Genomic DNA, 56,253 nt, shown 5'->3' with positions numbered 1-56,253 from the left:
CGGCGGATGCGGCTGTTGCCAGCGAAATTGTAGGTCATCAGGAACAGGGCCAGCGTCATGCCTATCATCACGGGCAAATGCAGCGCCAACACCGAGGGTTCGAAGGTCGCGGGATGGATGACGGCGGCGAGCCCGACCACGGCCAGGCTGTTGAAGATGTTGGAGCCGATGATGTTGCCGATGGCCATGTCGTGCTCGCCCTTCAGCGCACTCATCACCGAGACGGCGAGCTCGGGCAGGCTGGTGCCGACGGCGACGACGGTCAGGCCGATCACGAGGTCGGATACGCCGAAGGCGACGGCCAGCTCCTGCGCCCCCCAGACCAGCAGCTGGGCGCCCGCGAGCAGCACGACCAGGCCGAGCACCAGCCAGCCGATGGACTTGGCCATCGGCAGCCCCTCCGGCAGCTCAGCGGCGTAGTCGAGACCGATAGGGTCAGCGGCGTCGCTGCGCTGGCCGAGCACCACCAGCCAGTACAGCACCAGCACCAGCGTGCCCAGGAGGAGCACGCCCTCGACCCGGCCCAGGCGCAGGTTGATGAACACCATCGTCAGGACCAGGGTCACGGCCAGCAGCGCCGGCAGTTCGCGCCGCAGCGTGGTGGAGCGCACGGAGATCGGCATGATCAGCGCCGTCGCCCCGAGCACCAGGCCGATGTTGGCGATGTTGGAGCCGATGGCGTTGCCGGCGGCCAGCTCCGGGTCGGCATCCAGCGCGGCCGTGATGGAGACGAATATTTCCGGGCCGCTGGTCGCCATGCCGACCAGGGTGAGGCCGATCAGCAGCGGCGGGACGCCCAGGTTGCGCGCGGTGCTGGCGGCGCCGACCACGAAGCGGTCGGCTCCCCACATCAGCAGGACGAAGCCGGCGAGCGTCGCAAGAGAGTAGGTCAGCATGGCGGGCGGCGTACTCCTGGAGGCAGGGCAGCAGGCTCGGGCCGGCCATGATACACGCTGCCCTCCCTGGCGCGGATATCCGCGATGCGTGTCCCCCGCCGCAGGGTTCCGTTAAACTCTCGGCCTTTCCGGCCGGGAAAGCCCGGCGCCAGACCGGAAGCCGCCATGAACCGAGAACAAGTTGCCGCCATGATCCAGGCCGGGCTGCCTGCCGCCCGGGTCGAGGTCCATTCCGAGGACGACGTGCATTTCACCGCGCTCGTAGTGGCGGAGGAATTCGCGGGCCTGCGCCCGCTGCAGCGGCACCAGATGGTGTATCGCACGCTGGGGGACAAGATGGGAGGCGAGATCCATGCCCTCGCGCTCACTACCCTGACCCCCGACGAGCTGGCCGCCGGCCGCTGAGCCGCGCCCCCAGTGGACAAGCTGCTGGTCGGGGGCGGGCGGCGCCTGGAAGGCGAGATCCGCGTCTCCGGCGCCAAGAATGCCGCGCTGCCCATCCTGGCCGGCGCCCTGCTGGCGGACGCCCCGGTCCGGATCGGCAACGTGCCGCACCTGCAGGACATCACTACCACCATCGAGCTGCTGGGCCGCCTCGGCGTGGGCGTCACGGTCGACGAGCGCATGCGGATCGAGGTCGACCCGCGCGGCATTTCCTCGCTGGTGGCGCCGTACGAGCTGGTGCGGACCATGCGCGCCTCCATCCTGGTGCTGGGGCCGCTGCTGGCGCGCCACGGCGAGGCGGACGTGTCCCTGCCAGGCGGCTGCGCGATCGGGGCACGGCCGGTGGACCTGCATATCGCCGGCCTGCGGGCGATGGGCGCCAGCGTGGAGATCGAGGACGGCTATATTCGGGCCCGGGCCGGCCGCTTGCGCGGCGCCCGCATCGTGCTCGACACCGTCACTGTGACCGGCACCGAGAACCTGCTCATGGCCGCCACGCTGGCGGAAGGCGAGACCGTGCTGGAGAACGCGGCGCGCGAGCCGGAGGTGGTCGACCTGGCCGAGTTCCTGCAGGCGATGGGTGCGCGCATCAGCGGCGCCGGGACCGACACCATCCGGATCGAGGGGGTGGAGCGGCTCGGCGGCGCCGACTACGCCGTGCTGCCGGACCGGATCGAGACCGGCACCTACCTGGTCGCCGGCGCCATGACGGGCGGCCGGGTCCGCCTGCGGCACGCCCGCCCGGGGCACCTCGACGCGGTGCTCGGGAAGCTGCAGGAGGCGGGTGCCGCCGTGGCCTCGGGGCCGGACTGGATCGAGCTGGACATGGGCGGCCGGCGCCCCAAGTCGGTGAACCTGCGCACCGCCCCTTACCCGGCCTTCCCGACCGACATGCAGGCGCAGTTCGTCGCCCTCAACAGCATCGCCGACGGCACCGGCACGATCGTGGAGACGGTGTTCGAGAACCGTTTCATGCACGTGCAGGAGATGCAGCGCATGGGGGCGGACATCCGGCTGGAGGGCAACACGGCCGTGGTGCGCGGCGTCGAGCGGCTGCGGGCGGCACCGGTCATGGCCACCGACCTGCGGGCTTCGGCCAGCCTGGTGCTGGCCGCGCTGGCGGCCGAGGGCGAGACCCTGATCGACCGCATCTACCACATCGACCGCGGCTACGAGTGCATCGAGGAGAAGCTGTCGCAGCTCGGCGCCAGCATCCGGCGCATGCCGTCGCCGCGGCGCTGATTCGACGCGGCCCTGCGGCTGCCCCCCGTCCGCGCTCGCGGACTGCCGTCGCCCCCCCTCGCTCAATGAAGTCTTGATATCGCTCGGTGAGGCGACGACATTCCACGGCGCTACCGCAGTGCTGCGCAAGGGCTTCGGCAGCGCGGCTAGAGGCGGGCCGGGCGCTCGGCGACCTCCGCCTCGACCTCGAAGGACTGCCCGCGCCGGTTGCCGCTGAGCGTGACCTTGGTGCCCGGCGGCATGGCCGCGATGCTGCGCAGGGCGTCCTGCCAGACCACGACGGGCTCGCCGTTCACGTGCGTGATGATGTCGTTGGGCCGCAGGCCGGCCCGGGCCGCCGGGCCGCCAGCCTGGACCGTCGTCAGGATGATGCCGTAGGGCTCGGGCAGGCCGAGCGCCCGCGCCTGGTCGGGCGTCAGCGTCTGGGTGCCGACGCCGAGCCAGCCGCGGATGACCCGGCCGTGCTGCACCAGGTCGCTCATCACGCCCCGCACGAGATTGATGGGAATGGCGAAACCGATGCCTTCGGAGTCGAGCCGGCGCGAGAAGAACGCCGTATTGATGCCGACCAGCTCGCCGCGGGCGTTGACCAGCGCGCCGCCGGAATTCCCGACGTTGATCGCTGCGTCGGTCTGGATGAAATTCTCGAACTGGGACAGTCCCAGCTGGCCGCGGCCCGTGCCGCTGACGATCCCCTGGGTCACCGTCTGGCCGATGCTGAAGGGATTGCCGATGGCCAGCACCACGTCGCCCACCTCGAGCTGGTCCGAGCGGCCAACCCGGATGCTGGGCAGGTCCGGCAGCTCGATCCTGAGCAGGGCGATGTCGGTCTCCGGGTCGGTGCCGACCAGCCTCGCCGGCGCGCTGCGGCCGTCCACCAGCACCACGCTCAGGTCTTCCATGCCGGCGATCACGTGGTGGTTGGTGATGACGTAGCCGTCCCCGTTCATCACCACGCCCGAGCCGAGGCTGCCGCTGGCCTGGCGCTCCTCGAAGCCGGGCGCCACGGCTGCCCGCCCGACCAGGTTGACCACGGCCGGGGCAGTGGCGGCAACGGCGGCCGCGAAGGAGCCGGGCCCGGCCTGGTCGCCCCGCAGGGGATGGCCGGAGGGCAGCAGGCCGGGGAAGAGGAACACGACCACGAAGGCGACCGCCAGGCCCGCGACGGCGGACTGGAACAGGAACTTCACGGTGTGGCGGGCTTGGCCCATCGGCGCACGGTCCGGTCTCTGCGGGTCGCCCCGGGGGCGCCATTATAGGCAGGAACAGGGCGCGCTGCGCCGCTCCCGCCGGGTCCGGAGGTAGGCAGCACGAAAAGGCGGTGTGTATAATCGCGAGACTGCCCAATCTGCCCGCGAACGAGGTCCCTACGGCCCGTATCGCCGGCCTTTTGCCCCAGGAATCGTTCCAGGAGTGAACTCGGGATGAGTGATGGTGTTGATCTTGGCCGCCGCCGGTTTCTCGGTGCGGCCACGGGGGTGACTTCGGCCATAGGCATCGGCTTCGTCGCCGTGCCTTTCCTTTCTTCCTGGAAGCCCAGCGCCCGTGCCCAGGCGCTCGGCGCCCCGGTCGAGGTGGACATCAGCAAGCTCGATGACGGCGCGCTGATGCGCGTGGAATGGCGCGGCAAGCCGATCTGGGTGCTGAAGCGCACGCCCGAGATGATCGAGCGCGTCGAGCAGGCCGACCCGATGGTCCGCGATCCCATGTCGGAGGAGCCCCAGCAGCCCGAGTACGCCTCCGGGCGCCTGCGGTCCATCCGGCCGGAAGTGCTCGTCGTGATCGGCAGCTGCACGCATCTTGGCTGCTCCCCCTCGCCGCGCTTCGACGTCGGGGCCGAGGACCTGGGCGGCGCCGACTGGCCGGGCGGTTTCTTCTGCGCCTGCCACGGCTCGAAGTTCGACCTGGCCGGGCGCGTGTGGCGCGGCGTGCCGGCGCCGCTGAACCTGGTGGTGCCGCCGCACAAGTACGTCGACGACGCGACCATCCTGGTCGGTGAAGACGAGGGAGTAGCCTGATGAGCGCCGCGACTGACAAGAAGGGCGCCACCGGGGGCGGTCTCTCCGGCTGGTTCCGCAAGCGGTTCCCGTGGGACCAGCTCATGGAGGACCACGTCACCGGGTATTACGCGCCGAAGAACTTCAACTGGTGGTACGTGTTCGGCTCGCTGGCCCTGCTGGCGCTGATCATCCAGATCGTCACGGGCATCTTCCTGACGATGAGCTACAAGCCGTCGGCGGCCGAGGCCTTCGGCTCGGTCGAGTACATCATGCGCGACGTGGAGTGGGGCTGGCTGATCCGCTACATGCACTCCACCGGCGCCTCGATGTTCTTCGTCGTGGTGTACCTGCACATGTTCCGCGCCCTGCTGTACGGCTCCTACCAGAAGCCGCGCGAGCTGGTCTGGATCTTCGGCATGCTCATCTACCTGGTGATGTCGGCCGAGGCCTTCTTCGGCTACCTGCTGCCCTGGGGCCAGATGTCCTACTGGGGCGCCCAGGTGATCGTGTCGCTGTTCGGCGCTATCCCCGTCATCGGCGAGGGGCTGGTGGAGTTCATCCGCGGCGACTACTTCATCTCCGACGTCACGCTGAACCGCTTTTTCGCGCTGCACGTGATCGCCCTGCCCATCGTGCTGCTCGGCCTGGTGGTGGCGCACATCCTGGCCCTGCACGAAGTGGGCTCGAACAACCCGGACGGCGTCGACATCAAGGAAAAGAAGGGCCCGGACGGCCGGCCGCTGGACGGCATCCCCTTCCACCCCTACCACACGGCGAAGGACGTGCCGGCCTGGGTCGTGTTCGCCATGGTCTTCGCGATCATCGTGTTCTTCGCGCCGGAGATGGGCGGCTACTTCCTCGAGCATGCCAATTTCGAGCCGGCCAACCCGCTGAAGACGCCGGAGCACATTGCCCCGGTGTGGTACTTCACGCCCTTCTACGCGATCCTGCGCGCGGTGCCGGACAAGCTGGGCGGGGTGCTCGCCATGGGCGCTGCCATGTTCATGCTGTTCCTGCTGCCCTGGCTGGATCGCAGCCCGGTGCGTTCGATCCGCTACAAGGGGCCGCTGTTCAAGCTGGCGCTGACCCTGTTCATCATCAGCTTCGTGATGCTGGGCTGGCTCGGCCTGCAGCCGGCCACCAGCCTGTACACGATCCTGGCGCGCGTGTTCGCCATCATCTATTTCGCGTTCTTCCTGCTGATGCCGTTCTACTCGAAGATCGACAAGACGAAGACGCCTCCTCCGAGGGTGACCTATCATGGCTAGGCCTGTCCGGATGCTCGTGGTGGCGCTGCTGCTGGCGGCAGCGCCCGGTCTTGCCGTCGCCGCCGGCCCCGGCTTCCCGCTCGAAGACTCTGGTGCGGACGTGGGCAACCAGCCCTCGCTGCAGCGCGGCGCGCAGTTGTTCATGAACTACTGCCTCGGCTGCCACTCCCTGGAGTATGTGCGCTACAACACCCTGGCCGAGGGCCTCGGGCTGACCGAGGCGCAGGTCGCGGAGAACCTCCAGTTCACCGGCGGCTCCCTGCATGACACCATCACCATCGCCATGCCCGAGCGCGATGCCGCGGGCTGGTTCGGCCAGGCCCCGCCCGACCTCACGCTGATCGCGCGCTCCCGCGGCGAGGACTACATTTACACTTTCCTGAAGTCCTTCTACGTCGATCCGGGCTCGCGGCTGACCGGCGTCAACAACAAGGTCCTGCCAGGCACCTCGATGCCCCACGTATTGTGGCAGCTGCAGGGGCTGCAGGAAGCCGTGTACCGGCAGGAAACCGGGCCCGGCGGCGAGCGTATCGAGGTGTTCGAAGGCTTTGAGCTGGCCGAGCCGGGCTCGATGACCCCGGAGGAGTACAGCCAGGCCGCCCGCGATATCACGGCTTTCCTCAGCTGGGCCGCCGAGCCGATGCAACTCGAGCGACAGCGGCTCGGGATCTGGGTATTGCTGTTCCTCGCGGTCCTGTTCGTGTTCTCCTACCTGTATTACAAGGAGCTGTGGAAGGACGTGAAATGACCTTCCGTCAGGAAGCGGCTTCGGCCGCACGCGAGGCAACATGACGCTTTTCTCTAATCCCACCTGTCCGCACAGCCACCGCGTTCGCATCGTGCTCGCGGAGAAAGGCATTACGCTGGACGTGGTGGACGTCGAGTCCTCGAGTCTTCCCGAGGACCTGATCGAGCTGAACCCCTATAACAGCGTGCCGACGCTGGTGGACCGGGACCTGGTGCTCTACGACTCGCGCATCATTGCCGAGTATCTCGATGAGCGCTTCCCGCACCCGCCGCTGATGCCGGTGGATCCCGTCAGCCGGGCGCGGTTCCGCCTTGCGCTCTACCACGTCGAGCGCGACTGGTACTCGCTGGTCGACGACCTGGAGCGCGGCGACAAGCGCACCGCCAACAAGGCCCGCAAGACCCTGCGCGAGAGCCTGCTGGCAAGCGGCGAGCTGTTCGGGGTCAAGCCCTTCTTCATGAGCGACGAGTTCTCGCTGGTCGACTGCAGCATCGCCCCGATCCTCTGGCGACTGCCCCGCTGGGAGGTTGACCTGCCGCCGAGTCACGGCCGCCACATCATCAAGTATGCCGAGACCATCTTCAGCCGCCCCTGCTTCCGCGCCAGCCTGACGGAGCTGGAGAGGGAGATGCGCCCCTGAGCGGCGGCACCCAGGGGCGCAAGCCGCGCCGGCCCTACCTGCTCAGGGCGATGGTCGACTGGATCTCGGACAACGACGAGACGCCCCATATCGTGGTCGACGCCACGGTCGAGGGCGTGCGCGTGCCGCCGCAGTACGTCCACGAGGGCAAGCTGGTGCTGAATATCGGCGCCAGCGCCACCCAGGGCCTCCACCTCGGCGACGACACGGTCGATTTCAGCGCGCGCTTCGGCGGCGTGCCGTTCCCCGTCAGTATCCCGGTCCGCGCCGTGCTCGGCATCTACGCCCGCGAGTCGGGCGAGGGCATGATCTTTACCGACTCCGAGGGCGACCCCCCGCCCGGCAACGACGGCCCGGACGGCGGGTCGGACGACGACAAGCCGAAGGGGCCGCCGAAGCTGTCGGTGGTCAAGTAGCCTCGGCATCGCTCTCTGGCCGCGTCGGCGTTCACCTGTCCGCGCCCTGCGCTGTCGTCGCCCCTGACCGCGCTCGCGAGCTGTCATCCCCTCGCCTCACTTGGAATTCTTATGCCGCTCGGCGAGGGGATGACACCCCGCGGCGCTGCACCGCGACTACTGCTGCTGCGCGGGCACGCGGACGCCACCGAGCCGGACCCGGTACGTGGCGACCTGGGCCGATGAGTCCCAGAGGCCCTGTGGGCTGCCGGCCACGGCGGCGGCAGGAACCAATCCATCCAATTACAGGTGTTGCTCCAGCCAAGCCGCGATTTCCGCATCCGCTGCGGCGCGGTGTGGCTGCAACCCATGGTCGGCGCCCGGGTACACAATCAATCGATGTGGCTGTTCTTCTGCGGCCAGCGCCTTGGCGAGCAACAGCGATTGCTCGACCTCAACCCGCTCATCCTGATCACCGTGCAGCAGCAGGATCGGCAGGTCTCCCGGCAGCTCATCAAGCCAATGCAGCACTGAACGCGCCCTTAGCGGGAGAGACTTCTCGGTCGCGTAATTTGGGATCAACTTGACGAAGACGTTCTCCATCTCTGGATGCTGCGTCAGACTTGCTTCAAGGTCGGCGACGCCGGCTTCGACGATCAGGGCTTTGAGCTGCGGCATATCACGCGAGGCGAGGTAGCTCATCATCCCGCCACGGCTGGCGCCGTACATGGCGATACGGCCGCTGTCTGCATCTGGCATGCCGTTGATGATCGGTATGAGGTTCTTCACATCATGAACATCATCGCCCCCGAACTGGTCCAGTTCGGCCACGGCACTGACCGAGCTCGACCACGCGCGGGCGCCACGATATTGACTGGCGATCACGATATAGCCCAGCTCCGCCAACGGCATCATCTTTGAGTGAATGTGCCCGTAGACGAGCAGTCCACGGCGCGGATTGCCACCGCGGTTATAGACCACAACGGGCAATCTGCGGTTCTCCGTGTCATCGCTTCTTGGTCTAAGCATGACGCCCTCAACCAAGAGGCCGTCTGATTCGTAGACGAAAACCCGGCAATCAATACTCGACTGGCGCTGCTCGATGACGTGTTGAGGGAATCGTTGCCGAAATCCTTCAACATCGAAATTCGGGCGGTCCTGGAACCCCGCCAGCCAGCTGTCATAGCTGGCGAAAGGGCCGAAATAACAGCTGAAATTCTCCAGCAGGGTCGGCGCATTGGAAAACGGGGGCAGCATCTCCGGGCCGATCCGGCTCTCGGCTGCCTGGGCGTGGTTAAGAAGCGCCAGCGCAAGACTGGTGATCAGGATCGCTCGGGACTTCATCGGCACCTCCCTGTGGTGGACGGTACGGTACCCCATTGAGCGACTCGGAGCGACCAGAGGTCCTGTCCGAGGGGGCAGCGCTAGAGTAGCCGGATTCGGGGGTGCAGCGCGCTGTGCGGTCAGGCCGGATCGGGCAGCGACTTCCCGGGGTTGAGGATCCCGTCCGGATCGAACACCCGCTTCACCGCGCGCATCACCGCCAGCGTCTCCGCGTCGAGCTCGAGTGCGACGAACTCGCGCTTGCTGCGCCCGACGCCATGCTCGCCGGACAGGGTGCCGCCCAGCGCCAGCACGGCGCGGAAGACGTCCTCGACGCAGGCCTGCATGCGCTCGAGGTCGGCGTCTTCGCCGAGCACGTTGACGTGCAGGTTGCCGTTGCCGGCATGGCCGAAGGTGACGATGCGGACCCGGTGTTGTTCTGCCAGCCGGGCCAGCTGGTCGGTAAGCTCGCCGAGGCGCGATACCGGCACGACCACGTCCTCGTTGATTTTCCGCGGCGCCAGCGTCCGCAGCGCCGGCGACAGCGCCTTGCGCGCGGCCCACAGGGCCCTGGCTTCCGCCGCATCGTCGGCTGCGCGCCACTCCACCAGGCCGTCGCCTGACGCCGCGCGGCGCAGCGCCTCCACGGCCGGCGGCAGCTGCGCCGCCAGGCCGTCGGCCTCGATCATCAGCAGGGCGCCGGCGCCGGGCGGCAGGTCGAGCGGCTCGCCGGCGCGCAGCAGGGCCAGCGCGGCCCCGTCGAGAAACTCGACGACCCGCGGCACCACCGGCTGGGCCATGAGCCGGCTCACCGCGGCCGCCGCGGCGTGCATGTCCCGGTAGGCCGCGCGGACGGTCACGGTCGCCTCGGGCAAGGGCGTGAGCTTAAGCGTCGCCTCGGTGACGATGCCCAGCGTGCCTTCGGAGCCGATCAACAGCCGGGTGAGATCCAGGCCGACCACGCCCTTGGTGGTGTAGCAGCCGCAGCGGATGATCCGGCCCTCGCCGGTCACCGCTTCCAGGCCGAGGGTGTTCTCGCGCGGCGTGCCGTACTTCAGCGCCCGCGGGCCGGCCGCGTTGCAGGCCAGGTTGCCGCCGACGGTGCAGTAGTCGGCCGAACCGGGGTCGGGCGGCCAGAAAAAACCCTTGGCCGCAGCCGCAGCCTGCAGGGCGCCGTTGGTGACGCCCGGCTGCACCACGGCGACGCGGTTCGCCGGGTCGATGCGCAGGATGCGGTCCATGCGCTCCATGGACATCACGACGCCGCCGTCCTCGGGCACGGCCGCGCCGGTGGTCCCGGTGCCCCGACCCCGGGGCGTCAGCGAGCGGCGCGCCTCCCGGCAGGCCTGCACCGCCGCCTGCACGGCGGCAGTATCGCGGGGCAGGACCACGGCTATGGGCAGGGCCTGGCCCTTGCTGTTGTCATAGCCGTAGGTCCAGCAGTCGGCCGGGTCGGTCAGGAGGCCGTCGGCGCCGACGGCGGCCGCGAGAGCCGCCGCCAGCGAGGGATCGATGCGGGCGTTCATGGTCTGGCTTCAACCGGCGCAGTCGAAGGCTGCGCGAATCCACTCGGGCTCATTCTCGCCAGCGGGGCCGGAGATTGCCACCACGTCGAAGCGGGCCGGGAGCGCCGCCGCGCGCGGATGCGTCATCAGGTAGTGTCGCGCCGCCAGCGCCAGCCGGCGCTGCTTGTGCGGCCCCACGCTGGCCGCGGCGCCGCCATGCCGGGCGTCGGCTCGCGCCCGCACCTCGACGAATACCAGCGTGCTGTCGTCCTGCATCACCAGGTCGATCTCGCCCAGCCGGCAGTGGTAGTTGCGCGCGAGCAGGCGCAGCCCGCGGCGCTCGAGATAGCGGAGGGCGGCAGCCTCGGCATCGGTGCCGCGCGCGCGGCTCACTGCTCCCCGGGGACGAGCGTCTCGGGCGGCGGCTCGATCACGCCATCGGCGGCGATGTCGCCGGCGGGCGGCAGGGGGTCGTGGCGCACTTCGCCGCCGGCGAACCGCCCCCAGTCGAGCGTCCGCCGGATCCGGCCATCGGCGTCCATGCTGAGCACGCCCGTCAGGCCCGGCACGCCCTCCGCCAGCGCGCCGTTGCCATGAACGACCAGCGGGACCAGCCGGTAGGCGTCGGCGCCGAAGGCATACAGGCGCCCACTGCGCTCGACCGCGAAGGCGCCGAAGGCGTCGAACGGCGCGATGGCATCCGCCGCGTCCGGGTTCACCCGCCACGGCATGTCGGGGAACAGGATGCCGTCGAGATCGCCGTTGTCCCGGCGCGTGGCGTCGTAGACCAGCGACGTGGCGTAGACGGGCAGGTCGCCGGCGTAGTGGAAGCGCAGCTGCGGCCGCAGCAACTGCGCCTCGGTCGAGCGGGCCGCGAGGAAAATCAGCGTGGCGTCGTGGCGCCGGCGCGGCTCGAATTCGACCTGCCGCCCGAGGATCCCCTGCACCCGCTGGTAGCGGTTCTCGCTCTCCTCCAGCAGCAGCAGGGCGCGGATGGGGAAGGCGAAATCACTGTTGCGCGGGTCGTAGACCTGCCAGGCCAGGACCTCGCCGCCGCCCTGGCGGAAGGCTGCGATGAAGCTTTCCGCCATCCGCTGGCCCTGGTCGGTGTTCTGGCCGAGCACCAGCGCACGCCGATGCCCTTCCAGCAGGGCGCGTTCGGCCGCGGCCGCCGCCTCTTCCTCCGGGGCCAGCGCGAACTGCGCCAGGTAACCGGCCGGCACCGCGCCGCTGTCGGCCCAGTTGAGGGCCAGCCCGGGCACGGCGGGCAGCTCGGCGCCGGCAAGTTCCGCCAGGTCGCTCTTGAGCAACGGCCCGACCACGAACTCGGCGCCCTCGCGCACTGCCATCTCGTAGGCGGCGAAGGCGCCCAGCGCTGCCGTGTCATAGGTCGTCACTACGGGCCGCTCGGCCTCGCCTTCATGCTGCAGGTAGCCGGCCACGAAACCGTCACGCACCGCGGCCGCGGCCGCGGCCTGCCGCCCGCTGAGCGGCAGCAGCAGGGCCACCTGGCGCGGATACCCGGTCAGGGCCTGGTATTCCTCCAGCAAAGTCGCGACCAGGCGGTTCGCGGCGGGATGCCAGCCGTAGGCCGCCAGCCAGCCCTCCAGGCCGCTGCGCAACTGCGGCAGGTCGCCCTGGCTGGCCGCCGCGACCCGCCCGAGAGCGAGCCAGCCGGCGACTTCCGGGCTGACGTCCGGCGGCGTCGCCAGGTCGACCCCCGCTGCCGTGGCTTCCTGCATCCGGTTCCACAGGCGGCGCTGGTTGGCGTCGCGTTGTGCCGGGTCCGTCAGCAGCGCCTCCCGGGCGACCAGTGACGCCACGCCTGCGGCCGGCTGCCGGGCGGCGAAAGCGGCATCCGCGCGCAGCGCGAGGATGGCTGCGGCGTCCGGGTCGTCCGCTCCAACCGGGAGGCCGGCCAGCTGCTGCAGGGCGTCTTCCGGCCGGCCTGCGGCCAGGGCGTCTTGCGCGGCCGCCAGCGCTGTGCGTGCCACCACCGCGGGATCCGGAGGCGGCTCGCGCTGCAGGCCCGGCACGCAGCCCGTCAGCAGCAACGCCAGCAGCGCGGCGAGGGGCAGGGTTTGCGCGTGACGGGGCGAGCGATGCAGCATGCGTCGAGTATCCGGCCGGGACGGTGCGTGGGGAAGGGCGATTATAGTGGCAAACACAACGGGAACGCTGTGGGTGGTGGCGACGCCGATCGGCAACCTCGAGGACCTGTCCCCGCGCGCGCAGCGCATCCTCGGCGAGGTGGCGCAGGTGGTCTGCGAGGACACGCGCCACAGCGGCCGGCTGCTGGCCGCGTTCGGGATCAAGCAGCGCCTCGCTTCACTGCACGAGCACAACGAATCGCGGGTCGCCCCCGGGCTGGTCGCGCGCCTGCTGGCGGGCGAGGACCTGGCGCTGGTGTCCGACGCCGGCACGCCGCTGCTGAGCGACCCCGGTTACCGCCTCGTCCGGGCCGCGGCGGAGGCCGGGGCGGCCATCAGCCCGGTGCCGGGGCCGTCGGCCCTGCTGGCGGCGCTGTCGGTGGCCGGCCTGCCCACGGACCGCTTTGCCTTCGAGGGCTTCCTGCCGGCCAGGGCCGGCGGCCGGCGGGCGCGGTTGGGGGCGCTGGGCCAGGAGCCGCGGACGCTGGTGTTTTTCGAGGCCGGCAACCGCGTCACGGACTTCCTGGCGGACGCTGCCGAAGGCCTCGGCGCCGAACGCGAGGCGGTGCTGGCGCGCGAACTGACCAAGCTGCATGAGACGGTCTATCGGGGCACCCTGGCCGAACTCCTGGAGCGGACCCGGACGGACCCCGACGCGTGCCGCGGGGAGATGGTGGTGCTGGTCGCCGGGCGGGCGGAGGCGCAGGCAGGTGGAGGCGACCGGGCCCTGTTGCAGCAGTTGTTGCCGGCGCTGCTGGAGGAACTGCCGCCGAGCCGGGCCGTGAAGCTGGCGACGAGACTTTCCGGCGTGCCGCGGCGGGAAGTTTACGAACTGGCGCTCAGGCTGGGCGGGTCGGGCGTACAATAGGCAGGCGCAGGAGCCGGCCGGGCAGTCGCTCCGGCCTCGGCCGGGGAGGAAAGTCCGGGCTCCGCAGGGCAGGGTGCCAGGTAACGCCTGGGCGGCGCGAGCCGACGGAAAGTGCCACAGAAAACATACCGCCTAAGCGCTTCGGCGCCGGCAAGGGTGAAAAGGTGCGGTAAGAGCGCACCGCGCGTCCGGCAACGGTACGCGGCACGGTAAACCCCACCTGGAGCAAGACCAAATAGGGAAGCATGCGGCTCACGCCGCGACGCGCGGCCCGCGCGCGCTTCCGGGTAGGTCGCTCGAGACGCACGGCGACGTGCGCCCCAGATGAATGACTGTCCCCGACAGAACCCGGCTTACAGGCCGGCTCCTGCGCACTCTCCCGAGACTGGCGCGCCCTGAGAGGCCTCACCGGCCCAAAAGCTCAGGTTGCGCGGCAGGAATATCCCATAACTGGTTGATTTATAGCCAGACGAGTGGGCCGGGTTCCACCTGCGGAAAGCGTTCTAAGTGTCCGTTGCTAAAGAAATTTTTTTGTTTCAGGCAGTTGACTTGGGGGCAGTCCGGTTCATATAGTGGCGCCAAGTGGGGATAAGTGGGAAGAAATGGGGGCCAGTGCCTCCGGGACACCATCATGTTTCGCGGCGCCAACCGGATTTCGCTCGATGCCAAGGGTCGCCTCGCGATCCCGACGCGCTACCGCGCGCGCATCGAGGAGCGCTGCGCCAACCAGCTGATCGTCACCGTCGACCGTGACTACTGCCTGCTCGTCTACCCGCTGCCCGAGTGGGAGGAGATCGAGCGGCGCATCGCCCGCCTGCCCACGCTGAACCGCCAGGCCAGGCGCCTGCAGCGGCTGATGGTCGGTCATGCCACCGAGGTCGAGCTGGATGGCCAGGGTCGCATCCTGCTGCCGCGCGAGCTGCGCGAATTCGCCGCCATCGATCGGCAGGTGATGTTCATCGGGCAGGGCAACAAGTTCGAGATCTGGGACGAGGAGCGCTGGAACGAGCGGCGCGACCAGTGGCTGACCGAGGAGTCCGCAGCCGAAGGCGGGCTCGCGGCCGAACTCGAAAGCTTCAATTTCTAGTGGAGCAGGGCGCGACGGGACATGCGCCGGTGCTCCTCGGGGAGGTGCTGGAAGCCCTCGCCGTGCGCCGGGACGGTTGTTACCTGGATGCCACGCTGGGGCGCGGCGGGCATGCGGCGGCCATCCTCGAGCGGTTGGGTGAAGAAGGAAAACTGCTGGCCGTGGACCGGGACCCGGAAGCCATCCGGGCAGGTCGGCGGCGATTCGCCGGGGACCAGAGAGTGTCGATTGCCAGGGGGAATTTCGCCGAGCTGGAACACATCGCCCGCGAGGCCGGCTTCGCCGCCGGGTTCGACGGCATGCTGGTGGACCTCGGCGTGTCCTCGCCCCAGCTGGACGACCCGCAACGCGGCTTCAGTTTCCTCCGCGACGGGCCGCTCGACATGCGCATGGACCCGGAGTCGGGGGACAGCGCCGCCGCCTGGCTGGCGCGCGCCGGCGAGGACGAAATCAGCCGCGTGCTGCGCGACTTCGGCGAGGAGCGCCATGCCCGCCGCATCGCCCGGGCCATCCTGCGCGCCCGGGACGAGGCCCCGATCGAGACCACCGGTCGGCTCGCCGCCGTGATCGCCGCCGCGATCCCCGGGCGGCCGGAGCCCGGCAAGCATCCCGCTACCCGCAGCTTCCAGGCGATCCGGATCCATGTGAACCAGGAGCTGGCGGCGCTCGACGCGGTGCTCCAGCAGTCGCTGGCGCTGCTGGCGGCCGGCGGCCGGCTGTGCGTGATCAGCTTCCACTCGCTCGAGGACCGGCGCGTGAAGCGTTTCATCCGGCGCCACGCCGAGGTCGCCGAGCCCTGGCGCGGCCTGCCCGAGGTGCCGCCCCATGCCCGGCCGCGCCTGCGCGCCGTGGGCAAGGCGGTGCGCGCTTCCGAGGCGGAAGTCGCGGCGAATCCCCGCGCCCGCAGCGCGGTGCTGCGCGTCGCCGAGAAGGTGGCGGCATGAGGTCCGCGATGCGCACGGCCGGGCTCGTGGTGCTGCTGGCCGCCGCCACGGTTGCCTCCGCAGTGGCCGTGGTGGATGCGCGCCACAGCGCCCGGCAGCAGTTCATCGAGTTGCAGGGGCTGCACCGCGACCGCGACCAGTTGAACATCGAGTGGCGCCAGCTGCAGATCGAGCGCAGCACCTGGGCGGCCCACGCGCGGGTCGAGCAGCTGGCCCGCGACCGGTTGTCGATGCGCGTACCGGCGCCGGCCGAGATCGAGATCGTCAAGCCATGAAGCGCCGCATCGACCAGGACCTGTTCGAGCGCCGGTTCCGGCGCCGCATGTTGTTCGTGGCGGCCAGTTTCGCGCTGCTGGGCATGCTGCTGGGCGGGCGGGCCGTGAAGCTGCAGTTCGTCGATCAGGCCTTTTTCGCCCGCCAGGGCGACGCGCGCCAGATGCGCGAGGTCGACATCGCGGCGCACCGGGGCACCATCACCGATCGCCGCGGCGAACCGCTGGCGGTCAGCAGCCCGGTGGACAGCGTCTGGGCGAACCCGGCCGAGCTGCGCAACGCCCGCGACCGGATTCCGGAGCTGGCGCAGCGGGTGGGCAGGGAGCCCGAATGGATTCTCCGGGCGATCAGCTCGCAGCCGGAGCGCGAGTTCCTTTACCTTCGGCGACACCTGCCGCCCGAGCAGGCGGCGGCGGTGATGGAGCTCGGCATCCCCGGCGTCCACCTGCAGCGCGAATATCGCCGTTTCTACCCGACCGGCGAGGTCACGGGCCACCTGCTCGGCTTCACCAACATCGACGACGCCGGCCAGGAAGGACTGGAGCTCGCCTACGACCACTGGCTGGCCGGCCAGCCGGGGCGGAAGCGGGTACGCCGGGACCGGCTGGGCAACATCATCGAGGACGTGGCGAGCATCCGCGAGGCGCGTCCCGGGCGCGACCTGCGCCTCAGCATCGACCTGCGGATCCAGTACCTGGCCTATCGCGAGCTGAAGCGGGCGGTGCAGGCTCACCAGGCCAGGTCCGGCTCCATGGTGATCCTCGACGTGCGCACCGGGGAAGTGCTGGCGATGGTCAACCAGCCGAACTTCAACCCCAACGACCGCGGCCAGCTGCAGGCGGAGCGCTATCGCAACCGTGCGACCAACGACATCTTCGAGCCCGGCAGCAGCATCAAGCCGCTGATCATCGCGGCCGCCCTGAGCAGCGGCAAGTTCGCCGTGGATGCCGAGATCGATACCGCCCCCGGCTGGCTGACCATCGGCACCAAGACCATCGAGGATCGCGACAATCTCGGCCGCATCGACTTCGCGACCCTGCTGCTGCGCTCGAGCAATGTCGGCGCCTCCAAGGTGGCGCTCGCGCTGGAGCCGCGGCAGCTGTGGAGCGAGCTGCGCCGCTTCGGCCTCGGCGAGGTCTCGGCGACCGGCTTCCCCGGGGAATCGGCCGGCGTCCTGATGGAGCCGGAGCTGTGGCGCCCGATCGGCCAGGCGACGCTCGCCTACGGCTACGGCCTGTCGGTCACCCCGCTGCAGCTCGCGCACGCCTACGCGGTGCTCGGCGCCGACGGCCGTGCCGCCCCCGTCTCGATGCTGGCGCTGAACCGGCCGGCCCAGCTGCAGCAGGTCATCGAGCCGGCCGTGGCGCGGGCGGTGCTGGAGATGATGCAGCCGGTGGTCAGCGCCGAGGGCACTGCACCGCGGGCCGCCATCCCGGGCTACCGCGTGGCCGGGAAGACCGGCACGGCACGCAAGTTCACCTCGGGCGGCTACCACGACGACCGTTACCTGTCGGTGTTCGGCGGGATCGCGCCGGCCTCGGAGCCGCAGCTGGCGGCCGTGGTGATGATCGACGAGCCGTCCACCGGCGTCTATTACGGCGGCGAAGTGGCGGCGCCGGTGTTCGCGCGGGTACTCGGCGACGCGCTGCGCATCCTCGGCATCCCGCCCGACGACGGCGCCGGCGCGCGCTCCGCGGGCACCCTGGTCCAGGCGGCGGGGCAGCCATGATGCTCGCAGCCGACACGCCGCCGGTGATGACGCTGGGCGAGTTGCTGGGGCCGCTGGCCCCGGCGGCCCTGGCCGCGCACACCGTCACCGACATCACCCTGGACAGCCGGCGGGTGGTTCCCGGCGCGCTGTTCCTGGCCGTGCCCGGTGCCCGCAGCCACGGGTTGCAGCACGCCGCCGCGGCGGCGGCGGCGGGCGCGACCCTGGTCGCCTGGGAGCCCGCCGCCGGGCTGGGCGCCCCGCAGCTTCCCGAGGCGTGCCCGGCGTTCCCGGTGCCCGGCCTGCAGGCGCACCTAGGCGAGATCGCGGACCGGTTCTTCGGCGCGCCGTCCAGCCGGCTCGAGGTCGTGGGCATCACCGGCACTAACGGCAAGACCACCTGCGCGCACCTGGTGGGCGGGGCGCTGGAGACGCTCGGGCGCCGCGCCGGCCTCATCGGCACGCTGGGCGCGGGACCGGTCGGCGCCCAGCGGCCGTCGGGCCTCACCACGCCGGACGTGGTGGAGGTGCACCGCACGCTGGCGGACCTCGCGGACCTCGGGCTCGGCGCGGTGGCCATGGAGGTGTCCTCGCACGCGCTGGACCAGGGTCGCGTGGATGGCGTGCGCTACGCGGTCGCCGCCTTCACCAACCTGAGTCGCGACCACCTCGATTACCACCCCAGTCTCGCGGCCTACGGCGCGTGCAAGGCCCGGCTGTTCCTCGAGCACGCGCCGCGGGTGAGCGTGATCAATGCGCTGGACAGCTTCGGCCGCCGGCTGCTAGAGCGCTTGCCGGCGGCGGCACCGCGCATCGTCGTCACCGATGCCGCGAGCGACGCGCTGCCGGGCGCGCGCTGCCTGCGTCTCGACGCCGTCACACCGCTGCCCGACGGACTGGCCGTCGAATTCGAGGGCGACTGGGGGCCGCTGGCGCTGCATTCGCCGCTGGTCGGGGCATTCAATGCCGAGAACCTCGCGGTCGCCCTGGGCGTGCTGCTGGCGCTGGATGTCGCCCCGGCGGCGGCGGCAGCGGCGCTGGCCGCGCTCCACGCGCCCGGCGGCCGCATGGAAACCTTCCCGGACCGGGCGCGTGACGTGCTGGCGGTCGTCGACTATGCGCACACGCCGGACGCGCTGGCCAAGGCGCTGGCGGCCCTGCGGCAGCACTGCGGCGGCCGGCTCTGGTGCGTGTTCGGCTGCGGCGGCGACCGCGACCGCGGCAAGCGCCCGGAGATGGGGCGCATCGCCGAGCAGCTGGCGGACGAGATCGTGATCACCGACGACAACCCGCGCCGGGAGGACGGCGTGGCGATCGTCACGGACATCCTTGCCGGTCTCGAAGACCCGGCCCGCGCGCGCGTCGAGCGCGACCGGGCGGCGGCGGTCCGCCTGGCGCTGGCCGCGGCGCAGCCGGGCGACGTGGTGCTGGTGGCGGGCAAGGGCCACGAGGAAGTGCAGATCGTCGGCGACGAGCAGCGGCCGTTCAGCGACCGCCGGCTGGTCGCCGGGCTCACGGGAGGTGCGGCGTGATCCACGGCAGCCTGACCGGACTCGCGCGCAGTCTCGGCGGCACCCTGCTCGGGCCGGACCCGGGCTTCGCCGGGGTTTCCACCGACACGCGGAAGCTGGCGCAGGGCGAGCTCTTCGTCGCCCTGCGCGGGCCCAACTTCGACGGCCACGAGTTCGTGGCCCGGGCGGCGGAAGCGGGCGCCGCCGCCGCGGTCGTCGACCACCCGGTCACGGTCAACCTGCCGCAGCTGCTGGTGGAAGACACGCTGGCGGCGCTCGGCGGCATCGCGGCCGACTGGCGCCGCCGCTTCGAGCTGCCGGTGCTGGCGGTGACCGGCAGCTACGGCAAGACCACGGTCAAGGAAATGATGGCCGCGATCGCGGCGAGCCGCGGCGAGATCCTGGCCACGCGGGGTAACTACAACAACGAGGTCGGCCTGCCGCTGACCCTGTTCCGGCTCGACGAATCGCACCGGGCCGCGGTGCTGGAGCTGGGCGCCAACCACCAGGGCGAGATTGCCCGGATGGTGGCGATCTGCCGGCCGTCGGTCGGCCTGGTCACGGCGGCGGGACCGGTCCATCTCGAGGGCTTCGGCGGCCTGGCAGGCGTGGCGCGCGGCAAGGGCGAGATGTTCTCCGGCCTGCCCGCGGACGGCGTCGCGGTAATGAACCTCGACAGCGAGTTCGTGCCCTTGTGGCGCGAGCTCGCCGGCGGGCGCCGGATCGTCACCTTCGGGCTGACTGCCGAGGACGCCGAGTTCCGGGCCGAGGATATCTGCCAGTCACTGGACGCCGACGGCCCGCTGCTGGAGTTCCGTCTGGTCACGCCCGACGGCGCGGCCGACGCGCGGGTGCGGCTGCCGGGGCGGCACAACGCGATGAACGCCGTGGCCGCGGCGGCGACGACCTGGGCGGGTGGCTGGACGCTGGAGGAGATCGTCGCCGGGCTGGCGCGATCCCACGGCGTCGGCGGCCGCATGACCCTGAAGAAGGCGCCGGGCGGCGCGCTGGTCATCGACGACACCTATAACGCCAACCCGGCTGCGCTGCAGGCGGCGATCGAGTACGCCACGGCCCTGCCGGGCGAGACCTGGCTGGTGCTGGGCGACATGCGCGAGCTGGGCGATGCCTCCCGCAGCCTGCACGCGGCGGCAGGCGAGTTCGCCCGCGCCCATGGCGTCACGCGCCTGTATGCGCTCGGCGGGGACGCTGCGGCGGCGGCGGAGGCTTTCGGCGATGGCCGCTGTTTCGACGACTTGGAGGCGCTGGCCGCGGCCCTGGCGGGCGAGTTGCCGCCGGGCGTCAACCTGCTGGTGAAAGGCTCGCGTGCCATGGGCCTCGACCAGCTGGTAGCGCGGCTCGTGACGCGGGAGGGCGGCTGAGATGCTGATGTACCTGGCGGAATACCTGGCGCGCTTCGAGTCGGGCTTCAACGTCTTCCAGTACCAGACCTTCCGCGCCATCCTCGGCGCGCTCACGGCGCTGGCCATCTCGCTGCTGGTCGGGCCGTGGATGATCCGCCGGCTGACCTTCCACCAGATCGGGCAGCAGGTGCGCAGCTACGGCCCCGAGTCGCACCTGCCGAAGGCGGGCACGCCGACTATGGGCGGCGCGCTGATCCTGGTGGCGATCACCGTCGCCACGCTGCTGTGGGCGGACCTCGGCAACCGTTTCGTCTGGATCGTGCTGGCGGTGATGCTGGGCTTCGGCCTGATCGGCTTCGTCGACGACTACAAGAAACTCGTGGTCGGCGACAGCCGGGGACTGGCGGCCCGCTGGAAGTACTTCTGGCAGTCGGTCGGCGCGCTGCTGGCCGGCGGCGCCTTCGTGTTCACCGCCACCAACCCGGCCGTGGACCTCGGCCTGATCGTGCCTTTCTTCAAGGACGTGGTGCTGCCGCTCGGCACTGTCGGCTTTATCGCGCTGGCCTATTTCGTCATCGTCGGCTCGAGCAACGCGGTCAACCTGACCGATGGGCTGGACGGTCTGGCCATCATGCCCACCGTGCTGATCGGCGGCGCGCTGGGGCTGTTCGCCTGGGTCACCGGCAACGTCAACTTCGCGGGCTACCTGGGCATTCCCTACGTCGCCGGCGTGGGCGAGATGCTGGTGTTCTGCGCCGCGCTGGTCGGCGCCGGCCTCGGCTTCCTCTGGTTCAACACCTACCCCGCCCAGGTCTTCATGGGCGACATCGGCGCACTGGCCCTCGGCGCTGCGCTGGGCGCGGTCGCCATCGCGGTGCGCCAGGAAATCGTGTTCTTCGTCATGGCGGGCGTGTTCGTGCTCGAGACCGTCTCGGTCATGCTGCAGGTCGCGTCCTTCAAGCTCACCGGGCGCCGGATTTTCCGCATGGCGCCCATCCACCACCACTTCGAACTCAAGGGCTGGGCGGAACCGAAGGTAATCGTCCGCTTCTGGATCATCACCGTGATCCTGGTCCTGTTCGGCCTCGCCACGCTGAAGGTCAGATGATCGCGCACCCGGAACCCAGCCGTCGCCCCCGCGCCGCCGCCCAGCCCGTGCTGGTGGTCGGGCTCGGCGCGACCGGCCTGTCCTGTGCGCGCTACCTCGCGCGCTTGGGCCAGCGGGTGCGGGTGGTCGACAGCCGCGCCGAGCCGCCCGGCCTGGCGGCGCTGGGAGCGCTGCGCGAGACCGTCGAGCTGCGGCTCGGCGGCTTCGACAAGGGGGTGCTGGACGGCGTGGCGGAGGTCGTGGTGTCGCCCGGCGTGTCGCTGCGGGAGCCGCTGCTGGAGGAGGCGCGCCGCCGCGGGCTGGCCCTGCTCGGCGACATCGAGCTGTTCGCCCGCGCCGCCCCGGCGCCGGTCGCGGCGATCACCGGCTCGAACGGCAAGAGCACGGTCACCTCCCTGCTGGCCGAGCTGGCGCGGGCGGGCGGCCTGCGCGTGCGCGAGGGCGGCAACCTCGGCACGCCGGCGCTCGACCTGCTGGAAGGCGAGGTGCCCGACGTGTACGTGCTGGAGCTGTCCAGCTTCCAGCTCGAGGCCACCGCCTCGCTGCGGGCAAAGGCCGCCTGCGTGCTGAATCTCAGCGCCGACCACATCGACCGTCACGGCTCCATGGAGGCCTACGCGGAGGCCAAGGCGCGCATCCTGCACGGGGCCGAGCGGGTCGTCCTCAATCGCGACGACCGCATCGTGATGGCGATGTGGGACGGGCGCACGCCCTGCATCCGCTTCGGGCTCGGCGCGCCGGCCGCGGGCGAGTACGGCCTGCTGGACACGCCGGCCGGCCCGGCGCTGGCGCGCGGCGAGGAGGCGCTGGCGCCGGTGAGCGTGCTGCGGGTTCGCGGCCGCCACAACCAGGCCAATGCCCTGGCGGCGCTGGCCATGGTCGAGGCCGTCGGCCTGGATCCGCGCGCCTGCCTGCCGGCGCTGGCCGCTTTCCGCGGCCTGCCGCATCGCGCGGAGTGGATTGCGGAGCGCGGCGGCGTCGAGTACATCAACGACTCCAAGGGCACCAATGTCGGTGCCGCGGTGGCCGCGATCCAGGGCATGGACCGGCCGGTGGTGCTGATTGCCGGCGGCGACGGCAAGGGCGCGGACTTCGCGCCGCTCGCCGCCGCGGCGCGGGAGCGCGTGCATGCGGCGGTGCTGCTCGGGCAGGATGCGCCGGTGCTCGAGGCAGCGCTCGCGGGGACATGTCGCGTCGAGCGGGTCGACGGTATCGAGGCGGCGGTAGTCGCGGCGGCCCGCCTGGCGCAGCCCGGCGACTGCGTGCTGCTGTCTCCGGCCTGCGCCAGCACCGACATGTATCGCGATTACCGCGAGCGCGGCCAGCGCTTCGCCGCGGCGGTCCGGGAGCTGCCGGCATGAGCGCCGCCGCGCCCCGCCTGCGCACGGGCTACGCGCTGGACGGCTGGCTGGCGGCCAGCGCGCTGGCGCTCGCCCTGCTCGGCGCGGTGATGGTCGCCTCCGCCTCCGTCACCATGGCGGAACGCGTCCACGACCAGCCCTTCTATTTCCTGCTGCGCCAGCTGCTGTACCTGGGCGCCGGCGGCTTCGCGGCCGCGGTCTGCATGGCGGTGCCGAGCTCGGCGCTGGAGCGCACGGCGCCGCTGCTCCTGGCGGCGGGCTTCGCCCTGCTGCTGCTGGTGCTGGTGCCCGGCGTGGGTCACGAGGTCAACGGCGCGACCCGCTGGCTGCGGTTCGGGCCGTTGAACGTGCAGGCTTCCGAGCCGGCCCGGCTGGCGATCCTGGTGTACCTGTGCGGCTACGTGGCGCGGCGCGGCGAGTTGCTCGAGGCCGGCTTCCGCGGCCTGTGGCAGCCGCTGCTGGTGGTCACCGCCGCCGGCAGCCTGCTGATGATGCAACCGGACTTCGGCGCCACGGCCGTGCTCTTCGCCATGGCCATCGCGGTGCTGTTCGTCGGCGGGATGAAGCTCGGCTACCTGCTGCTGATGGGTCTCGCGGGCGGGGCTTCGCTGGCGCTGCTGGTGCTGACCTCCGAGTACCGCATGCGCCGGCTGACGGCTTTCCTCGACCCCTGGGCCGACCAGTGGGGCTCGGGCTTCCAGCTGACCCAGTCGCTGATCGCCATCGGCCGCGGCGAGTGGTTCGGCGTCGGCCTGGGCGAGAGCGTGCAGAAGTTGTTCTACCTGCCCGAGGCGCACACCGACTTCATCTTCGCCGTCTACGCCGAGGAGTTCGGCCTGCTCGGCGTGTTCCTCATGATTTTGCTGTTCGTCCTGCTGGTGTGGCGCGCGTTCGCCATCAGCGCGGCCGCGGCCGCGGCGCGGCGCCCGTTCCAGGCCTGCCTGGCGTTCGGGCTGGGGACCTGGCTCGGCATCCAGGCCTTCATCAACATGGGCGTCAACATGGGGCTGCTCCCCACCAAGGGGCTGACCCTGCCGCTGGTGAGCTACGGCGGCAGCAGCCTGGTCGTCACCGGCGCTTCCATCGGGCTGCTGCTGCGCATCCACTACGAGCTCAGCGCCGACGGCCTGGCCCGCCGGACGCGCCCGCGGAGGCGGTCGTGAACGCGCGGGTGCTGGTGATGGCGGGCGGCACGGGCGGCCACGTGTTCCCGGCACTGGCGGTGGCCGAAGCGCTGCGCGCCCGGGGCGCCGAAGTGACCTGGATGGGCACGCGGCTGGGCCTCGAGGCGCGGGTGGTCCCGGCCGCCGGGATCCCGGTGGAATGGATCACCATCGGCGGCCTGCGCGGCAAGAGCCTGGGCACGCGCCTGGCGGCACCGTTTCGTATCGGCCTGGCGGTGGCCCAGGCAATGCGGATCATCGGACGCCTGCGGCCCGCAGTCGTGCTGGGCATGGGCGGCTATGCCGCCGGCCCCGGCGGCGTCGCGGCCTGGCTGCTGCGCAAGCCGCTGGTCATCCACGAACAGAACGCCATCGCCGGCACCACCAACCGGATGCTGGCGCGCCTGGCCCGCCGTGTGCTGGCCGCGTTCCCGGGGGCGTTCCCGGCCGGCGTCCATGCCGAGGTGGTCGGCAACCCGGTTCGCCCCGCGATCGCCGCGCTGCCGACGCCGGGGCGCCGCTACGCCGAACGGAGCGGCCGCCTGCGGCTGCTGGTGCTGGGCGGCAGCCAGGGCGCGCTGGCGCTGAACGAGTCGGTGCCGGTCGCGCTCGCGCACCTGCCCGAGCCGCTGCGGCCGGAAGTGCGTCACCAGGCCGGGCGCAATACCCTCGAGCGCGCCCGGGACGCCTATGCCCGCCACGGCGTCGAGGCCGAGGTGACCGAGTTCATCGACGACATGGCCGAGGCTTACGGCTGGGCCGATCTCGCCATCTGCCGCGCCGGCGCGCTCACGGTGTCGGAGCTGGCGGCCGCCGGACTCCCGGCGGTTCTCGTGCCCTTCCCGGCGGCGGTGGACAACCACCAGACCCTCAACGGCGGCTACCTGGTCGCCGCCGGCGGCGCGGTGCTGCTGCCGGAGAAGCAGCTCGGCCACGAGCGGCTCGGCCGCGTGCTCGCGGGCCTGCTGGCCGACCGGGGCCGGTTGCTGGACATGGCGCGGCGCGCGCGCGGCGCGGCCCGGCCCGAGGCGCTGGCGGCCATCCAGCAGGCCCTGGTCGAGGCCGGCGGCCTGGACCTGGAGGCGGCGGCATGAAGAACCGCATGCGGCGCGTCCATCGCATCCACTTCGTCGGCATCGGCGGGTCCGGCATGGGCGGCATCGCCGAGGTGCTGCTCAACCTCGGCTACGAGGTGCAGGGTTCGGACCTGCGCAGCGGCGCGGTGGTGCAGCGGCTGGAGTCGCTGGGCGCGCGCGTGATGCTCGGGCATGCCGCCGGCCACCTGGACGACGCCGACGTGGTCGTGGTCTCGAGCGCCGTGCCGGCCGACAACCCGGAAGTGGTCGAGGCGCAGCGGCGGCGCATCCCGGTGGTGAAGCGGGCGGAAATGCTGGCCGAGCTGATGCGCTTCCGCTACGGGATCGCGGTGGCCGGCACCCACGGCAAGACCACCACCACCAGCCTGGTCGCCAGCGTGCTGGGCGAGGCGGGCATGGACCCGACGTTCGTTATCGGCGGCCGGCTGAACAGCGCCAACACCCACGCGCGGCTCGGCACCGGCCGCTTTCTCGTGGCGGAGGCCGACGAGAGCGATGCCTCCTTCATGCACCTGCAGCCCATGCTGGCGGTGGTCACCAACGTCGAGCCCGACCACATGGGCACCTACGGCGGCGACCTGGAGCGGCTGAAGCAGGCCTTCGTGGATTTCCTGCACAACCTGCCTTTCTACGGCCTGGCCGTGGTCTGTGCGGACGACGCCGGCGCCGCCGGGCTGCTGGACAACATCGGCCGCGCCGCCCTGACTTACGGCTTCAGTGCCGGCGCCGACGTCCGGGCCACGAAGTTCCGCCAGGAAGGGCGGGAGTCACGCTTTACCGTGACGCGGCCGGGCGGGGCGGCGCCGCTGGCGGTCCGGCTCAACCTGGCCGGCCGCCACAACGTGCAGAACGCCCTGGCGGCGATCGCCGTGGCGCTGGAGCTGGAAGTGCCGGACGAGGCGCTGCTGCGCGCGCTGGCGAACTTCGGCGGCATCGACCGCCGCATGCAGGAGCTCGGGGCGTTGCCCGCCGGCGACGGGGAGGCCCTGCTGGTGGACGATTACGGCCATCACCCGACCGAGCTGGAGCGGACGCTCGAGGCGATCCGCGGCGCCTGGCCGGGGCGCCGGGTGGTGGTGGCGTTCCAGCCGCATCGCTACAGCCGTACCCGCGACCTGATGGACGACTTCGCCCGCGTGCTGTCGGGCGTGGACGCCCTGCTGCTGTGCGAAGTCTACCCGGCGGGCGAGGCGCCGGTGCCCGGCGCCGACGGCCGCGCCCTGGCCCGCGCCATCCGCTCGCGCGGCAAGGTCGAGCCGGTGTTCGTGGCGCAGGTGGAGGCGCTGCCCGAGGCGCTGGCCGCCGTGCTCCAGCCGGGCGACGTGGTGGTCACCTTCGGCGCCGGCAGCATCGGCGCCGTGGCCGCGCGCCTGCCGGCCGCCATGTCCGCGCCGGCCGGGGAGGGCGCGCCGTGATGGCCGCCATGCAGCACAGCCCGGCCTTCGAGCCCCGCGGCGAGCTCCGGCGCCACGAGCCCATGGCCCGCCATACGTCCTGGCGCGTCGGCGGGCCGGTGGACACCTGGTACCGGCCGGCCGACCTCGAGGACCTGGCGGGTTTCCTGGCGGCGCTGCCGCCGGAGGTGCCGGTGCACTGGGTCGGCCTGGGCAGCAACCTGCTGGTGCGCGACGGCGGCCTGCGGGGCGCCGTGATCAGCACCCACAACGCCCTCTCGGCCATGGCGCGGCTCGGCGCGCACGGCATCCGCGCCGAGGCCGGCGTGCCCTGCGCCAAGATCGCTCGCAGCTGCGCCCGCTGGGGGCTCGGCGCCGGCGAGTTCTTCGCCGGGATTCCCGGCACGCTGGGCGGCGCGCTGGCGATGAATGCCGGCGCCTTCGGCGGCGAGACCTGGGACTACGTGCGCGCAGTCGAGACGCTGGACCGCGCCGGGGTGCGCCGCCGGCGCGCCCGGGACGAGTACGAGACCGGCTACCGCAGCGTGCGCGGCCCGGCCGGCGAGTGGTTCGTCGCCGCCGAGCTCCAGTTCCCGGCTGGCCGCCCGACCACCCAGGCGTCCATCCGGGACCTGCTGGTGAGGCGCAAGGCGACCCAGCCGATCGGCCTGCCGAGCTGCGGCTCGGTGTTCACCAACCCGCCGGGCGACCACGCGGCCCGGCTGATCGAGGCGGCGGGCCTGAAGGGCTGCCGGATCGGCGGGGCCGAAGTCTCGCCCAAGCACGCCAATTTCATCATCAACACCGGCGAGGCGACTGCGGCCGACATCGAGGCCCTGGTGCGGCACGTGGCGGCCGAGGTCGAGCGGGTGCACGGCGTGCGCCTGGCGACCGAGGTCCGCGTCGTCGGCGACCCGGCCCCGGCCGCCCCGGAGGCGCGGTCATGAACCGCGTGCAGGTCAGCGACCCCGCCGCCTTCGGCCGCGTGGCCGTGCTGATGGGCGGCGTGTCGGCCGAGCGCGAGATCTCGCTGCTGACCGGGGAGGCCGTGCTCGCGGCCCTGCGCCGGCGCGGCGTGGACGCCCACCGGGTCGATCCGGCCGACGGGCTCGACGCGCTGCTGGCGCGACCCCGCTTCGACCGCGCCTGGATCGCGCTGCACGGCCGCGGCGGCGAGGACGGCCTGATGCAGGGCGCCCTCGAGACGCTCGGCATGCCGTATACCGGCAGCGGCGTGCTCGGCTCCGCCCTGTCGATGGACAAGCTGCGCAGCAAGCAGCTGTTCGTGGGCCGCGGCCTGGCGACGCCGCGCTGGCGCGTCATGCGCGCCGCGGCGGAGGTCGCCGAGGTGATCGCCGAGCTCGGCCTGCCGCTGATCGTCAAGCCGGCGGGCGAGGGCTCGAGCGTCGGCATGAGCAAGGTCACGACCGAGTCCGAGCTGCCCGCGGCCTACGCCGAGGCCGCCCGCTGGGCGGGCCCGGTGCTGGCCGAGGAGTGGGTGACCGGGGGCGAGTACTCGGTCGGCGTGCTGCAGGGCGAGGTGCTGCCGGCGGTCCGCATCGAGACACCCCGGGCCTTCTACGACTACGAGGCCAAGTATTTCTCGGACGACACGCGCTACCACTGCCCGAGCGGCCTGTCCGCCCAGGCGGAGGGGGCCTTCGCCGCGCTGGTGCGGGCGGCCTTCGACGCGGTCGGCGCCAGCGGCTGGGGCCGGGTGGACTTCCTGTTGCCGGCGGACGGCGTGCCGCGCTTCCTCGAGGTCAACACCATCCCGGGCATGACCAGCCACAGCCTGGTGCCGATGGGCGCCCGGCAGGCCGGGATCGATTTCGAGGAGCTGGCCTGGCGCGTGCTCGAAACCAGCTTCGAAGCGCGGGGGTCCGCCGCCGCCGTGACCGGGGAGGCGAGCCATGGCCAGGGCTGACCAGCGCCGTGGCGCGCGCCGCCGCCCGGGCCGGGGCAAGAGCGAGCCGCGCTTCCGGCTGCGGCTGCCGCAGCTGCCGGCCTGGCCGTGGCGAGAGCTGGGCGTGGGCGCGCTGGTGCTGGCCGCGCTGGGCGCGACCGCCTGGGGCGCGGCCGCTGCGCTGGACCGGCCGATCCGCCAGGTGCTGGTGCACGGGTCTTTCGAGCGGGTCAGCGTGCTGCAGGTCGAGGCGGCGCTGGGCGACTTGCGCGAGCAGGGCTTCCTCGGCGTGGAGCTGGACCAGGTGCGTGCCCGCATCGTCGCCATCGACTGGGTCGACGACGCGGTGGTGCGGCGGCGCTGGCCGGCCGAGGTCGAGATCACGGTGATCGAACAGGTACCGGCAGCGCGCTGGGGCGAACGCGGCCTGCTCAACACCCGCGGCGAACTGTTCGTGCGCGACAGCCGCCACGTGCCGGCCGACCTGCCGCACCTGTCGGGACCGGAGGACAGCGAGCAGCTGGTGGCGCGGCGCTACCTGGACGCACGCGCCCGGCTGGCCACGGTCGGCCTCGGGCTGCGGGCGCTGGAGCTGGACGCTCGCGGCGCCTGGCGGATGGAGCTCAGCAACGGCTTCGAACTGCGGCTCGGCCGCGAATCGTTCGACGCGCGGCTGGACCGCTTCGTGCGCGTCGCGGCGCCGCTGCTGACGCCGCGGGCCGCGACCGTGGAGTACGTGGACCTGCGCTACAGCCGCGGCTTCGCGGTCGGCTGGCGGGAGCGCGGGGAGGCGGAGGATGCGGCAACGCAGGGGAACGTGACCAATGGTTAAGCGCAACGCCAGGGACACCATCGTCGGGCTCGATATCGGCACCTCCAAGGTGGTGGCGATCGTGGGCGAGCTGACCGAGGAGGGCGGCCTGGAAGTCATCGGCATCGGCAGCCATCCCTCGCGCGGGCTGAAAAAGGGCGTGGTGGTCAACATCGAGTCCACGGTGGCCTCCATCCAGCGCGCGGTCGAGGAAGCCGAGCTGATGGCCGGCTGCGAGATCTCGCACGTCTACGCCGGCATCGCCGGCAGCCACGTGCGCAGCCTCAACTCGCACGGCATCGTCGCCATCCGCGAGCGCGAGGTGACGCCGGGCGACGTGGAGCGGGTGATCGACGCCGCGCGCGCCGTGGCGATCCCGGCCGACCAGAAGATCCTGCACATCATCCCGCAGGAGTTCCTGATCGATTACCAGGAGGGCATCCGCGAGCCGATCGGCATGTCCGGCGTGCGCCTGGAAGCGAAGGTGCACATGGTCACGGGCGCCGAGAGCGCGGCCCAGAACATCATCAAGTGCGTGCAGCGCTGCGGCCTCACCGTCGAGGACATCGTGCTGGAGCAGCTGGCCTCCAGCCACGCCGTGCTGTCGGACGACGAGAAGGACCTGGGCGTCTGCCTGGTGGACATCGGCGGCGGCACGACCGACATCGCGGTCTTCGCCGGCGGCGCCATCCGCCACACCGCGGTGATCCCGATCGCCGGCGACCAGGTCACCAACGACATCGCCGTGTCCATGCGCACGCCGATGCCCTATGCCGAAGAGATCAAGATCCGCTACGCCTGCGCGCTGTCGCAGCTGGCGAACCCGGACGAGACCATCGAGGTGCCGAGCGTGGGCGACCGCCCGCCGCGGCGCCTCGCGCGCCAGACGCTGGCCGAGATCGTCGAGCCCCGCTACGAGGAGCTGTTCACGCTGATCCGCAACGAGATCAGGCGTTCCGGCTTCGACGACATGATCGCGGCCGGCGTGGTGCTGACCGGCGGCAGCTCGAAGATGGAAGGCGCGATCGAGCTGGCCGAAGAAGTGTTCCACCTCCCGGTGCGGCTCGGCGTGCCGCACGGCGTCACCGGCCTGGCCGACGTCGTGCGCAACCCGATCCACGCCACGGGGGTGGGGCTGCTGCTGTATGCCCTGCACGAGCTGCAGCAGCGGCAGGGAGAGTCGCCCATGGGCGGCGGCGTCAAGGACGCCTGGGCCCGCATGAAGGCGTGGTTCCAGGGCAATTTCTAGTCAACAACGGGTCGGGGCAATCCCGAGGAGAGCGCAATGTTCGAACTGGTAGACGGCTACAACTCAAACGCGGTCATCAAGGTGATCGGCGTGGGCGGGGGCGGCGGCAACGCCGTGTCCCACATGATGGACTGCGGCATCGACGGCGTGGAGTTCATTTGCGCCAACACCGACTCGCAGGCGCTGAAGAACTCGCGCGTGAAAACCGCGATCCAGATCGGCTGCAACATCACCAAGGGGCTCGGGGCGGGGGCCAATCCGGACCTCGGCCGCCAGGCGGCGATGGAGGACCGTGACCGGCTGCGCGAGGCCATCGAGGGCAGCGACATGCTGTTCATCACCGCCGGCATGGGCGGCGGCACCGGCACCGGCGCGGCGCCGATCGTGGCGCAGGTGGCGAAGGAGCTCGGCATCCTGACGGTGGCCGTGGTGACCAAGCCCTTCGGCATGGAAGGCCGCAAGCGCTCGGACATCGCCGACCAGGGCATCACCGAGCTCGCCAAGTACGTCGACTCGCTGATCACCATTCCGAACCAGAAGCTGCTGACGGTGCTGGGCAAGCAGACCACGCTGCTCGACGCCTTCCGCTCCGCCAACGAGGTCCTGCAGGGTGCCGTGCAGGGCATCGCCGAGCTCATCACCCGGCCGGGCCTGATCAATGTCGACTTCGCCGACGTCCGCACCGTGATGTCCGAGATGGGCATGGCGATGATGGGCACGGGCCGCGGCACGGGCGAGGACCGGGCGCGCGACGCCGCCGAGGCCGCCATCTCCAGCCCGCTGCTGGAAGACATCAACCTCGAGGGCGCCAACGGCATCCTGGTCAATGTGACGGCCGGCATGGACCTGGCCATCGGCGAGTTCGACGAGGTCGGCATGGTGGTCAAGGAGCGCGCTTCCGACGACGCCACGGTGGTCATCGGCACGGTGATCGACCCGGCGATGGAAGGCGAGGTGCGGGTCACGGTCGTGGCCACGGGGCTCGGCGGCGTGGTGCAGCAGCGCCTGCCGGAGCGTCATGGGGACCGGGATCGCGTGCGCCGGACCGTGCGCGTGCGGCCGGTGCCGGATGCCGGCACCCCGCCCAACTACAACGACCTGGAGTCCCCGCCGGTGGTGCGCCGCCGCGTCAGCGAGGACGAGCCGGTCGAGGCGCCGAAGCGGGCCGTGGGCCAGAGCTTCGACTACCCGGCCGACACCGAGATGCTCGATATCCCGGCCTTCCTCCGTCGCCAGGCCGACTGAGGCGGGGGGTGCCGGCAGGCGAGCGCTTCCGGGGGAGCCCTGCTCTTCCTCTCCCGGGAGCGCTCGCTTTATGTTGCAGGCGCAAAAATAATTATGTTACCTTGCCGAATTATTTCGCCTGCGTGACACTGCCATGCTGAGACAGCGAACCCTGAAGAACACGATCCGCGCCACCGGCGTGGGCCTGCATACGGGCGAGAAGGTGCTCATGACCCTCGGCCCGGCGCCCTTGAACACGGGGATCGTGTTCCGCCGCACCGACCTCGAGGGCGCTCCCGAGGTGCGGGCCGACGGCATGCTGGTGCGCGAGACGACGCTCGGCACGACGCTGATGCAGGACGACGTGCGCGTGGCCACGGTCGAGCACCTGATGTCCGCCTTCGCGGGCCTGGGCATCGACAACGCCGTGGTCGAGCTGTCCGCCACCGAGGTGCCGATCATGGACGGCAGCGCGGGGCCCTTCGTGTTCCTCCTGCAGTCCGCCGGCATCGCCGAGCAGGCCGCGCCCAAGCGCTTCATCCGCATCCGGCGTCCCGTCGAGGTGCGCGACGGCGACAAGTGGGCGCGCTTCCAGCCCTACGACGGCTTCAAGATCAATTTCGAGATCGAGTTCGACCACCCGGTCTTCAAGCGCCACCTGCAGCGCGCCTCGATCGATTTCGCCACCACGTCTTTCCTGCGCGAGATCAGCCGCGCGCGGACCTTCGGCTTCATGCGCGACATGGAGTTCCTGCGCTCCATGAACCTCGGCCGGGGCGGCAGCCTCGACAACGCCATCGTGCTGGACGAATACCGCATCCTCAACGAGGACGGCCTGCGCTACGAGAACGAGTTCGTGCGCCACAAGATCCTCGACGCCATCGGCGACCTCTACCTGCTCGGCCACTCCATCATCGGCGAGTTCACCGGCTACAAGTCGGGCCACGGCCTGAACAACCAGCTGCTGCGCGAACTGGTGCGCCACGAGTCGGCCTGGGAAGAAGTGACCTTCGAGGACGAGCGGGACGCGCCGCTCAGCTTCATTCCCGCGGCGGCCTGACGCACTGCCGGTACCGCCTCACCGTACCGCGGCCACGCGCCGTCATGGGTCCGCTGCTAAGTCGCTAGGCGCGACACGGACAGGCATCAGCCAGCCCGTGTTGCAGAGCGGCAGATCAAGCCGGATAGGCGGCCTTGTCTGAGAAGCTGGCCACGCTGCTGAGCCTGCTGCGGGTCACCGTCGAGGTCGCACAAGGGCTGGAACGTCACCTGCCCGGCGAGCGAGATAAAGATTTCCCGAGCGAGGCGGGCAGGTGACGGTTCAGCCCCCTGGAGCGGGCGCGGGCCTGACCTTCACCCGCACGCGCTTGACCTGCCCGTCGTAGCGGGGCGCCAGTCGCTCGACCAGTGCGGGGGCGTGGAAACGGATCCGGCTGGCCCAGGCCGCGCTGTCGACCAGCACCACCACCTCCCCCTCGGCCTCGTGGAAAGCGGCGCCGGTGACGTGTGCGCCCAGGCCGTCAGGCAGCAGCGCCCGGACCCGGGCGTCGAGCTCGCCGGCCTGGCGGGCGCGCTCGACCAGGCGCGACAAATCGTTGCCTGACAGCAAGTCTTTGAGTTGTCTGGGTTCGCGCTGGCTGATGTGTGAATTCCGAGCTTGTATGTCACGGCATTTTCCTGCATTCTTCGGGCGTTTGTAAAAGGCTAAGGCGTCGTGAGGCGCCCTCGCAAAGCCACCGGTCCGAGGCGCCGTCCCCACAGGGCGGCTGACGACAGCGGAGCTGCCGAACGTCATGAACGAGAAAACGTATGCCCGTAGCACTCGTGCAACCACCCGCACCGCGCGCGTTCGACCGCAGGGCGTGGGACAGGTGAGCATGTTCATCTTCACCTCGCGCAACGGCCGCACCCGGCAGGTCCCGCTGTCCCTCCGGGAACTGGCCGTGGCCGCCGTGGCCGTGGTGGCGCTGGTGTTCACCGCCGGGCTGATGGCCGGCCGGATCTCCCAGCCGGACCCCGAGCAGGCCGTGTTCGCCGAACTCCGGGCGCAGCTCGAGGCCCAGCAGGCCGAGCTCGACACCCTTCGCGACAGCGCCGGGCGCAACCACGACGCCCTGGCCGCCCGGCTCGGGCAGCTCTCCGCGCACATCATCCGCCTCGACGCCCTCGGGCAGCGCCTGGTCAGCATGGCCGGCCTGGAGGACGGCGAATTCGACTTCGGCGCCGAGCCGGCCCTTGGCGGCCCCGAGGCCATCGACCAGGCGGCCTCGCTGCAGTCGGGCGAGATCATGGCCCTGCTGGACGAGCTCGACGGCCAGATCCAGGACCGCTCGCGCCAACTCGACATCCTCGAGGCCCTGATGTTCAACCGGCGGCTGACCGAGGCGGCAAGCCTCGAGGGACGGCCGATCCGGGGCGGCTGGATGTCGTCCGGTTTCGGCTACCGGACGGACCCCTTCACCGGCAAGCGCTCTTTCCACCGCGGCCTGGACTTCGTCAGCCCCAAGGGCAGCGACGTGCTTGCCGTGGCCGCCGGCGTGGTGACTTTCTCGGGCAAGCTGGCGAACTACGGCTACATGGTGGAGATCGACCACGGCAACGGCCTGGTCACCCGCTATGGCCACAACAGCGAGAACCTGGTCGCGGTCGGCGATGCAGTGCAGAAGGGCGAGGTGATCGCCCTGGTCGGCTCGACCGGCCGGTCCACGGCTCCGCACGTGCACCTCGAGGTGTTCGACAACGGCCGCCCGGTCAACCCGCGCCAGTTCCTCCGTTGACCTGTTGGGGACTGTCCCCGGGACAGTCCCCAGTTTCCCCCGGTGCCGCCAGCCCGTAAAATAGCTGTCTTTTGAGCGGCGGCGCTTCCCGGCCCCGGCCGCTCCCGCTTTCGTCCACGGGCGCCCGCGACCCGCGAGCGCGTCCCCGAGGTACCCAGTAGTGCGCAATTTGTTGGCAGGGATTTTCGGCAGCCGGAACCAGCGGCTGCTCAAGGATTACAGCAAAAAAGTCAAGCAGATCAATGCGCTCGAGGAGAGCGTGGCGAAGCTGGACGATGCGGCCATGCAGGCCCGCACGGCCGAGCTCAAGGCCGAGGTCGCCAACGGCAAGGCGCTGGACCAGGTCCTGCCCGAGGCCTTCGCGCTGGCCCGCGAGGCGGCCAGGCGCGCCCTCGGGATGCGGCACTTCGACGTGCAGCTGATCGGCGGCATGGCGCTGCACGACGGCAAGATCTCCGAGATGCGGACCGGCGAGGGCAAGACCCTGGTGGCCACCCTGCCGGCCTATCTCAACGCCCTCTCCGGCAAGGGCGTGCACATCGTCACGGTGAACGAGTACCTCGCCCGGCGCGACTCCGAGTGGATGGGGCCGGTCTACCGCGCCCTCGGCCTGACCGTCGGTGTGATCCACGCCAACCAGGACCCGGCCGAGAAGCGCGCCGCCTACGCCGCCGACATCACCTACGGCACCAACAACGAGTTCGGCTTCGACTACCTGCGCGACAACCTGGCCTTCAGCCTGGAGCAGCGCGCCCAGCGGGGCCTCAACTACGCCATCGTCGACGAGGTGGACTCCATCCTGATCGACGAGGCCCGCACGCCGCTGATCATCTCCGGCCCGGCCGAGGACAGCACCGCGACCTATGTCGCGGTGAACAAGCTGGTGCCCTCGCTGCAGCCGGCCGCCGACAAGGACAGCCCCGGCGACTTCACCGTCGACGAGAAGTCCAAGCAGGCCTACCTGACCGAGTCCGGCCACGCCCATGTCGAGGAACTGATGGCCAAGGCGGGCCTGATCAACGAAGGCGAGAGCCTGTACGACGCCCGCAACATCATGCTGATGCAGCATCTCTCGGCGGCGCTGCGCGCCCACTTCATCTACCGCCGCGACGTGGAGTACATCGTCAAGGACGGCGAGGTGGTGATCGTCGACGAGTTCACCGGCCGCACCATGCCGGGCCGGCGCTGGTCCGACGGCCTCCACCAGGCCATCGAGGCCAAGGAAGGGGTGAAGGTGCGCCAGGAGAACCAGACCCTGGCCTCCATCACCTTCCAGAACTATTTCCGCATGTACGACAAGCTCGCCGGCATGACGGGCACCGCCGACACGGAAGCCTTCGAGTTCATGCAGATCTACGGCCTCGAGGTGGTGGTGATCCCCACCCACAGGCCGATGGTCCGCGACGACCAGCCGGATCTCGTCTACCTGACCAAGACGGACAAGTTCGACGCCATCCTCGAGGACATGCGCGACTGCCAGCAGCGCGGCCAGCCGGTGCTGGTGGGCACCACCTCGATCGAGACCTCCGAACTGCTGTCCGGCATCCTCAAGAAAGAGAAGCTGAAGCACGAGGTGCTGAACGCCAAGCAGCACGCCCGCGAGGCCGAGATCGTGGCCCAGGCCGGCCGGCCCGGCGCGATCACCATCGCCACCAACATGGCGGGCCGCGGCACCGACATCGTGCTCGGCGGCAACCTGGCGGCGGAGCTGGAGGCGGCGGGCGAGGACGAAGCCGTCCGCACCAGGGTGCGGGAGGAATGGCAGCAGCGCCACGAGCAGGTGATCGAGGCCGGCGGCCTGCACATCATCGGCACCGAGCGCCACGAGTCGCGGCGCATCGACAACCAGCTGCGCGGGCGTTCCGGGCGCCAGGGCGACCCTGGCTCGAGCCGCTTCTACTTGTCGATGGAAGACAACCTCATGCGCATCTTCGGCGAGCCGGGGAAGACCAAGGCGCTGCTGGCGCGGGTCGGCATGAAGGAAGGCGAGGTCATCGAGAGCAAGCTGCTGACGCGCCAGATCGAGCGCGCCCAGCGCAAGGTCGAGGCCCACAACTTCGACATCCGCAAGCAGCTGCTGAAGTACGACGACGTGGCCAACGACCAGCGCAAGGTCATCTACCAGCAGCGCACCGAGCTGATGGAGGCGGAGGAAATCAGCGATTCCATCGCCGGCATCCGCGAGGAGGTGGTCCACGAGCTGGTCGAGAAATTCGTCGCGGCCGACAGTGTCGAGGAGCAGTGGGACCTCGAGGGGCTGGAGCAGGCGCTGGCCACCGACTTCGGCGTGCAGGTCGAGTTCCAGGACTGGGTGACGCACGACCAGAACGCCGAGCCCGAGGCCATCCGCGCCCGCGCGCTGGAAGCCGTGGACCAGGCCTACGAGGCCAAGGTGGAGCAGGTCGGCGCGCCGGTGATCCGGCACTTCGAGAAGGCCGTGATGCTGCAGCAGCTCGATATCGCCTGGAAAGAGCACCTCGCCGCGATGGACTACCTCAGGCAGGGCATCCACCTGCGCGGCTACGCCCAGAAGAACCCCGAGCAGGAATACAAGCGCGAAGCCTTCGACATGTTCGGCGAGATGCTGGATCGCGTGAAGCACGACGTCATCAGCATCCTCTCGAGGGTCCAGATCCGCACCGAGGAAGAGGTCGAGGCGATGGAGCGCAAGCGCCGCGAGGCCGCCGCCGCCAAGATGCAGCTGGAGCACGCGCAGGCGCATTCCCCGGTCGGTGCCGGGGACGTGCCCGCCGGCCCGGTGGCCGATCCGCGCGCCCCGGCCGCTGCCGCCGCCCGCGCCGCGGCCGGCCAGGCGCCCGAGCCCTTCGTCCGGGACGAAAAGAAGGTCGGCCGCAACGAACCGTGTCCCTGCGGGTCGGGCAAGAAGTACAAGCACTGCCACGGCAAGCTGAGCTGACCCCGCCCGTCCCGCGCATCCACGTCGTCGCCGGCGTCCTGCAGGACGAGGCGGGCGATGTGCTGGTGGCCCAGCGCCCGCCCGGCAAGAGCCTGGCCGGCGGCTGGGAATTCCCGGGCGGCAAGCTGGCCGCCGGCGAGGGGCGCCTCGAAGGGCTGGCGCGCGAGCTCGAGGAAGAGCTCGGCATCCGGCTCGATCCAGCCCGTTGCCGCCCGCTGATCCGCTATGTCCATCGTTACCCCGAGCGGGTCGTCGAGCTCGACGTGTGGCGCGTCGGCGCCTGGAACGGCGAGTTGCACGGGCGCGAGAACCAGGCCCTGGACTGGCGCCGCCCCGAGGTGCTGCTGGCGTCCGGCCTGCTGCCGGCCGATGCGCCGGTGGTGAACGCCCTGCAGCTGCCGCCGCTGGTGGCGGTGACACCATTCCCCGACGATGGCGACGAGGGCGGCTTTCTCGACCGTATCGAGTTACTGGCCAGCGGGGGAGGGCCGCTGCTCGTCTGCCTGCGCCGGGCGGACCTGGACCTGCCCGAGCTGCTGGAACTCGCGGCGGGCGCCGCGTGCCGGGTGGACGGCACGTCGGCCCGCCTGCTGCTGCACGGTGACCCGTGGGGCCTGGTCGCGGCCCTGGATTCGGCGCCGCCTGCGCTGCGGGCGCGGCTCGACCCCGCCCTCGCCGGAATCCACGCGCCCGGCCGCTACCTGGAGCGCGCGGGGAGACCGTCGTTGCCGGCGGGTCTTTGGCTTGGGTACTCCTGTCACGACGCGGCACAGCTCGCGCACGCGCTGGACGCCGGCGCCGGCTACGCCTTTCTAGGCCCGGTCCACGCCACCGCCAGTCATCCGGGTCAGCCCGGGATGGAGTGGGAAGCGTTCGAGGCGCTGGTGGGGGAGCTGCCCTTGCCGGTCTTCGCGATCGGGGGACTCGGCCCCGCCGACCTCGAGACCGCGTGGGCGCACGGTGCGCAGGGGATCGCTGCGATCCGGGGGCTCTGGCCATCCTGAGGCCCGGGTAACAGGGGCTCTACACTTGGTGGGACCCGCTTGCAGGCTGGCCTAGGCTGTCCCAGAGACTCATGGCGTCGTGGGTCTCGAATCTACGGCGGGCTGGCCGGTTGCGTTGATGCTGTCCAGTGGTTCAACTCGGGGCGCGTCAACAGGTCCGCAACCGTATTTCGTTGAAAAGTACTCAAGACTTATTAATGAATATCGACCCGTCTTGAATACGACTGAAGGGCCCGGGACGTTCGCCAAGACCCGCTGCTGGCCAGCGCTATCCTGCCTCTTCTCCCGGATGCGAGCATCGAACGGAGCGAAATACTCGAGGCTATCACGGCTCTCGCCAAGACTAGCCTGATCCAGCAGAAGGTAATCTGCGCCCCAGCGGCACGAGAGCGTCGAAAGTTGGTAAGGAGAGGTTGCGAAGTAAGCATCAATGAGATCAAACATTCGCGCGCGCATCTCAAGCAAGTGGTACTCATAATTCGGATAGTGGGCCTTCATGTCTACCAATAGTGCTCGTCCAGTAGCGTAAGGTATGAAGCTCGGCATGACCTGGTTCGGCCAAGCAACGATCAGACTATCGGTCGGGATGCCTCTCAGGAAATCCAATACTGCGCGCTCGGAGTTGCCGATGGTGAGCAGGCTGGATACTTGGTGAGTCTTGGCGGCTCCCAACGATGCGAGAAAGATCAAACCTACCGCTGCAGAAGCCGCCATCGGCAATGCTCTGAACTGCTCGCTCCTGAATAAGGTTTGCTGCAGCCCTGCAACAAATAACAGGGGCGTAACGGTAAACAGCGGGTAGAGCGCAAATCGATACGATATGAAAGGTCGCAGGGCCAGTACTGTCACGAACAGTAACAGGCTCGGGATTATGAACAACATAACAGGGAAAAAAATGGAAGGAGAAGATCTCAGCGAGAGGAGCCCAACCGCACTCAATACTCCTGCGCTCAGAAACAGGGCGAGCGCGAGAGGAGCGGGTACGGCCGGGTGAAATTGCCCGAGCGCCATCGAAACTACGTGATCAATCGGCTCAAAGACGCTAGGGGCATATCGACCGTTGGGGCCGTTTTCCGGGAACTCGAGAACGCGTTCGCCCGGCACGAGTAGCGGGCCGTAGCCCTCCAACGGCTGAATTTGATGGGCCACAAGTATCAAGGCAACGATCCCTGTACCGACAAGACAGCATAGGTGTCCCCACGTCATCAGGCCTCCGGCGCCCAGTGCTTTGCGGAGCAACAGGACGTGCCCCGCATACATAAGGCCCATGGCCGGAGCCACGGGCGCGTACAGAAGCCCGGCAAGTATGGTCAGCGCTGCCCCGAAGAGCGGCCGGTCATGAACCAAAGAGACCAACATCCATGCAAGTAACGGAAACGCAAAAGCATGCGGCGTCGCGGAGCTAATCTGTTCGACAAAGGTGACCTGTGCAGCTGCAAATCCGGTAGTAGCGACGGCCGGCAAGATGCCGAGTCGAATTGCCCCGACGCCTATTCCGGACAGGAACAGCAAATAACAACATGCACCCAACCACCTGTGATACTGCTCCAAATCTAGGCCAAGCGTGACCATGGCCTGCGTCAGCCACTTGTACAAGAAAGGTTGGGGGGCACTGTTCAGGAACTCGCCAGAGTAGTCGACCGAACTCAGGCGCGCTGGATCTAGGTGATAGAGGATCCGGAACTCTTCATGAAAATGACTATCTTCGAAGAAAATCTGGAGCCGGAGCACGACCAGCAATAGCAGAGCTAGAAGCAGTAGCAAAGCGACTGTCTTTCTCTTCACATGGCAGTTACCGGGAGCGACTAGAGACATGGCTTATCGAGTTCGGACGTGGCTCGTTTGATTGGTAACGAGGTCTAATTCCGCTTTGATCCTGCGTGAGAAATTCTCGTTGATTCCCCGTGGGTCCTTCTGGTAGCTGTAGTCAAAGTAGCGCATCACCTCCTCCCATCGGGGCGAGCCGTAGAAAGCGTCAATGCCAACCAAGCTCTGCGCCTCAATAGGTTCGGCGAGCGGCATCACCAAGCCGGCATCAAGGTACCCGTTGTAGTCGAACGGCAGGCCATCCAAGCGGTGATCATAGAGAACCGGTCGACCGGCACGTAAGAGATCCGTTGCCACTGTGCTATTCCCGCAAATGGCAAGATCTGTTCGGTGGATGTCACGAGATAGTGGAGCGTCGACAGATACTGTGAATCGTGCGCTGTTGGGAGAGACTCGTTCCATCCTCGGCCTTACGACCTTGACAGGGTGAGGGCGAACGAAAATCCGGGTCCGTGGGAACACGGCGAGCCAACTCCTCAAGATTTCGTTCAGCCGCTCCTCGTTCGAGAGCGCTGTGAGGTAGATGCCAAGGCTGAGTCGGATTGCTCGCTCATTCACTGTTCGCATTCGTTCTGAGGGCGCGTCCGACGACCGAAAAATGATGTCCAAGGCTCTCGGGGAATGAGTCTGGAACATATTCGCAACGGCTTCGCTGGTGACCGCGATAACGTCCGCATGAACAGGGGGCACATACCGATCGCGCCAATTCGCGTTCGCATGATTCGCGAAGAAAACGCGCTTTCCCAGCTGATGTGCGGCGGCAGCCAGCGCGAGGCTTTCTGGCGCGTACTGGCTAGCTACGAATATGGCCTTCGCATGCCCATCCAGTAGCCGCTTGGCTTTCATGTAGTAAGGCAACGTACTAAAAACGCGACACGCTGGCATAAAAGAGTGTCTGCGCTCGATTCTGGTGGCGTAGCGATACAACCTCCGAGAAAAGCCAAGATACTGGATTAGGGCCAGGGCAACAGCGGGTCGAAGCAAGTTTTTTGGTGAAATTAGTATTCTTTCATCGGGAATATCAGCGAGTGTCTCTTGTACAGAGCGCAGCGTCCGTTCTTCGCTCGGATAGGACGCGAAATAGAGCAGCTCCGACTGTCGCTTCTGGGGCCGGGTGATAGCCACGAAGCACGTGAAGCCGTAACAGACAAGCAGAAGACTTCGAACTGGTCGCGGAGAGCGAAGATATAGTCGACTCGCCAAGCGAATGACTCGACTATTCCGGGTGGCGGACTCGAAGACTAGTGCGCGCTCCTTTGAATCGTCCATGGAGCGTACAATGCGGCTGGCCAAGAAAAGAGAATAGCCCATCTCACTCCTGGGGAAAGTATGCGCAGCTTGCTTCTAAGGCTGGCCCGAGGCTCTGCATTCTATACGCTAGCCAACTCCATCGAAGCGATCTCGCCATTCCTCGTGGCCGTTATCGTAACCCGGATTCTGTCGCCATCCGAGTACGGCGCATGGGTGTTGTTCATCGGGCTAGTTACGTTCCTGCGCCCGGTCTTGAACTTGAGCCTGCAGGACGCACTGCGCATGCGGTTCTACGACATGGATGAGCGCGAGTTAGCGAGATTCATATGGTCTTGCTTTTGCCTGACGACTTTCTGCGCGTCCGTTTGTGTCTTGTTCCTGTACTCGATTCGAGAGGAGCTTTCTGGAATGCTGAGCCTGCCCGCGGCGTGGCTACCAGCAGCGGCAGTCACCGCCTATTTTTTTGCGAATTTCTATTTTCTTCTGGCCTATAACCAGTTCGCCCGACAGTCTTCCCATTTTTTGGTTCTCCATGTCGTGCAAACTATGGCCAGTATCAGCGCTATCGCTGCATTCGTTGTCAGCGGATGGGGTTGGGTTGGCATTGCGATCGGCAAGATTTTAGGGCTGGCAATCGGTTGTTGCCTGGGTGTGTTGTGGCTGTCTCGGGAGCTTCCCGTTCGAACAGCTCGTCGCGAGCAACTGGACCTCGCGCATCTTGCGAAGTTCGGCCTGTTGTACTTGCCGGCGGGTATGGGGCTGGTTGCAATTCCGCTCACCGACAGGGTGATTGTTACAAAGGTTCTTGGGCTTGCCGAGAATGGATTCTATGGCGTGGCTGCGCTCTTCGGCATGGCATTGTTCGTTGCCATCAACGGCATCTTGCATGCGTGGACACCCTGGCTATTCAGGAACCTCGCGTTGGGTACGGCGAAACGCCAAGAAATAGCGTTGGTATCGGTGGTCTTCTTGCTGGTGCTTCCGCTGGGCGGGATTGCAGCCCTGTCGTTGTCAGCCTTGATTGCGCCGGTGGTCATTGGTGCTCAATTCGAGTCTGCGTTCCCGTTGATTCCCTGGGCTATCGCTGGTGCTATTTCGATGGGCTATTTCTTTCATGTGCAGACATTTCTGTTGTACAAGAAAGCGGTCTGGGAGATGTCTGCAAGCAGCCTGCTTTGTATCATTGCCAACGGGGTTCTGAGCTACTACGGCGCAAGGTACGCGGGGTTGGCGGGCGTGTTTGCAGCGACCGTGGGAGCATTCCTCGCGTCAACTATGCTTAGTGGCATGCTTGCGTTAGTCAGGTATCGGCGCACGCCCTTCATTGTCGAGGGAAATAGGTCAGAATCTAACCTATGAAGGACCAAGGGCATAAGGAGTTTTGATTTAGGCAAAGTCGGCGTTTGTATCCTTTGTCACGACGTTGGGCTTGGGTGTGAAAGCGTGGTCCACTAGAAAGCGGGATCGAGGTTGTTGTCACGATCCAAGCCCGTCATACAGCCTATCGGTCAGCATGTTCTGAAGTTTCGTCTACAGAAGTCGATTGAGAGTCGTCCGGTTCGCCGGGAATAGTATGCTCCTCGCCGAACCACTGCCCAAGGTCGACCAGCCGGCAGCGCTCGCTGCAGAACGGCCGCCAGCGGGATTCCGGGGTCCACGGCACGAGCTTGCCGCAGTGGGGGCACTCGACCTCGCGCATCGAACTCAGCAGCAGGTCAGCTCGAAGTGCACGTCGCCCTGCACCTGCACCGGGCGCTGCTCAGGGCCCGACCAGGTCAGGAAGCGCACGGTGAAGCGGTGCTGCCCGCCGCTGATCTCGGGGTAGTACTCGACCCCGGCCGGCAGCGAGATACGCACCAGCTGGCAGCCGATCGATCGGTCGATCTGGTACTGGAACATACCGCCGGCCGCGAGCTCCGGCCGCCCGGGGGACGACTCGCGCGTCAGCCAGAGCAACTGTCCGATCGCATCGCACAGCGGCTTGAGGTGGCGGAACCAGGCCTGGAAGTCTGTGTAGCGCTGGTGCTCCGGGAGGCTCAGCCAGTGCTTGAAGTCCGGCAGGTCGAACTCGCAGGTGCCGCCGGGGATGGCGCTGCGGTGGCGGATCGAGGCTAGGAACTCCGAGTTCTTCAGCGGCTGGATGTACTGGGCGCCGCACTGTCCCAGCTGCTCGCGCAGCTGCCCGATCCGGACCAGCAGCGCATCGAGGCGGGCGCGGTCCACGCCGGGGCGGTTGCCGAAGCCGGTCAGCACCGTCGCCTGGCGCTCGAGATCCTTCAGCACCTCGCCGCGCACGTCGCCGCGGCTGACGATGGCAAGGATCTCGATCAGGCTCTGCATCGCGGCGCGGCTGGACCAGGCCGAGGGCTGGCGGGCATGATGCTGCGCCTGGCGGCCGAGGAACTCGATACGCAAAAAGGTGCGCATCCGCTCGGTGAGCGGCTGCTCGTAGACGATCAGGTCCTGCGCTTCCTGGCGGAGCGGGACATTCGCCGCACCTTGGCTCATCGCCAGATTCTGTACGATGCCGGGGGCAACCGCAAACCCCGGCGCGCACGGACCCTGAGCGCTACGGCAGGCGCACGCCCGGCCGGTCCCGGTCGCCGTCGCGGGCGATGTCCCGGTACAGCCCGTCCAGCACCGCCACCGCCGCCTCCAGGCTTTCGCGTGGACCGTCGTTGGTGATCACGTCGTCGGCGGCCGCGAGCCGCTGTTCGCGGGAGGCCTGGGCGGCGAGGATCGAGCGGGCGAGCTCCTCGTCGCTGCCGTCGCGCGCCATTAGCCGCTCGAGCTGCATTTCGGCCGGGCAGTCGACGACCAGCACTCGGTCTACCCAGCCGGCCAGGCCGAACTCCACCAGCAGGGGGGCAACGATGACCTGGTAGAGGCCGTCCGCCGCTTCGACCTGCTGCACCGTTGCGGCGAGGATCAGGGGGTGCAGCAAGGCTTCCAGCTGCCTGCGTGCTGGTTCATCGCGGAACACGCGGGCCCGCAGCGCCGCGCGGTCGAGGCGGCCGTCGGCGTCGAGCACCTCGGGGCCGAAAAGGCGGGTGATCTCCTCCAGCGCCGGCTGCCCCGGTTCCACGACCTGCCGCGCCACCTGGTCGGTGTCGATGACCGGCACGCCGCGTTCGGCGAACAGCCTGGCGACGGTGGACTTGCCGCTGGCGATGCCGCCGGTCAGGCCGATGTGCAGCCGGCCGTCACGAAATGGCGGCGCCTCGATCAACGTTATTTCAGCCCGGCGTAGCCCAGCCAGGCGTCGGCCAGCTGCGGCCCCCACAACAGCGCGATCCAGCCCGCAGCTGCCAGGTAGGGGCCGAAGGGAATCGGGACCTGGCGGTCGCGGCCGAGGAACAGGATCATGGCGATGCCGACCGCGGCGCCTACCACGGCCGAGAGGAGGATGATCAGCGGCAGCATCTGCCAGCCGAGCCAGGCGCCGAGGGCGGCCAGCAACTTGAAGTCGCCGTAGCCCATGCCTTCTTTGCCGGTCGCCAGTTTGAACAGCCAGTACACCGACCAGAGGCTGAGGTAGCCGGCGATGGCGCCGACCACCGCATCCTCGAGCGAGACGAAAGCCTGGTCGCCGGCCAGCAGGTTGAAGGCCAGGCCGGCCCACAACAGCGGCAGGGTCATGCTGTCGGGCAGCAGCTGCTCGTCGAAGTCGATGAAAGTCAGGGCGATGAGTGTGCCGGTCAGGCCGATCGCTGCGGGCGCGGCCAGCGGCCACGGCAGGAGAAAAGCCGTCGCAGCAAACATCAGGCCGGTCAGCAACTCCACGGCCGGGTAGCGTGGCGAGATCCGCCCCCCGCAGCCGGTGCAGCGGCCGCGCAGTATCAGCCAGCTCAACACCGGGATGTTCTCGACGGCGCGGACGGTCCGGCCGCAGCCGGGACAACGCGAACGCGGCGCCACGAGGTCGAAGCGGCCCTCGGGCAGCTCCGGCGCCGGCAACTCCATCTCCGCCGTGCACTGGCTGCGCCATTCCCGGCGCATCATCAGCGGCAGGCGGTAGATCACGACGTTGAGAAAGCTGCCGACCAGCAGCCCGAAAGCCAGGGCAATGCCGGCCAGTGCCAAGGGCGGCAGGGCCGCGAGCGTGTCAACCACGGCCGCGTCCCGCCGGGATCAGACGACCGCGCCGAGCTTGAAGATCGGCAGGTACATGGCGATAACGAGGCCGCCTACCAGTACGCCCAGGATGGCCATGATCATCGGCTCCAGCAGGCTGGACAGGTTGTCCACTGCGTCGTCCACGTCGCGCTCGTAGAAATCGGCAACCTTGCCGCACATCTCGTCCAGCGAGCCCGATTCCTCGCCGACGGCCACCATCTGGATGACCATGTTGGGGAACAACTCGGTCGCCTCCATGGCGCGTTGCAGGCGCTGGCCGGTGGCGACTTCGGTGCGGATCTCCAGCGTGGCCTTCTCGTAGACGATATTGCCGGTCGCGCCCGCGACCGACTCCAGCGCCTCGACCAGAGGCACGCCCGCGGCGAACATCGTGGATAGGGTGCGGGTGAAGCGGGCAATCGAGGCCTTGCGGATGATGTCGCCGACCACCGGCACTTTGAGGATCAGTCTGTCTAGAAAGTGGTTGAACGGCCGGGAGCGCTTCTTGAAATACATGAAGATTGAGACGGCGGCGACCAGGGCCACAACGATAAAGAAGCCGTTCGTCCGCACGAATACCGAGATGCCGATGACGAACTTGGTGAAGGCTGGCAGGTCCGCACCAAAGTTCTGGAAGATTCCCTCGAACTGTGGGATCACAAAGATCAGCAGGATGGCCGTGACGATGAACGCGACCACAAGCACTGCGGCTGGGTAGGTCAGGGCTTTTTTGATCTTTTTCTTGATCGCCTCCGTCTTCTCTTTGTAGGTGGCGATCTTGTCGAGCAGTGTCTCGAGCGCCCCGGACTGTTCGCCCGAGTTCACTAGGTTGACGAACAAGTCGTCGAAGTACAACGGATGCTTGGCCAACGCATCGGCCAGCGTGGTGCCGCTCTCGATATCGGTCTTGATCGCGGTGAGCAGCTTCTGCATCGAGGGGTTTTCGTGACCGGCGGATACGATATCGAAGGCCTGCACCAGCGGTATGCCAGCCTGCATCATGGTGGCAAGCTGGCGGCTGAAAAGCGCAATGTCCTCCGTGGTAATGCGAGCACGCGGTTGGAATAGCGTGCTCTTGCGTCGAATCTGTGTCGGCACAAGACCCTGACGGCGCAGGGTCGCCCGAACTGCCGCTTCATTGACAGCCACGAGGGTGCCTTTCAACAGCGTGCCTTTCTGGTCCTTGCCCTGCCAGGCGAAGGGATACTGCTTGGCGGCTTCAGCCATGGCGTCCTACTCGTCCTGCGTTTGACTTAATTGCCGGTCCAATGTAGCCGGGTCCGCGTCAGTCGATTGTGACGCGGTTCACTTCCTCGAGACTCGTGATGCCGTTCTTGACCTTGATCAAGCCGGCGCGGCGCAGGTCCCAGACGCCTTCTTTCTCGGCCTGCGTCGCGATCTGCAAGGAATTGCCGCCTTCCATGATGATGCGGCCGATGGTCTCGGAGACCGGCATGACCTGGAAGATGCCGGCGCGGCCCTTGTAACCGTCGTTGCACTTGCCGCAGCCCACCGGGGCATAGATGGTGACGCCTTCCTCGACCTCGGCCTCGCTGAAGCCCTCGCGCAACAGGGCTTCCTTGGGAATCTCCCGCGGTTCCTTGCAGTTGTCGCACAGCCGCCGCGCCAGGCGCTGGGCGATGATCAGGCTGACGGACGAGGCGATGGCGTAGGGCGCGACGCCCATGTCCACCATGCGGCTGAGCGTCTTGGGCGCGTCGTTGGTATGCAGCGTGGACAGCACCAGGTGGCCGGTCTGCGCGGCCTTGATGGCGATCTCCGCCGTCTCGAGGTCGCGGATCTCGCCCACCATGATGATGTCCGGGTCCTGGCGCAGGAAGGCACGCAGCGCCGAGGCGAAGGTCAGTCCGACTTTCGGGTTGACGTTGACCTGGTTGACGCCGGGGAGGTTGATTTCCGCCGGGTCCTCGGCGGTCGAGATGTTGCGATCCTCGGTGTTGAGGATATTCAGGCCGGTGTACAGCGACACGGTCTTGCCGCTGCCGGTCGGGCCCGTGACCAGGATCATGCCGTAGGGCTTGGACAGGGCGTCCATGTAGAGCTGCTTCTGGAAGTCCTCGTAGCCCAGGGCGTCGATGCCGAGCTTGGCCTGGCTGGGATCGAGGATACGCAGCACGACCTTTTCGCCGTACAGCGTTGGCAGGGTGTTGACGCGGAAGTCGATGGCCCGGTTGGCGGACAGTTTCAGCTTGATACGTCCGTCCTGCGGGATGCGACGCTCGGCGATGTCCATGCGGGACATGACCTTGATGCGCGCCGTAACCTTGTTGGCCAGGCCGACTGGCGGCCGAGCCACTTCTTTCAGCACCCCGTCGAGGCGCGTGCGGACGCGATAGAACTTCTCGTAGGGCTCGAAGTGGATGTCCGAGGCGCCCTTGTGAATGGCGTCGAGCAGGATCTTGTTGACGAAGCGCACGATCGGTGCGTCATCGATCTCGTCCCGGGTGAGGTTGCCTGCGTCATCGCCATGCTCCGCCGCGACGTCGACGTTCTCGAGGTCGAGGTCGTCGCCCCCGAGGCTGTCAAGCGTGGTGTCCAGCGCCTCGGACAAGCGGGCGATCACGGCGTCGAGCTTGTTTTCCTCGACGACGATGGCCTCGATGCTCATCCCGGTGGCGAACTTGATCTCGTCGATGGCCTGCAGCCGGGTCGGGTCGGAGACACCGACGAACACCCGGCGCCCGCGCCTGAACAGCGGCAGCACCCGGTGCTTCTGCATCAGGCGCTCGTCGATCAAGCGGGCGGTGTCGAGGTCTATCTCGATGGCGTCGAGATCCAGGACCGGGACGCCGAACTCGTGGCAGGCCGCGCCGGCGATGTCGCGGGCGTCGGCCAGGTTCTTCTCCACCAGGTAGGTGACGATCGAGGCGCTGGCGGTCTTCTGCGCCTCGGCCTCGGCCTCGACCGCGATCGATTCGTTGATGACCCCTTCCTGCACCAGGCGCCTGGGCAGGCCGGAGAGCCGGGGTTGGACGTTCGCTGCCATTCTTTTGTCGGGCCGGGGTCCTGTGGGGGCGAGATTGAACAGTGTCCCGCCGGGCGAGCCAGGCGGCTGCCGATTGGTTCACATAATCACCCGGAGTCTAACGCAAGCCGGGCTGATCGACCAATATAAAAAAGGGCACCGCCGGTATGGCGGTGCCCTTAGAACGAAGAGGAATTAGGAAAGCCGGATGTGCTTGTTCTAAAAACCCTAATCGTTAAGTTAAGCGCGAAGGCTTAGGTACCGGCGGCACCACGGCAGTTGGCCGGAACATGCTTTGCTTCGCCAGCGCTCAGGCTGCATGCCCACGTAATGGGGTCTTCCGGGTTGGCCTGCGTCGGAGTCAACAGGATTACCGGTTCGGTAGAGGCGCCCGTTCCGTCAGAGCCACCCATGGTAACGGTGATCACGCCGGTAGCATCGGTAATGGCAATGCTATCAACGTAACGCGTACCAGCGGCTGGGAACGTGTAGCCGGTATTGGCCGCAGTCACGTTGGCGAGGCCACCGAGTGAAGATGCGGTCTCGGCGACGGCGCTACGCGCTTCAGAAGCAAGCGAGATGCCCTCGCTAACCTTCGAACGGATCGTGTAGTCCTGGTAGGCCGGCAGCGCGATGGCCGCCAGAATGCCGATAATCGCAACCACGATCATCAGTTCGATAAGGGTAAAGCCCTTCTGCTGCTTATGCATTTGAATACTCCCTTGGAGTGGTAAGAAAACCGATCGCGGAATACACCGCACGTGCCGAAGAATAAGCAAGCGCCGTGCCAACCCGGCTCAGCCTCATCCAAGCAATTGTTTTCTTTGAGAATGCCGCAAGGCGGGCCGGACATGGCGCCGAGAACGTGACGGCCGCTAACTGCGCTCCAGCGTCACAAACTGACGCGACACGTCAGTTTTGGTCAGCTCACTCGATGCCGAGCTTCTTGATCCGGTAGCGCAGGGCGCGGAAGCTGATCCCCAGCAGCCGGGCGGCCTGGGTCTTGTTGTAGCGGGTCTGCTCGAGCGCCTTGACGATGGCGGCGCGCTCGATGTCCTCGATCTTGATGTCGAGGCTGGTGTCCTCAGGATTGATGTAGGACTCCGCCGGCACGGCCCGGGCGGGCGGGGGAATGATCTCGGCTTCCGCGTCGGGAGGCCCGGCAGCCGGCCCGCGCAGCTGGATGTCGTCGGCCTCGATGCGTCCTCCCTCGCACAGCGCCAGGGCTCGCTCCAGGGTGTTCTCCAGCTCACGGACGTTGCCGGGAAAGCGATGCTTCTCCAGCACCCGGCAGGCCTCGCGGGTCAGCTCAGGCTTGGCCACTTCGTTGCGGGCAGCCAGCCGGCCCAGCAGGTAATCGGCCAGCTCGAGGACGTCGTCGCCGCGCTCGCGCAGCGGCGGCACCCGCAGCTCGATGACGTTGATGCGGTAATACAAATCCTCGCGGAAGCGGCCGTCGGCCACCAGCTTGCCGAGGTCCTGGTGGGTGGCCGAAAGAAAACGCACGTCGACCGGGACCTCGCGGGTGTCGCCGACGGGGCGCACCGTGCGCTCCTGGATGACGCGCAGCAGCTTGACCTGGGTCGCCAGCGGCAGGTCGGCGATCTCGTCGAGCAGCACGGTGCCGCCCTCGGCGGAGCGGATCAGGCCTTCCTTGTCCGCCGCAGCGCCGGTGAAGCTGCCCTTGGCGTGGCCGAACAGCTCGGACTCCACCAGCTCGGCCGGGATGGCGCCGCAGTTGACCGGGACGAAGGGCTGGCCGGCGCGCGCGCCGGACTCGTGGATCAGCCGGGCGACCAGCTCCTTGCCGGTGCCGGACTCGCCGACGATGTGCACCGGCGCCTGGCTGCGGGCGACCTTGGCGATCATGGACCGCACCTGGTCCATGGCCGGGGAGCTGCCGAGCAGCAGCGGGCCGTCGCCGTGGGTAATGGTCTCGACCAGCTCGGCCTCGTCCATCTTGCGCAGCTTCAGCGCCGTGGCCACCAGCTTGCGCAGGTCCTTGACCTTCACCGGCTTCGACACGAAGTCGTAGGCGCCGAGCTTGAGGGCGCGCACGGCGGTCTCGACGTTGCCGTGGGCGGTGATCACGGCCACCGGCACGGTGGGCGCGTTGCGCTGCATCCACTGCACCAGCTCGAGGCCGTCGCCGTCGGGCAGCCGCATGTCGGTGAGGCAGAAATCGTGCCCGTCGGCCAGCAGCTTGCGCCGGGCCTCGGCCAGGTCGGCGGCCGTGTCGGGCCGGATGTCCATGCCCTCGAGCGTCATGGAGAGCAGCTCGCGGATGTCCGGCTCGTCGTCGACGATGAGGACGGTGGGCTGGCTCACTCAGGTCCTCCAGCGCTTGGGGTCGGCGAAGATAATACGAAAAATGGCGCCGCCGTCGGTACGGGGTTCATACATCAGGCTCGCTCGGTTGACCTCGCACAGCTCCCGCGAGATGAACAGGCCGAGCCCCGCGCCGGCGCGCTGGGCGGCGTCAGATCCGGCGCGGAAGAAGGGCTCGAAGACCTGCTCGGCCAGCTCGGGCGGGATGCCGGGACCGCGGTCGCGCACCTCGAGAAAGGGCCGGTTGGTGCCGCTGCGGCGGCCGATGGCGAGCTCGACCCGCGGCTCGCCGCCGGCGGGCGTGCCGTAGCGCACCGCGTTGTCGCACAGGTTGGCGACCACCTGGTAGAGGTGGCTCGGGTCCATGCGGACCTCGAGCGGGGCGTCGTTGATCGACAGGTCCAGGGCGGACGCGGGCAGCTCCGAGGACGCGATGTACTCCTCCAGGAACTGCTTGGCCCAGGCGACCAGGTCCACTCGCTGGGGGTTGAGCCGCTCCCGCCGCGACAGCTGCAGCACGTTCTCCACGATGTCGCTGACGCGGCCGGCGTTGTTCTCGATGATGGTCGCCAGCCGCTGCTGGCTGTCCTGCAGGTTGTCGGCTTCGCCGAGGAGCTGGGCGGCATGGCTGAGCGCCCCGACCGGGTTGCGGATCTCGTGGGCGATGCTGGCCGAGAGCCGCCCGAGCGCCGCCAGCTTGGCCTGCTGGGCGCGCTCGGACAGGATCGCCGTGTCCTCGAGGAAGATCAGCAGGGCGCCGCTCTTGGGCCGGCCGATCGGCGCGAAGTACGGCGCGATCTGGGTGGCGCCGTCGGCCGAGGTGAACGGCGGGGGCGGGTCGCTGCTGCCGTGCTCGCGCCACTGCCGGACGGCCTGGTGCAGGCGTTCGGAGGCCTCCCGCACCGGCCGGCCGCGCCAGCCCGGGGTAAGGCCGAGGTACTTGGCGGCGGCCTCGTTCATCAGCCGGATGCGGTCGTCGGCATCCAGCACCACGATGCTCTCGCGCAGGTTCTGGACGATGTACTCGTTGAGCTGGTTGACGTTCTCCAGGTCCACCCCGCGCTGGCGGGCCAGGGCCTCGCTCTCGGCGAAGCGGCGCGCGAAGGGCCACGCGAACAGGGCCACGACCATCAGCAGCCCGCCGAACAGGCCCGAGGCCGTGCTGTCGCCCACGTCGGCGACGCCCCGGGCCAGGCCGAGGACGTGGATGCCGAGCACGCTGAGGGCCGCCAGCGCGGCGAAGGCCAGGCCCCACAGGCGGGAGCTGATGAGCGCGAGGGCTGCGACCGAGATGATCAGCAGGTTGGCGATGCCGCTGCCGAGCCCGCCGCTGGCCCAGGTCAGCAGCGAGATCGCGGCGATATCGAACAGCCCCTGGGCCAGGGCCTGGCCCGGCAGCGAAGGCCAGTGCTGGTTGACCGCAAAGTCATTGACCGCCGCCCAGACGAAGGCGCCGAGGACGGTGGCGAGGAACAGCTCGGGGTGCGCTTCGCCCACCAGCCGCGGGCTGGTGGGGTAGATCAGCATGGCGAACAGCAGCGCCGCATAGAGCATGCGGTAGGCGTTGAGCAGCCGGAGGGTGCGCCAGGCGAACTCCGGGGCCATGACTTCGGGGCGGGGCTTCATGCGGTGCTTGTCTTGTCCCGGGCTTGGCGCGACGCGGACCGATGGGGGAGAATAACCAGCTTTCGGCCCGGCCCGAAACCCTTTCCCACCGGAGTCCCCGCGGCATGAACCTCCACGAGTACCAAGCCAAGCAGCTTTTCGCCGAGTACGGCATCCCCGTTTCGCGCGGCATTCCGGCCCGCAACGCCGAGGACGCGGCCCGCGCGGCCGACGACATCGGCGGCAGCACCTGGGTGGTCAAGGCCCAGGTCCACGCCGGCGGCCGCGGCAAGGCCGGCGGCGTGAAGGTGGTGGATACGCCGGACAAGGTGCGCGCTGCTGCGGCGAAGATGCTGGGCGAGCGCCTGGTGACCCACCAGACCGGCCCCGAGGGCCTGCCGATCAACATCGTCTACGTCGAGGCCGGCTCCTCCATCGAGCGCGAGCTCTATCTCAGCCTCCTGGTGGACCGCTCGTGCGAGCGCATCGTGGTCATGGCCTCGGCCGCCGGCGGCATGGACATCGAGGAAGTCGCGGCCAAGACCCCGGAAAAGATCGTCACCGTCGCGGTCCACCCGGCCGCCGGGCTGCAGCCCTACCAGGCGCGCCAGGTGGCTTTCGCGCTGGAGCTCACCGGCGAGCAGGTGGGCCAGTTCACCAAGCTGCTGCAGAGCCTCTACCAGCTGTTCGTCGAGCGCGACTGCGCGCTGCTCGAAGTGAACCCGCTGATCGTCAACGGCGAGGGCAAGCTGCATGCCCTGGACGCCAAGATCGGCATCGAGTCCAACGCGCTGTTCCGCCAGTCGCGGCTGATGGAGTGGCGCGACCCCTCGCAGGAAGACGAGATGGAGAACCGCGCCTCCGCGCACGGCCTCAACTACGTCTCCCTGGACGGCGAGATCGCCTGCATGGTGAACGGCGCCGGCCTGGCCATGGCCACCATGGACCTGATCAAGCTGCACGGCGGCGCGCCGGCCAACTTCCTCGACGTCGGCGGCGGCGCCACGGCCGAGCGGGTGGCCGAGGCCTTCAAGCTCATCCTCTCCAACGCCAACGTGAAAGCCATCCTGGTGAACATCTTCGGCGGCATCGTGCGCTGCGACCTGATCGCCGAGGGCATCATCCAGGCGGTCAAGGAAGTGGGCGTCGAGGTGCCGGTGGTGGTGCGCCTTGAGGGCACCAACGTGGAGCGCGGGCGCGAGCTGCTCGAGCAGAGCGACGTGGACATCATCGCCGCCGAAGACCTGACCGACGCGGCCAAGAAGGCCGTGGCGGCCGCCGGCCAGTAAGGGACCCCGACATGAGCATCCTCGTAAACAGCGACAGCAAGGTCATCTGCCAGGGCTTCACCGGCCGCCAGGGCACTTTCCACTCCGAGCAGTGCATCGAGTACGGCACCCGGATGGTCGGCGGGGTGACCCCCGGCCGCGGCGGCGAGGTCCACCTCGGCCTGCCGGTGTTCAACACCGTGCACGACGCCGTCAACGAGACCGGCGCCGACGTCAGCATGATCTACGTCCCGGCGCCCTATGCCGCGGACGCGATCCTCGAGGCCGCCGACGCCGGCATCAAGCTGGTGGTGTGCATCACCGAGGGCATCCCGGTGCTCGACATGGTGAAGGTCAAGGCCGCGCTGAAGGACTACGACTGCCGCCTGATCGGCCCCAACTGCCCGGGCATCATCACACCGGGCGAGGCCAAGATCGGCATCATGCCCGGCTTCATCCACCAGCCCGGCAAGGTCGGCATCGTGTCGCGCTCCGGCACCCTCACCTACGAGGCCGTGTACCAGACCACGAAAAATGGCCTCGGCCAGTCGACCTGCGTCGGCATCGGCGGCGACCCGGTGCGGGGCATGGATTTCATCGACTGCCTCGAGCTGTTCGAGCGCGACGAGCACACCGAGGGCGTGCTGATGGTCGGCGAGATCGGCGGCAGCGACGAGGAGGCCGCGGCCGAGTTCATCGCCCGGCGCATGACCAAGCCCGTGGTGGCCTACATCGCCGGCGTCACCGCGCCGCCGGGCAAGCGCATGGGCCACGCCGGCGCCATCGTGTCGGGCGGCAAGGGTACGGCGGACGAGAAGTTCAAGGCCCTGGATGCCGCGGGCGTGACCACCGTGCGCTCGCCGGCGGAGCTGGGCAGCGCCATTTTGGCCCGACTCTCCTAGAAAGCGGGCCGGTCCAGATCCTGAGGAGTCTCGCAGTGTGCCTTCGTGAACCGAAGGCACCGGCACACTTACTGGCGCGTCGTGGGCGGCCGATCGGATGCGAACGTTGCGTTCACCGATTTGCTAAGCTTGCTCGAACTTTTGGGTTTCTGCTCGAGAGTGCGTGGATCGCACCATATCCTCTGGCGGGACGATCTCGAGGAGATCATCAACCTCCGGCCCAGGGGCGCGAATGCGAAGCCTTACCAGGTCAGGCAGGTCAGACTGCTGTTACTCAAGTACCGCATTGGGCCGGGCGATGAATAAGCGTTACGACATTGTCATCTCGTGGAGCGAGGCCGATGACTGCTTTGTCGCCGAGGTGCCTGATCTCCCCGGCTGCATGGCCGACGGCAGCAGTTACCAGGAGGCTGCGGCGAATGCCGAAACCGCGATCCGGGAGTGGATCGAACTGGCGACCGAGCTGGGGCGCGCCATTCCTGAGCCGCGCCCGCGCCCTCATTACGCCTGAACCCACCTGATGCGGATCGCCATCGCCCAGCTCAATCCGGTCGTCGGCGACGTCGAGGCGAACGTCACCCGCATGCTGGAGATGTGCCGGCGGGCGCACGACGCGCTGCGGGCCGACCTGGTGATCTTTCCCGAGCTGGCGTTGTGCGGTTACCCGCCCGAGGACCTGCTGCTGCATCGCGGGTTCCGGCGCGACGTGGCCGATGCGCTGGCCCGGCTCGAGCAGAGCCTCAACGGCATGTCGGTGCTGGTCGGCTACCCGGAGTACGCCGGCGAGACCCTCTACAACAGCGCGGCCCTGCTGCGGCCGGGCGAGCCGCGGCTGGTCTATCGCAAGCAGCACCTGCCCAACTACGGCGTGTTCGACGAGAAACGCTACTTCGAGGCGGGCACGGAATGCTGCGTGGTGGAGATGCACGGCGTGAAGCTCGGCCTCACCATCTGCGAGGACCTGTGGGCGCCGGGCGTGGCGCAGGCCACGGCCGCGGCCGGGGCGGAAGTCCTGCTTTCCATCAACGGCTCACCCTTCGACACCAGCAAGGTGGCCCGCCGCGAGGCCGAGCTGCGGCTGCGGATCGAGGAAGCCGGCCTGCCGGTCATCTACGCCAACCTGGTGGGCGGCCAGGACGAGCTGGTGTTCGACGGCGGCTCGATGGCGCTGGACGCGGCCGGGGAGCTGGTTTACCGGGCGCCGTTTTTCGCCGAGGCGCTGGAGCTGCTCGAGGTGGCGCCGGGCGGCCGGCTCGTGCCGGGTCACGTCAACCCGGCGCCGGAGCTGGTCGAAGGCGTCTACCGGGCCTTGGAGCTGGGCGTCGCGGACTACGTCAACAAGCACCATTTCCCCGGCGTGGTGCTGGGGCTTTCCGGCGGCGTAGATTCAGCGCTGACGCTGGCGATCGCCGTCGACGCGCTGGGGCCCGAGCGCGTGCGGGCGGTGATGATGCCCTCGCGCTACACCTCCGACATGAGTCGCGAGGACGCCGAGGCCATGGCCCGCACGCTCGGCGTGCAGTACGACGTGGTGTCGATCGAGCCGATCTTCGAGGGCGCGCGCGAAACGCTGGCCGGGGTTTTCGCCGGCAT

53 protein-coding genes, 1 other RNA gene and 1 riboswitch (2 of these 55 only partly in view) are annotated in these 56,253 nt (G+C 68.8%); of the genes, 36 read left to right on the top strand and 18 right to left on the bottom strand.

Translation table 11 applies throughout. The annotated features are described in order from the left end of the window. Positions 1 to 896, bottom strand: the 5' portion of a protein-coding gene (locus G6N75_RS01670) for a calcium/sodium antiporter (protein ID WP_165346325.1). 64 nt of this gene lie to the left of the window's left edge; the window shows 896 of its 960 coding nt (coding positions 1–896); it begins with the start codon at positions 894 to 896; its stop codon lies beyond the left edge, outside the window. Positions 897 to 1,061: 165 nt separating this feature from the next. On the opposite strand from G6N75_RS01670, the gene G6N75_RS01665 reads away from it, so the two are divergent. Both G6N75_RS01665 and murA read left to right on the top strand, forming a co-directional pair. Continuing rightward, on the top strand, positions 1,062 to 1,301 hold the full coding sequence (locus G6N75_RS01665) for a BolA/IbaG family iron-sulfur metabolism protein (RefSeq protein WP_165346324.1): 240 nt from the start codon (positions 1,062 to 1,064) through the stop codon (positions 1,299 to 1,301). A gap of 12 nt (positions 1,302 to 1,313) precedes the next feature. Further along, a complete protein-coding gene (murA, locus tag G6N75_RS01660; RefSeq protein WP_165346323.1) occupies positions 1,314 to 2,582 on the top strand; it encodes a UDP-N-acetylglucosamine 1-carboxyvinyltransferase in 1,269 nt (422 codons plus the stop codon). Positions 2,583 to 2,728: 146 nt separating this feature from the next. Here murA and G6N75_RS01655 read toward each other — a convergent pair whose 3' ends face one another. After that, positions 2,729 to 3,793: a trypsin-like peptidase domain-containing protein gene (locus G6N75_RS01655; RefSeq protein WP_165346322.1), complete on the bottom strand. Its 1,065-nt coding sequence runs from the start codon at positions 3,791 to 3,793 to the stop codon at positions 2,729 to 2,731. Between the two features lie 213 nt (positions 3,794 to 4,006). Here G6N75_RS01655 and petA point away from each other — a divergent pair, with 213 nt between their 5' ends. Genes petA through G6N75_RS01630 form a run of 5 tightly spaced genes read left to right on the top strand, consistent with a single transcriptional unit; the run spans position 4,007 to position 7,654 of the window. Then, the gene (petA, locus tag G6N75_RS01650; RefSeq protein ID WP_165346321.1) at positions 4,007 to 4,600 is read left to right on the top strand and encodes a ubiquinol-cytochrome c reductase iron-sulfur subunit; all 594 of its coding nucleotides are present in this window, start codon (positions 4,007 to 4,009) and stop codon (positions 4,598 to 4,600) included. Continuing rightward, positions 4,600 to 5,850: a cytochrome bc complex cytochrome b subunit gene (locus G6N75_RS01645; protein WP_165346320.1), complete on the top strand. Its 1,251-nt coding sequence runs from the start codon at positions 4,600 to 4,602 to the stop codon at positions 5,848 to 5,850. Before petA ends, G6N75_RS01645 begins: the two co-directional genes overlap by 1 nt. Continuing rightward, positions 5,843 to 6,598, top strand: coding sequence for a cytochrome c1 (locus G6N75_RS01640; RefSeq protein WP_165346319.1), 756 nt, complete (start codon positions 5,843 to 5,845; stop codon positions 6,596 to 6,598). Before G6N75_RS01645 ends, G6N75_RS01640 begins: the two co-directional genes overlap by 8 nt. Positions 6,599 to 6,638: 40 nt before the next feature. Beyond that, complete coding sequence (locus G6N75_RS01635) at positions 6,639 to 7,238, top strand: glutathione S-transferase N-terminal domain-containing protein (RefSeq protein WP_165346318.1); 600 nt, start codon at positions 6,639 to 6,641, stop codon at positions 7,236 to 7,238. Beyond that, positions 7,235 to 7,654, top strand: a complete 420-nt coding sequence (locus G6N75_RS01630; RefSeq protein WP_276611202.1) for a ClpXP protease specificity-enhancing factor — start codon at positions 7,235 to 7,237, stop codon at positions 7,652 to 7,654. The genes G6N75_RS01635 and G6N75_RS01630 overlap by 4 nt, the downstream gene beginning before the upstream one ends. Positions 7,655 to 7,936: 282 nt before the next feature. Here the strand turns inward: G6N75_RS01630 and G6N75_RS01625 are convergent, their stop codons facing one another. The 4 genes from G6N75_RS01625 to G6N75_RS01610 form a co-directional block, all read right to left on the bottom strand. After that, positions 7,937 to 8,977, bottom strand: a complete 1,041-nt coding sequence (locus G6N75_RS01625) for a prolyl oligopeptidase family serine peptidase (RefSeq protein ID WP_165346316.1) — start codon at positions 8,975 to 8,977, stop codon at positions 7,937 to 7,939. Between the two features lie 119 nt (positions 8,978 to 9,096). Then, the gene (locus G6N75_RS01620) at positions 9,097 to 10,482 is read right to left on the bottom strand and encodes an FAD-linked oxidase C-terminal domain-containing protein (RefSeq protein ID WP_165346315.1); all 1,386 of its coding nucleotides are present in this window, start codon (positions 10,480 to 10,482) and stop codon (positions 9,097 to 9,099) included. Between the two features lie 9 nt (positions 10,483 to 10,491). After that, on the bottom strand, positions 10,492 to 10,854 hold the full coding sequence (locus G6N75_RS01615; protein WP_165346314.1) for a YraN family protein: 363 nt from the start codon (positions 10,852 to 10,854) through the stop codon (positions 10,492 to 10,494). Beyond that, positions 10,851 to 12,572 (bottom strand): penicillin-binding protein activator, encoded by a 1,722-nt coding sequence (locus tag G6N75_RS01610; RefSeq protein ID WP_165346313.1) that lies wholly within the window; start codon positions 12,570 to 12,572, stop codon positions 10,851 to 10,853. The genes G6N75_RS01615 and G6N75_RS01610 overlap by 4 nt, the downstream gene beginning before the upstream one ends. A 46-nt stretch (positions 12,573 to 12,618) precedes the next feature. Between G6N75_RS01610 and rsmI the strand changes: the two genes are divergently transcribed. From rsmI to G6N75_RS15405, 20 genes are all read left to right on the top strand, one after another. After that, the gene (rsmI, locus tag G6N75_RS01605; protein WP_346765465.1) at positions 12,619 to 13,479 is read left to right on the top strand and encodes a 16S rRNA (cytidine(1402)-2'-O)-methyltransferase; all 861 of its coding nucleotides are present in this window, start codon (positions 12,619 to 12,621) and stop codon (positions 13,477 to 13,479) included. Positions 13,480 to 13,488: 9 nt separating this feature from the next. Further along, positions 13,489 to 13,851, top strand: an RNA gene (gene rnpB / locus G6N75_RS01600) — RNase P RNA component class A. 259 nt (positions 13,852 to 14,110) lie between these two features. Then, on the top strand, positions 14,111 to 14,566 hold the full coding sequence (gene mraZ / locus G6N75_RS01595) for a division/cell wall cluster transcriptional repressor MraZ (RefSeq protein ID WP_165346311.1): 456 nt from the start codon (positions 14,111 to 14,113) through the stop codon (positions 14,564 to 14,566). After that, positions 14,566 to 15,510 carry a 16S rRNA (cytosine(1402)-N(4))-methyltransferase RsmH gene (rsmH, locus tag G6N75_RS01590; protein ID WP_165346310.1) on the top strand — a complete coding sequence of 315 codons (945 nt, stop codon included), beginning with the start codon at positions 14,566 to 14,568 and terminating at the stop codon, positions 15,508 to 15,510. The genes mraZ and rsmH overlap by 1 nt, the downstream gene beginning before the upstream one ends. Positions 15,511 to 15,518: 8 nt before the next feature. Then, positions 15,519 to 15,785: a cell division protein FtsL gene (gene ftsL / locus G6N75_RS01585; protein ID WP_165346378.1), complete on the top strand. Its 267-nt coding sequence runs from the start codon at positions 15,519 to 15,521 to the stop codon at positions 15,783 to 15,785. Further along, positions 15,782 to 17,512: a penicillin-binding transpeptidase domain-containing protein gene (locus G6N75_RS01580; RefSeq protein ID WP_165346309.1), complete on the top strand. Its 1,731-nt coding sequence runs from the start codon at positions 15,782 to 15,784 to the stop codon at positions 17,510 to 17,512. Before ftsL ends, G6N75_RS01580 begins: the two co-directional genes overlap by 4 nt. Then, positions 17,509 to 19,023, top strand: coding sequence for a UDP-N-acetylmuramoyl-L-alanyl-D-glutamate--2,6-diaminopimelate ligase (locus tag G6N75_RS01575; RefSeq protein WP_165346308.1), 1,515 nt, complete (start codon positions 17,509 to 17,511; stop codon positions 19,021 to 19,023). Before G6N75_RS01580 ends, G6N75_RS01575 begins: the two co-directional genes overlap by 4 nt. After that, complete coding sequence (gene murF / locus G6N75_RS01570; RefSeq protein ID WP_165346307.1) at positions 19,020 to 20,384, top strand: UDP-N-acetylmuramoyl-tripeptide--D-alanyl-D-alanine ligase; 1,365 nt, start codon at positions 19,020 to 19,022, stop codon at positions 20,382 to 20,384. Before G6N75_RS01575 ends, murF begins: the two co-directional genes overlap by 4 nt. 1 nt (position 20,385) lies before the next feature. Beyond that, the gene (gene mraY / locus G6N75_RS01565; protein ID WP_165346306.1) at positions 20,386 to 21,474 is read left to right on the top strand and encodes a phospho-N-acetylmuramoyl-pentapeptide-transferase; all 1,089 of its coding nucleotides are present in this window, start codon (positions 20,386 to 20,388) and stop codon (positions 21,472 to 21,474) included. Beyond that, entirely contained in the window at positions 21,471 to 22,835 is a 1,365-nt protein-coding gene (gene murD, locus G6N75_RS01560; RefSeq protein WP_165346305.1) for a UDP-N-acetylmuramoyl-L-alanine--D-glutamate ligase, read from the top strand. The genes mraY and murD overlap by 4 nt, the downstream gene beginning before the upstream one ends. Next, positions 22,832 to 23,998, top strand: coding sequence for a putative lipid II flippase FtsW (ftsW, locus tag G6N75_RS01555; protein ID WP_165346304.1), 1,167 nt, complete (start codon positions 22,832 to 22,834; stop codon positions 23,996 to 23,998). Before murD ends, ftsW begins: the two co-directional genes overlap by 4 nt. Continuing rightward, a complete protein-coding gene (gene murG, locus G6N75_RS01550) occupies positions 23,995 to 25,092 on the top strand; it encodes an undecaprenyldiphospho-muramoylpentapeptide beta-N-acetylglucosaminyltransferase (RefSeq protein ID WP_165346303.1) in 1,098 nt (365 codons plus the stop codon). Before ftsW ends, murG begins: the two co-directional genes overlap by 4 nt. Then, positions 25,089 to 26,510 (top strand): UDP-N-acetylmuramate--L-alanine ligase, encoded by a 1,422-nt coding sequence (murC, locus tag G6N75_RS01545; protein WP_240900870.1) that lies wholly within the window; start codon positions 25,089 to 25,091, stop codon positions 26,508 to 26,510. The genes murG and murC overlap by 4 nt, the downstream gene beginning before the upstream one ends. Next, positions 26,510 to 27,436 (top strand): UDP-N-acetylmuramate dehydrogenase, encoded by a 927-nt coding sequence (gene murB, locus G6N75_RS01540; RefSeq protein WP_165346376.1) that lies wholly within the window; start codon positions 26,510 to 26,512, stop codon positions 27,434 to 27,436. The genes murC and murB overlap by 1 nt, the downstream gene beginning before the upstream one ends. Next, on the top strand, positions 27,433 to 28,416 hold the full coding sequence (locus G6N75_RS01535; protein ID WP_165346302.1) for a D-alanine--D-alanine ligase: 984 nt from the start codon (positions 27,433 to 27,435) through the stop codon (positions 28,414 to 28,416). Before murB ends, G6N75_RS01535 begins: the two co-directional genes overlap by 4 nt. Next, positions 28,403 to 29,227, top strand: coding sequence for a cell division protein FtsQ/DivIB (locus G6N75_RS01530; RefSeq protein WP_165346301.1), 825 nt, complete (start codon positions 28,403 to 28,405; stop codon positions 29,225 to 29,227). Before G6N75_RS01535 ends, G6N75_RS01530 begins: the two co-directional genes overlap by 14 nt. Next, on the top strand, positions 29,220 to 30,455 hold the full coding sequence (gene ftsA, locus G6N75_RS01525) for a cell division protein FtsA (protein ID WP_165346300.1): 1,236 nt from the start codon (positions 29,220 to 29,222) through the stop codon (positions 30,453 to 30,455). Before G6N75_RS01530 ends, ftsA begins: the two co-directional genes overlap by 8 nt. Positions 30,456 to 30,491: 36 nt before the next feature. Next, entirely contained in the window at positions 30,492 to 31,700 is a 1,209-nt protein-coding gene (ftsZ, locus tag G6N75_RS01520) for a cell division protein FtsZ (protein ID WP_165346299.1), read from the top strand. A 133-nt stretch (positions 31,701 to 31,833) separates the two neighbouring features. Beyond that, a complete protein-coding gene (gene lpxC, locus G6N75_RS01515) occupies positions 31,834 to 32,739 on the top strand; it encodes a UDP-3-O-acyl-N-acetylglucosamine deacetylase (protein WP_165346298.1) in 906 nt (301 codons plus the stop codon). Between the two features lie 134 nt (positions 32,740 to 32,873). After that, on the top strand, positions 32,874 to 32,996 hold the full coding sequence (locus G6N75_RS15405; protein WP_276611199.1) for a hypothetical protein: 123 nt from the start codon (positions 32,874 to 32,876) through the stop codon (positions 32,994 to 32,996). Between the two features lie 4 nt (positions 32,997 to 33,000). Here the strand turns inward: G6N75_RS15405 and G6N75_RS01510 are convergent, their stop codons facing one another. Beyond that, positions 33,001 to 33,288: a DciA family protein gene (locus tag G6N75_RS01510; protein ID WP_206202843.1), complete on the bottom strand. Its 288-nt coding sequence runs from the start codon at positions 33,286 to 33,288 to the stop codon at positions 33,001 to 33,003. A gap of 83 nt (positions 33,289 to 33,371) precedes the next feature. After that, a riboswitch (cyclic di-GMP riboswitch) is annotated at positions 33,372 to 33,468 on the top strand. An 88-nt stretch (positions 33,469 to 33,556) separates the two neighbouring features. On the opposite strand from G6N75_RS01510, the gene G6N75_RS01505 reads away from it, so the two are divergent. The 3 genes from G6N75_RS01505 to G6N75_RS01495 all read left to right on the top strand — a co-directional run bounded on the left by G6N75_RS01505 (position 33,557) and on the right by G6N75_RS01495 (position 38,377). Further along, entirely contained in the window at positions 33,557 to 34,456 is a 900-nt protein-coding gene (locus tag G6N75_RS01505) for a M23 family metallopeptidase (RefSeq protein WP_165346296.1), read from the top strand. A gap of 169 nt (positions 34,457 to 34,625) precedes the next feature. Next, the gene (gene secA, locus G6N75_RS01500; protein WP_206202841.1) at positions 34,626 to 37,373 is read left to right on the top strand and encodes a preprotein translocase subunit SecA; all 2,748 of its coding nucleotides are present in this window, start codon (positions 34,626 to 34,628) and stop codon (positions 37,371 to 37,373) included. Next, positions 37,319 to 38,377, top strand: a complete 1,059-nt coding sequence (locus G6N75_RS01495; protein ID WP_165346294.1) for a Nudix family hydrolase — start codon at positions 37,319 to 37,321, stop codon at positions 38,375 to 38,377. The genes secA and G6N75_RS01495 overlap by 55 nt, the downstream gene beginning before the upstream one ends. A gap of 69 nt (positions 38,378 to 38,446) precedes the next feature. Here the strand turns inward: G6N75_RS01495 and G6N75_RS01490 are convergent, their stop codons facing one another. Both G6N75_RS01490 and G6N75_RS01485 read right to left on the bottom strand, forming a co-directional pair. After that, a complete protein-coding gene (locus tag G6N75_RS01490; protein ID WP_165346293.1) occupies positions 38,447 to 40,162 on the bottom strand; it encodes a hypothetical protein in 1,716 nt (571 codons plus the stop codon). Between the two features lie 33 nt (positions 40,163 to 40,195). Continuing rightward, on the bottom strand, positions 40,196 to 40,501 hold the full coding sequence (locus G6N75_RS01485) for a hypothetical protein (protein ID WP_165346292.1): 306 nt from the start codon (positions 40,499 to 40,501) through the stop codon (positions 40,196 to 40,198). Positions 40,502 to 40,825: 324 nt separating this feature from the next. Here G6N75_RS01485 and G6N75_RS01480 point away from each other — a divergent pair, with 324 nt between their 5' ends. Then, entirely contained in the window at positions 40,826 to 41,035 is a 210-nt protein-coding gene (locus tag G6N75_RS01480; RefSeq protein ID WP_165346291.1) for a hypothetical protein, read from the top strand. 498 nt (positions 41,036 to 41,533) lie between these two features. After that, complete coding sequence (locus tag G6N75_RS01475; RefSeq protein ID WP_165346290.1) at positions 41,534 to 42,814, top strand: lipopolysaccharide biosynthesis protein; 1,281 nt, start codon at positions 41,534 to 41,536, stop codon at positions 42,812 to 42,814. Positions 42,815 to 42,956: 142 nt separating this feature from the next. On the opposite strand, the gene yacG is transcribed toward G6N75_RS01475, so the two are convergent. The 9 genes from yacG to G6N75_RS01430 form a co-directional block, all read right to left on the bottom strand. Beyond that, positions 42,957 to 43,166 (bottom strand): DNA gyrase inhibitor YacG, encoded by a 210-nt coding sequence (gene yacG / locus G6N75_RS01470; protein WP_346765467.1) that lies wholly within the window; start codon positions 43,164 to 43,166, stop codon positions 42,957 to 42,959. Continuing rightward, positions 43,160 to 43,963: a cell division protein ZapD gene (gene zapD / locus G6N75_RS01465; protein ID WP_165346288.1), complete on the bottom strand. Its 804-nt coding sequence runs from the start codon at positions 43,961 to 43,963 to the stop codon at positions 43,160 to 43,162. The genes yacG and zapD overlap by 7 nt, the downstream gene beginning before the upstream one ends. 61 nt (positions 43,964 to 44,024) lie before the next feature. After that, positions 44,025 to 44,684 (bottom strand): dephospho-CoA kinase, encoded by a 660-nt coding sequence (gene coaE, locus G6N75_RS01460; protein WP_240900869.1) that lies wholly within the window; start codon positions 44,682 to 44,684, stop codon positions 44,025 to 44,027. 2 nt (positions 44,685 to 44,686) lie between these two features. Beyond that, the gene (locus tag G6N75_RS01455) at positions 44,687 to 45,568 is read right to left on the bottom strand and encodes an A24 family peptidase (RefSeq protein WP_165346287.1); all 882 of its coding nucleotides are present in this window, start codon (positions 45,566 to 45,568) and stop codon (positions 44,687 to 44,689) included. An 18-nt stretch (positions 45,569 to 45,586) separates the two neighbouring features. Further along, positions 45,587 to 46,798, bottom strand: a complete 1,212-nt coding sequence (locus G6N75_RS01450) for a type II secretion system F family protein (RefSeq protein WP_165346286.1) — start codon at positions 46,796 to 46,798, stop codon at positions 45,587 to 45,589. 58 nt (positions 46,799 to 46,856) lie between these two features. Then, complete coding sequence (gene pilB / locus G6N75_RS01445) at positions 46,857 to 48,578, bottom strand: type IV-A pilus assembly ATPase PilB (protein ID WP_165346285.1); 1,722 nt, start codon at positions 48,576 to 48,578, stop codon at positions 46,857 to 46,859. A gap of 233 nt (positions 48,579 to 48,811) precedes the next feature. Next, on the bottom strand, positions 48,812 to 49,267 hold the full coding sequence (locus G6N75_RS01440) for a pilin (protein WP_165346284.1): 456 nt from the start codon (positions 49,265 to 49,267) through the stop codon (positions 48,812 to 48,814). A 217-nt stretch (positions 49,268 to 49,484) separates the two neighbouring features. Continuing rightward, positions 49,485 to 50,885: a sigma-54 dependent transcriptional regulator gene (locus G6N75_RS01435; protein ID WP_165346283.1), complete on the bottom strand. Its 1,401-nt coding sequence runs from the start codon at positions 50,883 to 50,885 to the stop codon at positions 49,485 to 49,487. Further along, entirely contained in the window at positions 50,886 to 52,511 is a 1,626-nt protein-coding gene (locus G6N75_RS01430; protein WP_165346282.1) for an ATP-binding protein, read from the bottom strand. Positions 52,512 to 52,615: 104 nt separating this feature from the next. Between G6N75_RS01430 and sucC the strand changes: the two genes are divergently transcribed. From sucC to G6N75_RS01410, 4 genes are all read left to right on the top strand, one after another. Then, positions 52,616 to 53,779 carry an ADP-forming succinate--CoA ligase subunit beta gene (sucC, locus tag G6N75_RS01425; RefSeq protein WP_165346281.1) on the top strand — a complete coding sequence of 388 codons (1,164 nt, stop codon included), beginning with the start codon at positions 52,616 to 52,618 and terminating at the stop codon, positions 53,777 to 53,779. 11 nt (positions 53,780 to 53,790) lie between these two features. Continuing rightward, positions 53,791 to 54,660, top strand: coding sequence for a succinate--CoA ligase subunit alpha (sucD, locus tag G6N75_RS01420; protein WP_165346280.1), 870 nt, complete (start codon positions 53,791 to 53,793; stop codon positions 54,658 to 54,660). A 298-nt stretch (positions 54,661 to 54,958) separates the two neighbouring features. Continuing rightward, entirely contained in the window at positions 54,959 to 55,171 is a 213-nt protein-coding gene (locus G6N75_RS01415) for a type II toxin-antitoxin system HicB family antitoxin (RefSeq protein WP_165346279.1), read from the top strand. Positions 55,172 to 55,180: 9 nt separating this feature from the next. Beyond that, positions 55,181 to 56,253, top strand: partial view of an NAD+ synthase gene (locus G6N75_RS01410; protein WP_165346278.1) — the 5' portion only. Its footprint extends 535 nt past the window's final position; only the first 1,073 of its 1,608 coding nucleotides appear in the window; the start codon lies at positions 55,181 to 55,183; its stop codon lies off the right edge, out of view.

This window comes from Thioalkalivibrio sp. XN8, from assembly GCF_011058255.1.
Taxonomy (GTDB): Bacteria; Pseudomonadota; Gammaproteobacteria; order Steroidobacterales; family XN24; genus XN24.
Note: the sequence above shows the minus strand (reverse complement) of the source record. Positions and strands in the feature narration are given on the sequence as shown.

Bases quoted from the DNA above. Each gene is read 5' to 3' on its own strand.
- murB (WP_165346376.1), top strand. From the start codon at position 26,510: ATGGCCGCCATGCAGCACAGCCCGGCCTTCGAGCCCCGCGGCGAGCTC.
- G6N75_RS01580 (WP_165346309.1), top strand. From the start codon at position 15,782: ATGAAGCGCCGCATCGACCAGGACCTGTTCGAGCGCCGGTTCCGGCGC.
- G6N75_RS01415 (WP_165346279.1), top strand. From the start codon at position 54,959: ATGAATAAGCGTTACGACATTGTCATCTCGTGGAGCGAGGCCGATGAC.
- G6N75_RS01635 (WP_165346318.1), top strand. From the start codon at position 6,639: ATGACGCTTTTCTCTAATCCCACCTGTCCGCACAGCCACCGCGTTCGC.
- G6N75_RS01655 (WP_165346322.1), bottom strand. From the start codon at position 3,793: ATGGGCCAAGCCCGCCACACCGTGAAGTTCCTGTTCCAGTCCGCCGTC.
- G6N75_RS01640 (WP_165346319.1), top strand. From the start codon at position 5,843: ATGGCTAGGCCTGTCCGGATGCTCGTGGTGGCGCTGCTGCTGGCGGCA.
- G6N75_RS01645 (WP_165346320.1), top strand. From the start codon at position 4,600: ATGAGCGCCGCGACTGACAAGAAGGGCGCCACCGGGGGCGGTCTCTCC.
- sucD (WP_165346280.1), top strand. From the start codon at position 53,791: ATGAGCATCCTCGTAAACAGCGACAGCAAGGTCATCTGCCAGGGCTTC.
- murD (WP_165346305.1), top strand. From the start codon at position 21,471: ATGATCGCGCACCCGGAACCCAGCCGTCGCCCCCGCGCCGCCGCCCAG.
- G6N75_RS01535 (WP_165346302.1), top strand. From the start codon at position 27,433: ATGAACCGCGTGCAGGTCAGCGACCCCGCCGCCTTCGGCCGCGTGGCC.
- G6N75_RS01475 (WP_165346290.1), top strand. From the start codon at position 41,534: ATGCGCAGCTTGCTTCTAAGGCTGGCCCGAGGCTCTGCATTCTATACG.
- G6N75_RS01440 (WP_165346284.1), bottom strand. From the start codon at position 49,267: ATGCATAAGCAGCAGAAGGGCTTTACCCTTATCGAACTGATGATCGTG.
- ftsA (WP_165346300.1), top strand. From the start codon at position 29,220: ATGGTTAAGCGCAACGCCAGGGACACCATCGTCGGGCTCGATATCGGC.
- mraZ (WP_165346311.1), top strand. From the start codon at position 14,111: ATGTTTCGCGGCGCCAACCGGATTTCGCTCGATGCCAAGGGTCGCCTC.
- sucC (WP_165346281.1), top strand. From the start codon at position 52,616: ATGAACCTCCACGAGTACCAAGCCAAGCAGCTTTTCGCCGAGTACGGC.
- G6N75_RS01450 (WP_165346286.1), bottom strand. From the start codon at position 46,798: ATGGCTGAAGCCGCCAAGCAGTATCCCTTCGCCTGGCAGGGCAAGGAC.
- G6N75_RS01505 (WP_165346296.1), top strand. From the start codon at position 33,557: ATGTTCATCTTCACCTCGCGCAACGGCCGCACCCGGCAGGTCCCGCTG.
- ftsW (WP_165346304.1), top strand. From the start codon at position 22,832: ATGAGCGCCGCCGCGCCCCGCCTGCGCACGGGCTACGCGCTGGACGGC.
- mraY (WP_165346306.1), top strand. From the start codon at position 20,386: ATGCTGATGTACCTGGCGGAATACCTGGCGCGCTTCGAGTCGGGCTTC.
- G6N75_RS01625 (WP_165346316.1), bottom strand. From the start codon at position 8,977: ATGAAGTCCCGAGCGATCCTGATCACCAGTCTTGCGCTGGCGCTTCTT.
- G6N75_RS01530 (WP_165346301.1), top strand. From the start codon at position 28,403: ATGGCCAGGGCTGACCAGCGCCGTGGCGCGCGCCGCCGCCCGGGCCGG.
- ftsZ (WP_165346299.1), top strand. From the start codon at position 30,492: ATGTTCGAACTGGTAGACGGCTACAACTCAAACGCGGTCATCAAGGTG.
- G6N75_RS01430 (WP_165346282.1), bottom strand. From the start codon at position 52,511: ATGAAGCCCCGCCCCGAAGTCATGGCCCCGGAGTTCGCCTGGCGCACC.
- G6N75_RS01620 (WP_165346315.1), bottom strand. From the start codon at position 10,482: ATGAACGCCCGCATCGATCCCTCGCTGGCGGCGGCTCTCGCGGCCGCC.
- pilB (WP_165346285.1), bottom strand. From the start codon at position 48,578: ATGGCAGCGAACGTCCAACCCCGGCTCTCCGGCCTGCCCAGGCGCCTG.
- murC (WP_240900870.1), top strand. From the start codon at position 25,089: ATGAAGAACCGCATGCGGCGCGTCCATCGCATCCACTTCGTCGGCATC.
- G6N75_RS01480 (WP_165346291.1), top strand. From the start codon at position 40,826: ATGAGTCTGGAACATATTCGCAACGGCTTCGCTGGTGACCGCGATAAC.
- ftsL (WP_165346378.1), top strand. From the start codon at position 15,519: ATGCGCACGGCCGGGCTCGTGGTGCTGCTGGCCGCCGCCACGGTTGCC.
- zapD (WP_165346288.1), bottom strand. From the start codon at position 43,963: ATGAGCCAAGGTGCGGCGAATGTCCCGCTCCGCCAGGAAGCGCAGGAC.
- G6N75_RS01665 (WP_165346324.1), top strand. From the start codon at position 1,062: ATGAACCGAGAACAAGTTGCCGCCATGATCCAGGCCGGGCTGCCTGCC.
- G6N75_RS01610 (WP_165346313.1), bottom strand. From the start codon at position 12,572: ATGCTGCATCGCTCGCCCCGTCACGCGCAAACCCTGCCCCTCGCCGCG.
- G6N75_RS01575 (WP_165346308.1), top strand. From the start codon at position 17,509: ATGATGCTCGCAGCCGACACGCCGCCGGTGATGACGCTGGGCGAGTTG.
- petA (WP_165346321.1), top strand. From the start codon at position 4,007: ATGAGTGATGGTGTTGATCTTGGCCGCCGCCGGTTTCTCGGTGCGGCC.
- lpxC (WP_165346298.1), top strand. From the start codon at position 31,834: ATGCTGAGACAGCGAACCCTGAAGAACACGATCCGCGCCACCGGCGTG.